Raw genomic sequence first — 57177 nt, forward strand, 5'->3', positions numbered from 1 at the left:
TTGACCACTCAAGCATCATACAAGAGGGCTTTTTTGTTTTCAAGTCCCCGAAAATACTTCTAACAGGAATGCTCCTTTAATTAAAAACATGATTTATATTCTTATAATAATTAGCATTAACATAAATATCCAATTTTTAATTGATTATGTCTCCAAAGCATCGTTTGGTACCTTTCATAAAAAAATGTTATTCAATAATATGGTCCTATTGTTGAAGAGCACTAAACAAATTGAATAATTACAGATAAAACAGAATATCAAAAAAAGAGTAATACAGACCACCTGTTTACTCTTTTGTCTGCAATTTGTCCGCAGAATTAATTTTTTGTTTAATTTTATTTTACTTAATTTAACTCGGTTAATCTTAGAAGATAGATTCGACAAGGTGGGGTTCACAGGTTCGAGACTTGTCGGGACCTTCATTGAATGAGCCTATAAACGCTTATTTTCTGTACTCTGAAATAACAGAGATCCACCTTTCTTTTCCTTTAGGAATTAGCTACTGCAATAACCCAGATGGAAATGTTAACTGAAATAATAATTAGAAAAACTGTGTAAGTTAGATACTTATTATCCTTTTTCTTCCCTGTTTTAAAGAATAAAATTTGGAGCAGGATCAGCAAAAATCCAATACCGCCAAGTATTTTTGCAAGTAAGAACATAGACACCTTTTCTTTTTCTCTCCTTTAATTACTACTTATTAACATTGTGAATCTGCCCAGTATTGCTTATTAGAAAGAACATCTTATTAAATCTCCACCAGCATTTTAGCAACTGTTAATGCACCTGCTCCTATAGTCTATAAAACTCAAATATTCATTAATTCCTCTTTTGAGACAATACGCCAACCATACTCTTCAAGTCTTTCTATATATGTTTCTGTCTTCATTTTTTCACTTTCTAACACAAGCGGTTGTAGTGAAACAAAGCATTCGTTTGAAGCGTAATTGATTGTAACTTTAACTACTTCATATCCATTATGATAATCTGCATGGAACCCTGGATCGTCTATGATGTCCCCTTTTACGGGGCGAATATCAGATTCAAATGTTTTCATCAATAGCTTTCCAACATTATTTTCATTTCTTTCATTAATGGAAGATATAAAAATCCCTAAATTTATTTTCATCGTTATCACCTTTTTACATAAATTTTTTTTCACTTGATTTTAGGCAAGTATTACAGTATCTATAGAGTCTCAAATAGTTCCTTCCAGATCAATTAAAAATGATGCTTAAATTGTCCTTAAATTTAATAATTCTAAACCATTTCTGAAATACCTGCCTTTAATTATGTTTTTGGTCTTTAAGTCTTATATATCTTCTATTTGCTCCTCCGAAAAAATCAGGCAATTAACTATGTAAAGCAGCAAAGAGTTTTTCTAGCCATTAACGTAATTTGGAAAACTTTAAAAAAGTGTTTACAAACACCCTAAATATGGATATACTTACAAAGTAAACAAAAAATTCTTAAGGAGGTCGAATAATATGAACGTTATCGTTAAAATGATGTCATTGGTAGTAACAACTTCAGTAAAAATGAAAATTACACATTCGACCAGATCGGAATGGATCGCTTAAGTTTTTTGTAATTAAGAATACCCATACCGTAGGGAGAAGTGTGCCCCTGCGGTATTTTTGTGTCTTTTTTCACCGTAGGGGGTCTCTCTACGGTTTTTTCATTTTTCAGGGTAATTTAAGGAGGTGATAATAAATGACTTTAAATATTTTTGCTCTTACGATAACTATTTCAAAACGTGAGAACTCTCTTGAGAAAGCACTTCATAATGAAAATGTGAAAAAAATCTTTGACGAGAACCGAAGAAAAGTAGAAAATCATATTCGTATTCGTCAATATTAATTTTTGTTCAACCAAAAACATGAAAGGTGGGAATTGATATGATTTATATGATCAAAAAACGTCAGGCTGTTTTATGGATGGAGAATGACACAACCTAGCAACAGATAAAGTAATATAAAGTGGCTATTTAATTTAAAACCTCATTAAAGCTAACCCGTTCTAACCAAGGACGGGTTGCTTCAAGAGGTATCTTCACCAATAGGGCTCAATATTGAATAAAAACCTATTAGGTTAATCCAGATTAATTAAATTGATTCAACCAAGAAAGTAAATCTTTAAACATTTCGTTAGTAAACTGGTGACCAGTATTTGGATAAATATGAAAACTGCAGAACTGCGCCCTATTGTTGAAAGATCTCTAAATTTTTATTAGAGGTCTTTTATTGTGTCTAATAGAATATATTTAAAGTTTTTTCTACTATCTGTTTTATTCTTCTTAAAAACGATACCATCTATTTAAGAATAGTTCTTGATTTTTCTCTTTTACTTCAAAAGATATAGTGAAATATCGAAAATCACGGGCTGGTATTGGAGGAACTTTAAAATCAACATCAATTAAAATATCCAGTTAAAAACTGTATAGACTCCAAATACCTCCGCGAATTTTCAAGTTTATTTAGAATCCCCTCTAGTTGTCGTTGTTTAATAACTACAGGATAAATTTCGTGAACCATGCAATATACTTTGCACCTGGAATGAATAACACTTGTGCAAAAAGTGTTCCTAGTAACCTTGATGTTACCATCATAATAGATGCACTTTTTAACGTTATATATTTTCCTTTTTGATTTATCACATCATCTGCTAGAATTGAAATTTTAGGATCAATAAAGACAATAAGTAAAATTGTAGCTACTCCATTGATTAACCCTGATGCCATAACGACAGTTGTTGCTCGTTCAGGTACAATTAAAGCTGCATATAGTGCAGATAAAACTCCTATTGTATAAATTGCTGTAATCAGTATATTAATGCAAAATAATTTTATAGGTATATCCCGCCAACTCATACCTCTTAAATAAGCATATCTAGGTAGATGAATATGCTTTTTTGCTCTTCTTAAATAAGGAACTGTAAATCCTTTTTTCAATAACGCTGGTACCGATCCTCGTTCTTCTGCCAAATGAATGATAGCTCTTGAAAAAATAGCAATAAATGTTGGTAACAAAAGTAAGCCGATTATTGTACCTAATGTTGCAGCACCAATTAGAATTCGAAACTGACTCTCAACAAATTCTAAAGTATTTTCTTCTGGTGCATTATCTATTAAACTTCCGGTAAAAGGTTGTTGCATCATATTTGCCAGCCTTGATACCATTACCATGACATTGAATAGAGAAAGAGCTGATGCTAAAAGTTTTACTCTTGCCCCTGATAAACGAACTGAATACGCTAATGTTTCGATTGAATGAATGATTAAGATAAATAATGCAATCATTACTAATTGTGTTGTGAAAAATTCCAAAGACATTACCTACTTCATTTTTATTTGTTAGAAAAACTCTTCAAATTCTAGTCTAGTTTTCCTTTTTACTTATAAACGATCTTAGAACGCAATTTGTTTCGAATTTTCTGAATCCTATTAAAGGTTGCGCCCCTACCTAAAGAAAACTCAATTTTTTAAGTAATGCCCTATTTATATAGAAAAATGTTCTTCTTATTCAGCTATAAATTCGTAGGTAAGCTTCACTCCTAAATCCCCGAAAAGCGTTTCAAATGTATGTATTCACATCCACTAAATGTGTTATCCCATCGGAGCTTCTTATATCAAGCTCAAATTTTATAAGCATTTAGCGATATAAACAATCTTTTGAATAACAGGATCAACCTCTTTATTGTCTTTTATCACAAATTATTACTTTATCATGATAAATTCAACTAGAAGAACATGATCGCTATGAATTTTTTACGTGAAATATAATACGGCCTATTTCTTAATCAGATATGTGATGCACTTTTATCTTAGGCCAAATAGACTTCCAATTCTTTTTTATAATTCGTTGTTCGTAAATTGCGGTCAGTTTTTTGTTTTCTGTGAAATAGGGAGTCGGTTTCACTTCTAAGTTGAAGACATCATCTAACCCACAAGGAGCAGTAAGGACTAAATTATGATCCTTGTCTAGCTTCACTCCAAGAGCAGTCGCAGTTTCCGGAAACTTTGAAATAGCATCTTCCGAAGAAGTATAAGGAGGAAGATTATTGATGACATGCATTCTAGCTTCATTTTTTACAGACCAAGGTATATTAGGCATAAGTTTTATCAACTTATTCTCTAATTCTTTTTCAAAATCCTCATCAATTTTTGTTTTATCAAAATAGATAACATCAACATCTGGCGTTTCAGTTCTATCATTAAATTCGTGCAATGTGTCCCATATTTTTGAACGTACAAATCCTGCACAAATCCACCAATCAGGTAAATTCAAAGTGCTTGCAACTTTTATAATCTCCATCATTTTCTCATCGCATTGAATTAGCTTTATCACATCTTCTTCATTCTTTAACATCTTGCTTTTTCCCCCTTTCAGCTTCGAACATATATTCCTATTCTAGCACACAAGTATAAAAAGAAGGAATATTCCATAAATTCCTTAATATCTACATGAGTTCACAAAATTATTATTTCGTTACAGCATTTTTTAATAAAAAATGCATCTTTATAAAAAGATGCAGATACTCACTTATTCAATTAAATCCCCGACCATGTCTCGGTTGTGAGAAATTCTAAACTCTTTTAGAGACTTTAGGTAAAAAAACGTTTTTTACCGCACCTATAATTCCAGGTATCAAAAATGCGATACCAAAAAAGACTGTAAGTAAATTGAAATTTGGTGTTTCATAAAAAGTAAACCACTCTCTGAAAATTGAGGATTCAGTAATTCTTCCAAATATCGTTCCGCCAATATCTTTATAATTAGGTATCCATCCCGTTGCTTCACAAATTATAAAAAATATTTGTAACAATAAAAATACACCAATAGAAGATACCCAAGCTCTCCTCAAAAATGGAATAAGATTTTGTTTATTAGCCAAGTAATAGTCCCCCTCTCTATTAAGAAATACCATTTATATAGCTAAGAAAAAGACAAGTAATATATTTCAACATTAAACATATTTTACCTAAATATTTTAAAAATCTCTAATGTATTATTCGATTAAATGGCTTTAGACTATGCTTACTCTAGAATTGCGCCCTTTTTTTGAATAAGAATTGAACAGAAACGAAGTCTCTTCCAATAAAATTAGCTGAAACTGGACTTAATTCGAATTCTCTTGCGCAAATCGAAAGTTGGCCAACATTAATACACCGTTAGTTTGACAAGCAGCCTATTCAATTACACATTTTCTACGTACTGCGCCTTGCTTACTTTCCAAAATAGTTATGGTATAATTATCCAAAAAGAGAGGTGACAACTAAATGGGAATTGGATTTGGTGATGCATTAATTTTATTTTTTCCAATCATCTTTTACATAGCTCCCCTTATTTTCGTAATTTGGTTTCTAATTAAATTCCTTAAAGTTCAAAAAGAAAAGAATGAAATATTAAGAGCTATAGCTGAAAAGAAAGATAAGCAAAATGATTAGACAGGTAAACCTGTCTTTTTATGTCACATCACCCTTCAACTATGCATTAAAAATTCTCCTTGTCTCTAATATTTACTCTTTTATTCGAACGTTCATTCTTGTATATTTAATTTATACCAATAATTGGAGGGTGAATTATGAACTCAATCGAATTAATACTTTTGAATTTCAACGAAGTACGAAGAAGAAGCATTAAGGTTTGGACGTCTATTCCCCAAGAAAAACTACATTGGAAACCCGATATCGAAGCAATGACTTGTATTGAGATGATTAGGCATGTTCTAGAAAGCGAACATTATTACCATCTAGCTATCCAAAATCACGGCAGTCTGGCAGAGTTTGATTCTCCTTTTGAAGAGCAACCTTTTTCCACTGTAAATGAGGAATTGAAATTTGCAGAACCATTTAGAAATGACTTCTTTAAAACTATTAAATCATTTTCTGAAGAAGATTTAACAAGCATTAAAATTGATCGTTCTGATTCAGGTTACGTTCGAAGTTTGGGCGACATGTTGCTAAGAATCGCCTATCATGAATCAGTTCATACTGGACAATTGCTAGATTACTTAAGAACTGCTAAGGTTCCAAGAGTTCGAGTTTGGGATTAATTTATCCCACAGGTGTAATCACTTCTGTGTTACGCCTTTTCTTTAATTACTACGAATCATCCTTCAACTATGCAGTAAAATTCCCTTGTCTCTTCTTCAAGTAAACTGGGCTTAAATAAAAAATGAACGCTTATCCTTGTTCAAGCATAGTGCCCTTTTCTTGAATAAAAATTAAACAGAAACGAAGTCTCTTCCAATAAAGTTAGCTGAAACTGGACTTAATTCTAATTCTCTTGCCCAAACCGAAAGTTGGCCAACATGATGAATTTCATGAGCAACTATATGATGTAATATTTCACTTCTTGTATAATTATCTTCATCCCAAGGAACAGACACAAGTTTATCAATTGGTTCATCCGAATTTGTTTGTATAAACTTAACTATGTCATTACGAAATGTATCTGAGAGAGATTTAACTTTTTCTAGGGTATTATAATCATTAAACTGAATTACCATATCGTCTTTACCCTCTATAGCACGAATCCAACTATACTCCACATCAATTATATGAAAAAGGGTATTTAAAATACTTCCTACTCCTCCAATACGGTCTTTTAACAAATCTTCTGTTGTTAATTGATTACACCAGTTAAACCATTCGTCTCTTACCTGCCAGTTATACTCAAAAAATTTTATCATTGAAAACACCCCAATACTTAATTGTTAGTCTAATAAGGTATTAGCTTCTTATCCCAAAATTCCTTGTTCTTTTTAAATTAAATAGCCTAAAAATTAATGAAAGACTGCTTTTTCAATTAAATTGCCTGATTGTAGAAAATCATTTTAAAAAAAAGCACTAATTAAAATGCTTGATCTATTAAAATGATGTTAGTTTAAAATTGATTTACGAATTTAAAAATTACTGTTCTCTTTTTTCAACAAATAACAAAAATAGTGTTGCCAGTGGACCTACTACAAGAGATAGTAAAAACCAGTTTAACCCCGTCCTATTCTTCCCTTGTGCAAGTGCAGCATTTATCAACGCCAGTGTCCCCCAACCTACAAAATATTGGTTATCCATCGTATGTATTCTCCTTTATAGCACTTTAATTAAATAAATTATACCATCTTCATAAATTTATAGAAAAATTTCCATTTGTAATCTATTAATTATATATGAGACCATTGTTTGGAACACGGAGATTGTTAGATTGACATTTGTCCATCAAATTAGGGGCTTTTATTTCCTTTTGGGATGGATTTATTTTTTTCGGGGTTGTTTATATCTTTTTTGGGTGTCTTTATTTCAGGTGGTTTTGTTTATTTCCAAATTAGGGGCTTTTATTTCTTTTTTGAATGGGTTTATTTCTTTTTAGGGATGTTTATTTCTTTTTTGGTTGTTTTTATTTCTTGTAGTGCAAAAAAGGATAGATAGAGCGAATTTCTTCAAGCTCTTCTATCCTTTAGGTGTTTGCTAAAGATCTTTCCTATACGATAAACGCAAAGTATGAAAGGAATAATAAACAAAGTACATACATAATTGGATGAACTTCTTTATAACGTTTTTGTGCTACTAAACATATTGGATAAAAAACAAAGCCTAATCCAATACCGATTGCCACACTAGATGTTAGAGGCATCATAATAATTGTTAAAAATGATGGAATAACAATTTCTAACTTCGTCCATTCGATATTACGGATTTGCATTGCCATTAATGCACCTACAATAATCAATGCAGCTGAAGTTACTTCGACTGAAATAACGCTAACAATTGGCGAGAAGAACAAAGCAACTAAGAAACAAGCTGCAATAACGACAGATGTAAAGCCGGTTCTTCCTCCGACAGCAATACCAGCAGAAGATTCAACACTTGTAGCAGGTGTTGATGTACCTAAGATAGCACCAATGACACCAGCAGTTGAATCGGCAAGTAATCCTTTTCCGATATTCGGAATTTTGTTATCTTTCATCATACCTGCTTGGCTCGTTAATCCAATTAATGCACCAGCTGTATCAAAGAAAGCAACGATTAAGAACGTGAAGATAACTGTCAATGTTTCTGGGGTAAAAATTTCATCTAAATGGCCAAACACGACACCAAATGTTGGTTTAATGCTTGGGATACTGCCAACAACTGATGAAGGAACATCGATTAAACCAAAAATCATACCAATAATCGTTGTAATGACCATACCGTAGAAAATACCGCCATTGATGCCACGTACTAGCATAATGATTGTAATAATAAGACAAATAACGGCTAGTAACGTCATTGGTGAAGTTAAATCGCCAAGCGCAACAAATGTGTCTTTATTGCCGACAATAATGCCACCATCTTTTAAGCCGATAAATGTGATGAAGAATCCAATACCGGAAGCGATTGCATATTTTAAATTCTGTGGAATAATATTAATAATTTTTTCTCGAATTTTAAATAAGCTTAATAGTGTAAAAATGATTCCTGCAACAAAAACACCAGTTAAAGTAATTTGCCAGTCAATACCCATTCCGATACACACAGAAAAAGTGAAGAATGAGTTCAATCCCATACTAGGTGCAATGGCGATTGGGAAGTTAGCAAGTAAGCCCATAAGTAGTGTTCCGATGATCGCAGTAAGTGCAGTTGCAGTAAATACAGCCCCATGATCCATACCAGATTGGCTTAGAATAAGTGGATTGACGATTAATATATATGCGATAGATAAGAAGGTCGTTATCCCTGCTAGTGTTTCCTGCTTATAGGAAGTGTTCCGTTCTGCAAATTTAAAAAAGTTTCTCATGTTGTAGTCTCCTATTTGCTAGATTAAAGATTTGAAAGGGAATGATTCCAAAATTAGTATTACCCAATTCATTTTATTTTCCCTTTGATATTAAAAAAAACTTTGACCATAATTAGGCCAAAGTTTCTTCTACAAAACGGAATAAAAATATCATTAAAATCCCATTCCTTGTAGACAAGCTATTATCGGTAGCTGGTAGAAACTTTCAAGCCGTATTCTTGAATTTATACAAGGTTATCTATTCTTTTATTAAAAACAATAGTTGAATAATAACAAGTTAAATTTAAAACGTCAATGGTAATAAAAGATATATAAATTTTCAAAAAAGAACAAAAAGTTAACAAGATACTAGTTCTACAAAAATTACAGTAAAACAGCTCGGTACAAAATCTGAAAAATCCACAAAATGCATGTTTAAATTTGCTGTAGTATTCAAGAGCTACTATCATTAAATGAATCTGACGGTAATCGCCAGCAAGTTCTTAAAGTTACAGACAAAGAACAGAGTACTACCTAATTGTACGGTTTCATTTTTGGAACTGTACTCGTTTATATAAACATTTACTATTTTTTATAAAAACTAATATCTATAATACCTCCGGCAACTAATACCATCAAAAGAGCTACTATAAATATACTCGTTATAAATTTATATTTATAACTTGGTGTCTCTTTATTTAATCTATAAAATTTTTTTACTACATATAGCATTGTCACCGCCATAAGAAAAACAAATAAATTTAAAATAACAATCCCTGGCATTTTATTAACTCCTTCTGTCTTAAACTTAAAAATTAAAAGACTTCTGTCCTCACCAGACATAGTCTTATAATTTTTAAATGCAAAGTTCTATTAATTAACTACTATATCATAATTAAGCAACATATCCTTACTTGATTGATATATATTTACACCAATTCCAACCATGGTTACTGAACCATCTATAGCTGTTAATGTTTGGTAACCTTTCATAAAAGAATGTTATTCAAAACTAGTGAATTATTTACCGAGCGTGAAAAGACAGAAATTATTTCAATTCTAATATGATTGCATCTCTAAAAGTCCTTACGTCCTTCAAATAATCTTAGGCTCTGAACTTATTACGAATTAAATATTTCTTAGCCTTTTATATAATCCAAAACTTGCATTCGAGAATGTTACTTTGCCCCTATTTAAATTTACTTATATTGACAAAAATAACTATATGTAATAAATTTATTACATATGAAACATATTAATAGTGGTGATGAATTACTTTTGTTTTTGGAAGCTTTATCTAATCCTCATAGACTAAGAATTATTAGCATTTTGTCTAGTGGTAAACAGTATGTTAGCCAACTTGCTAGAGAACTTGGTATGAGCAGACCTCTTTTGTATTTACATTTACAAAAGCTTGAAGAAGCAAATCTTGTTTCGAATAATATGGAATTATTAGAGAATGGTAAAGCTGCGAAATACTATATGCTGAATTCTTTTGAATTACAGTTAAATGAGGACCTTATTTCAAAGTTAGAATCAACACTGACTTTCAAAAAAAATAAGAAGACGGAGGATTAAATTAATGTCTAACGGAGCTTCAAGTGTAAATGTTGGAGATGTAGTGGTAACAATCGTTACGTTCGGATTTATCGCTTTTATAATTATTTTTTTAGTTTTAATTTATAGAGCGTACAAGAAAAATGTAAAGCGTGCAGAGGAAAAATTAAGTGTTGAAAAACAACAAACATTTAATCTGCAAAAACAAGTAGACGACTTAAATGAGCGAGTAGGCAAAATCGAGAATTTGTTAAAAGAAGTAGATTAATAGCTAACAAAAAGCCTTTATCCGAATCTATTGGATAAAGGCTTTAAAGTTTCCAAAGTATGTTTGGAAACCTTTCATAAAAGAAAATTATATGACCCGTTTGAGAAATACCCCCTTTAGTCTAAGGGTATCTATAGGTGATAACGTCACACTTTATATAACGCAACTTTATTTCAGAACCACAGTTTCCTAGATTCCAAGCAGTAGCACAGTATCTATAGAGTCCGTCCAGCTCAAAAATGGCGCTATCCATATGTATTTATTAAAGGATATTGGGGATTTTTCCAATTAAAATAGTATAATAACAATTGGAGGGATAATACTAATTAGTTGGATTGGTTCTATTGTTTTAGGCATAGTTGTTTATATCACTTATCGTTTATCAAATCATTTAGAAAAGAGAATAATAGTGACTAAAAGAATTGTATTCTGCTCAACTTTAATGACCCTATTTTTGGGCATGTTCTCCATTATAATTGAAGCTATTACCAATTCAATGCCATAGATAGCATTAGGCATCCTTTTGTTTAATAGAATCGCTAACTTCTCACTCCAGAAAACGATCCTTAAACCGTAAACTTTTGGACAAGACATGGTTCATCGTCTATTAACTCTTTTCTTTCATCGAATTTAATATTTAGCTGTTTATAAACCTTCTTCCAAAATAGAATCGCGGGTTCATTTTCCTGAAGTTCAATCACAAAATACTTTCCAGGTTTTTCTTTAAATAATTTTTCTAAAGACTGCTTCGCAAATCCTTTACCCCTGAATTTATTGAGTATAAAAATATCATTTACACCAAAGTCATTTTCCTTTTTTAGAAATGGACGCTCTAATAGTAGGACAAATCCAATTATGCCCTCTTCATGCTTTATAAAATAGGAAGAAAATCCTTCTTCGTTACATAGCTTTTCTAAATCATCAAAATGAAATGAACCATCCATCCCTATATCTAAGTTTTCAGTAAATCTGGAGAGGTCATGGAGATACAGTGAATATAGATTTTTCAAAATATGAATATCTTTTTTGTGAACTTTCTCAAAAGTAGGATTCAAATCAATTTCCCCTATCTATCATATGATGATCTTTTAAGCTAATAGAAAATACGACTTAGTGAGAGATGATCCCATATTTTACACTAAGCCGTATCAAGAATCTTTACTTTTTCATTTCAAGCCCAACTAAATGATTCAAGCTGCATGTTTAGCAATTTAGCTTGAATAATGCTTCTTCTCTAAAACTTCATCATGCATTGATATTAATCGCTAATTCTTCCTTCAATCGTTCTACAGCTGCTTCTGTATTCACTTCTAAGCCTAGTTCTTTTAACGTTTCGCCTATTTTAACAATTGCTTCTTCTAGCATTTCGGTTGTGGTGTTTCCCATATGACCGATTCGGAAGGCTTTTCCTGCAAGATGCGCAAGAGAGCCTGCTACGATGACACCTTTATCGGCCAATGCTTTTCGAAATGCTGCATCATCTACCCCTTCTGGATAAAGGATGCAACTTAATGTTGGCGCTGCAATGTCTTCAGAAGCTAAAGGTTTCATGCCATAAGTGGAAAGCGCTGCTCTTACGGCTTTACCATATTGAGCATGGCGTTTGATCCGTACTGGCATAGATTCTTTCAGAACTTTTTCCAAAGCTACGTCATAAGCATATATAAGATTGACAGCTGGTGTTGCGAAATAGTTAGTCGGTTGGTCCATAACTGAACGCCAATTTTCGATATCTGCATAATAGGCAGGGATTCTTCCTAGTTGTTGACGCTTTTCTAGGGCGTTCTTTCCAAAAGCAACAATGGCTAAACCTGGTGGCACGCCAATAGCTTTTTGAGAGCCAGTTAAAACAACATCAATCGTTGCTCCCTTTTGGCCTCCATATTCTTTCGACAAATCTTCTTCTAAAGCAGCCGTTGCACAAACACCATCTACAATAGAAAGTGCGCCATATCTTTTCACTAAAGGAATCAACACGTCCAAATTCGCTGCAACCCCTGTAGAAGTATCCGCATGCGTAATCGTAACCGCTGCATAATTTGTGTTTGCTAACTTTTCTTCTACTAATGCAGGATCTAAATGTTTGCCCCATTCAGCTTGCAATACATCTACTTCAATGCCAAAAGCTTGTCCAAGTTTGATAAATCGATCGCCAAAATAGCCATTACTCAAAACTAATAGTTTCTCGCCAACAGCCACTGTATTTAATAAGGCCATTTCCATCGCAAGTGTCCCAGAACCAGCGACAATATACACTTCCCCATCCGTATTAAAAAGCTTTTTTGTGTTATCAATCGCTCTTTTGTAAATTGCCGCAAAACGTGGATCTGTATGGCCCATCGTTTCACTCGCAAGCGCATCATAAATATCATCCGTCACTGGTGTTGGACCAGGTATCAATAATAGTTCTTTATTTGTCATCTATACAACCCCCTTGTATTTCTTCCATCATATGTAATTATTTATAGGTAAGTCAACACGAAAGTATCATCTGTTTTTCTAATTCTGCTTTACCGGTTTATAGAGCTCACTACGCTCTACTAAATCGCCTCTCTTTATTCAGAAAGTATTGAAAACTTACTTAGAATTGTTGTATTCTTTAATGAATATGATTTGTATGAGGTGATTGTTTTTGAATAGTCATACGAGTGAAACGGTCGAACAAATCCGTTTCCATGAGGATGGTACTTTCCTACAGGGTGTGAAAGATTGCATTCCCACATTATTAGGATACATAAGTATTGGCTTAGCTTTCGGTGTTGTGGGGGCCGCTTCTGGATTAAAATTATATGAAATCGCATTATTGACTGTACTAGTCTATGCCGGATCTGCACAATTTATCTTTTGTGGGCTTATTTTATCTGGCACACCTTCATCTGCGATTATCTTTACCATTTTCATCGTCAACTTAAGACATTTTCTCATGAGTCTAACGGTCGCTCCGAATTTCACCAAATACTCATTAATGCGCAACATAGGCTTTGGCACATTATTGACAGATGAGACGTTCGGGGTTGCCATGACGAAAATTATGCAAACGAAGAAAATCAGTGGAAAATGGATGGACGGTTTAAATGTCACAGCCTATTTAGTGTGGATTGCCGCTTGTATCTCAGGTGCTTTTTTAGGTCAATGGATTGCCCATCCTGAGAAATGGGGATTGGACTTCGCTTTAACAGCTATGTTTGTAGCTTTACTTATCTTACAACTTGCAAGTGTGGGCAAAACGAAACTCGCAAAAAATCTTTTACTTATTGGTTTAGTTGCCCTTTGTATGTATATATTTTCATACTTCATGCCAACACATCTTGCCGTTCTTTTCTCAACAGTAATTGTGGCTACAATTGGGGTGGTGATTGATCAATGAGCAGTACTGCGATTATATGGACAATTCTAGGTTGTGCAGTTGTTACTTGGCTCCCAAGAATCATTCCATTTTTCTTCGTGCGAAGCGTCAAGTTGCCTGAAGTTGTACTAAAATGGCTTTCTTTTATACCAATTTGTATTTTAAGTGCGTTAGTTGTCGAAAATTTGCTAAATACGGATCACTCGTATGTCACGCTTGATTGGCCTGTATTTACTACATTTATTCCTACTTTGATCATTGCGATTTGGACTAAAAGTTTGTCGACTACCGTTATTGTCGGCGTTATTTCAATGGCAACTATTCGTTTTTTACTATAATAAAAATGGGCTACACATGAGATGGTAGCCCTTTTATTATTTAATGATAGAAATGACTGACTAAAATTAAAAACAATACGATCATGATCATCCATATCATCTCTATAAAATTCATCTTTTTCTGTCTTTTGTACTGCATTTGCTCCCGATATATTTGCTGAATATGTTTCTTATTTACAAATTTCATCTATGGCCCTCCTGCACGGATAAGATGAATGACTACGATTACAAAGAAAACTGCTCCACGTATTATATGCTGAATATTCTAAAAATTGTTCTCCCTTTTAATACAAAACATTCTGCAGCATGTATCATAAAACCTATATAACAAGAATATATAGTAGCTTTATGTAACTCTCTGTTAAAAAGTGTGTTATTATATAAACATACTGTTTTTGAAAAGAATTCGAATGGAAGATTTTCTTAAACAATTTTGTTTTATACAGTTCAGAATTGTTAGAATCTTCTAACTTCTATTTCTTTTTATCGGAGGTCTTGTTTATGGAGTTACTATTAGAACTAGTCATTATTATTCTAGCAACAAAAATTGCTGGATTTATAGCTACAAAATTTGGTCAACCTAGTGTTCTAGGAGAAATTATCGTCGGTATAATCATTGGTCCAGCTGTTTTAGGTTTAGTAGAAAAAAACGAACTTCTACATATTTTCAGTGAACTAGGGGTTATTTTCCTGATGTTCTTTGCTGGCATTGAAACCAATCTTAAAGATTTAACAGCCAATCTTAAATCGGCTTTATCTGTCGCATCATTTGGTGTTGTTCTTCCATTGATCGCAGGATATTTTGTTGGTATTGGATTCGGTATGGATCCTTCACATTCCCTATTCTTAGGTATTGTACTAACAGCCACTTCCGTTAGTATTTCTGTCCAAACGTTCCGTGAGTTAGGACAATTGAAAACTCGTGAAAGCGCCACAGTACTTGGTGCAGCAATTGCGGATGATATTATCGGTTTAATCTTATTAGCGATTGTTTTGAGTATCACTGTCGGTGGTACTTCGATTTCAATGGTATTGATAAAACAAGTCGTTTTCTTTGCCGTTATTATCTTATGTAATTGGAAATTGGTACCTGCAATCTCAAAATCAATTGATAAGCTTAAGATTCCGGATTTATCGATGATATTTGCTGTCGTCTTATGTTTTGGCTATGCTTACTTTGCTGATTTCATGGGCATTAGTAATATTATCGGTGCGTTCTTCGCTGGTCTAGCACTTGCAAATGACCGACATCGTGAACAATTTGAGGACAAGCTTTCTCCAACTGTCAGCGTCATTTTCATCCCGGTATTCTTTGCATATATCGGATTAAACGTGAAGTTTGACGGAATTGGCGAACATATTTGGCTAATTGTTATTTTATGTGTTGTTTCCGTACTAACGAAAATCATCGGTGGAGGTTTCGGTGCGAAGATTACTGGATTCAATATGATTTCCTCTACTCTCATCGGTACTGCCATGGTATCACGCGGTGAAGTAGCATTGATCACATCTAGTATTGGTTTGTCAAAAGGATTATTTTCTCAAGCTTACTACACACCTTTAATCATCGCGATTGTATTTACAACGATCATAACACCACCATTATTAAAAATTTGTATCAATAAAAAAGTGCAATATGAAGCTTCTAAACAAGCTTAAAATGCTCGAACATGAAAAAGCTCGTTTCTAAATAGAAACGAGCTTTTTTCTGTATTTGTTAATGGATGCGATATACATGAAAGAAATGGATAGATGCAGATAATGTGAAACCTGTATAGGATTCACACTTTCATTTAATTTATACAAATTTCTATTTTATGTATTTATTGTGTAATATTATAACTAAGAGGAGGTGGTAAAAATAGAGAGAAAAAGTCGATATACAAAACTTTCATTTATATGTTTAGGAGTTTCAATTTTAACATTTTTAATAACCTATCTTCTTGGTAGTTATACAAGTACAGCGACGTATAGTAGTCCATTTAGCAATACAGTTCTATCAGCCATATTTGGTTACACTTTATTTGCCATCGTCATTTTAGCTCCAATCATTGGCGTTATCTTTGGTTTTAAAGGAAACAAAGGTGTATTGAAGATAACCGCCATTATAGCAAATACTGGAGCATTCTTGACATTGTCACTATTAGTGGGGGCCATGGCTGTTTATGATGTGTTCAATGATCTTTAGGCTTGATTATAATAACACACTCTTATTGAGGGTGTTTTTTTAACAAGTTAGGCAGCTATTTCAAAGGTTTTATCAATAAAAAAGATTCTGTACTCATTTCTTGTCTACATACATCATTTTGCTTCACTCAATCATTTTAATCATGCTTTTACGGGCAATTATTCTCTATTTTCCCTTTCTGTTAATAGTGTTATAAACTTTCTGTTAAAAAGCAATTAAACTATACCTTGAATCATTTTCATCTGTAATATATTCGACATTCTCAAATCGACCAATTACCTCTTCATAGGTTTCTTGTAGTTTTTTTCTATCTTTCATATACAATGATACTTAGCACGAATCTATTATCAACAAAACAACCTCACATTGGCTAGAAGTAAATTCTTCATAGGACGAAATCTCAGTTGGAGTTGAATTTCTAGGAAAGGCTTTTAAATCAACAAAGATCGTATAATGTTCTTTTTCTAAATGGTCAAGCAATTGTTCGTTCGATAAAATCATATTTGTTTCAAATAAAGGTTCGCCTAAATCATTATTACATGTAAAATAAGATTCTACATCCATTGCCCGCCATAATACATTTTGCATATCTATCATTTGAATAATATCCCTCAGATAAAATCCATACGTATTGGGTATTTCAAATAGTATTCCTCTATGCAATTTTTTCACTCCCTTAGTTCATAACATTAGAAATCCTAATCTGACTAATAAAACAGCTAACAAAAGCGCTATTAAGATGAATAAGATCCGTACTCTACTTTTAATAGTTGAATGCATAACTTTCCTCTCCATTGTCTTTTTTGAACATATAGCCTTCATAAGAATTTTTAACAACAAGTATGATTCCTAACAACAAGAAGTTTGATAATAACGAACTTCCTCCATAGCTTAAAAATGGTAATGTCACACCGGTTACAGGGAGTAATCCCATCGTCATCCCGATATTCTGAAAAACTTGGAAAGCTAACAAACCAATAATTCCTACACCCATGATAGTTGCTAGATGTAGCTCCGCATGAATGGTAATCATGACGATCCGATAAATGAGTAAAAAGAACAAAATCACAACGACCGCTCCACCTATAAAGCCCATCTCCTCAGCAATCGCTGCAAAAATAAAATCTGTGTGTTTTTCAGGAATATAAACATTATTCCCAAGATAGCCTTTCCCTGTTGTTAAACCTGAGCCGATTGCTAATATTCCCTTTCTCGTTTGAAAAGCCGAATCACCATATTCAAAAGGTTTCAACCATCCATTGATGCGAGAAATTTGATGCGGTGATAACTTACCTAAAATTTTTTCATTGAAGAAATGTTGGTAGTTAATATAGACGATTAGTAATGTGGTGACAATAACCATCGGAATCGCTAGTAAAGAATAGACAATCCTTCTATGTATTCCAGAAAACAATACCATTGCAAAAAGTAAAGCCCCGTATAACATAATCATACCAGTATCCGGTTGTTTATATACGATTAGTATTGGAGGCAATGTGATTATTGCCATTTTACTTAACAACCATAAATCTGAACCTATTGTTTGATTTCGCCAAATTTTATGGTGTTGAATCGTTATTTTACCGACAACTAAGATAAAGGCAAACTTCATAAACTCGGAAGGTTGAAAAGTACCTATAAAAGGAACTTGATACCATGATTTAGCGCTATTTATAGGTTTTGCAATGCTTTCAGGTGCGAATATTAAAGCTATTAACAAGAACATTAGAATCCAATAAATAGGCCATGCGAGTTTCAACAATTGCTCTAAATCCAATCGTGAAATTCCAACCATCAAGGATAATCCGATAATATAAAATATTAATTGCTTCCAGATAAACGAGCCTGAATATTGATTGAATACAGAGTTACTCGAATAGATAAATAAACAACTAATCATTGCAAATAAAACAATAAGTACCATAATCGCTTTATCCAATTTCAATTTTTCCATTTAATCACCTCCATCACTTCTATGGAATTATCTTTGATTATAATTTAAATCACACATTTATGGTACAAATAGGTAGACGAACCATTTATTAAATTGTTGCATAAAAAATAACGTGTCTGAAAATTTCTTTTCAGACACGCCCTTAGCGACGAGCAACTGCAATACTTCATGATTAGAAGTGAATGCCCTGTAATCTTTCAGTCACATCCACTTTGAGATAAAGTGTAAAACAATCCCTTGCAACTCTGGTGTTAGTTTTTTGAATTTCAAAGCAAAATAGAGACTTTTTACAAAATGTAATGTTTGTGTTCTTGCTTTTAAAAATAATGGTGAGTAGCCATTACACTCTCGACTATATTCTAAAGAATCAAATACCTGTTCAAGCCATTCGATTAATAATTTTTCATCAATTCCTTTTCGGATTAAAGCTACGACAATCGCAACAAATTTATCTTCTTCATCATCTACAAAAACAGAATCTTTCCAGAAGCAGTCTCGTAGGCTTTGCAAAATAGGCGCGCTCAATTTTAACTTGAACTTCGGATGTTGTATGCATGCAACCAAAAGATCGGCACCGTTTGCTATCCCGTATGCCCAACCTTTTCCCGGTACATAGCCCCTTGTATCCTTTTCCTTCTCTAAATAATGGACGGCAAGATCGAAAATCTCTTCATATTGCTCTGAAGTTAAAAATAATTGGCTCGCATCATTTCGAATAATCGCCGTTAGCCACATTGCTGAAAGCGAACGTTGGAAAATGGAATCCTGATTCCTCGCCCCTATTTGAAAGTAAAAATAAGAAGGTTGTGTAAGCTGAGATACTAGAAATTGCTGATCGACAACCGACAAACTATCACTTTGCATTAGTTCTAAAAATAATCGTAAATTTTGATGATCTCGAATTGATTCATCTGGATGCCCTATATGTAATAACATATTTTCTAAAATAGATTTCGAATCTTCTTGTAAAACTTGTTTTCTCTCTATACTCGACATAGCGAGTATTTCTGAAATTTGATATGGCAAGGATAACTTCCTTTCTAAAATCGCATTACTGTTCCCTCTTATCATAACAGGTAACGGCTAGAAAGGAGAGCTTTTTAATCTCCGTCCTCCTACAAGTGAAATTATGTTAAAATTACAAGAAAATAGATTCAGGAGGAATATCATTGAAAAAGTTCTTAAAGTATATCATCATAACGGCATCTTATGTATATTGTATCGGCTATATCATTTTCGATTATCCTACTGATACATATTTATCTCGAGCAATAAAAGGCATCATGTCACTAATCTTTACGATGAGTTTATTGTCTTTCATGCTTAGATATTTTGATAAACGTCATAAGGAAAATTAGTTTTATTGCATAAAAAAACCCATCCAAAAGATGAGTTCTACATAATTTCTATTAAAATGGGAGATCTCCATGTTCTCTCATATAAAATTCCAATAGTTTTTTAAAGTCTTTGTACTTGATGGTCACGTATTCTTCGCCGTTTTTAATCTCAATAGGTAAATCTGAACATGCTTCTGCCATCGATTTTCGTAAATGCTCTGTTCCATCTACCATAAAAGCCCATTCATTTTCCAATAGATTCACCCTTTCCATTTCATGTTGATAATATAATTATACCATCATATGGTCAAAGATTGTGTCTACAATCATCTAATATTGTCACTCTATCATAATAGTGAAAAATAAATTTCTTTCTTGTATTAGAGTATATGTGTTCTGGCAACGTTTAATGCCTCGGTGGACTGATTGCATGAAAAAAAGCTATCGAAACCAATAGCTTTTCTATGATTTTGATTTTGTTTTCTTTGCAAAATCATCAATATAAAAGAATGCCACAAACCCTGCCAGCGTTAATAGATAATAATAACTTGCCCCATCCTTCACTTGAACCATATAAATACCTGCGATAAAAACAATCGCAGCAACAATTCTTAGAAATAACACTTTTATATTCATAGGATGACCATCCTCTCTTTTATTAAAGTTATCAATTTCCTAATCTTTCTCTTAAACCATTCTACTATTAGAGGCCATATTTTTCACCTTTATTAAAGAATTAAACCGAATAAATCTTCTACAGCAACATGAATATTACGTGCTAAATCTTACGGAATTTGAGAAAATAACATTGAGCCAATTATGAAGAGAAGGTGAACAAAATGATCGATAACCAGAACATCAATCAAACACTCCTAAAGAATTTCAGAGAAGAAGTTACTCGTAGAATGTTGCTATATAAATTTGCCCTTGATGAAATTTCAACAAAAGTCAATATCCTACAAGAAGAGTTTCAATTGATCCATGAATACAATCCCATTGAACATGTAAATACACGCATTAAATCACCGAAAAGTATTTTAAACAAACTACGTAAAAGGAATCTACCTCTTTCACTTCAATCTATTCAAGAAAATATTCATGACATAGCCGGAATTCGTATTATTTGCTCGTTTGTATCTGATATTTATCAAATTTCTAATATGATTCAATCACAAGAAGATATCGAAGTGATTGAAATCAAAGATTATATCAAAAACCCTAAACCAAACGGCTATCAAAGTCTCCATATCATTATGAAAATACCTGTATTTATGACTTATGGTGAAGAACATGTCTTCGTTGAAATGCAAATACGTACAATTGCGATGGACTTCTGGGCGAGCCTTGAACATAAAATTTACTATAAATACAACAAAAAAGTGCCAACTCACTTAACAGATGAACTAAAAGAAGCTGCCGAAGCTGCCGCACACTTAGATCGAAAAATGGAAAAACTGAATAAAGAAATCTCCTTATTTAGAGATGCTTCTCTTGATGATGAAGTAACATTTGACCACCAAAATGATCTGGAACAATTATTATTTGAAGAAATCGAAAAAGTTGGTTTACATTATAAACAATAACCTGTATGCAATCATGACAAAGTCACTCGGAATAATTACAATTTGATAAAAAGCACTTTTGGAAAGGTGATCCTATGACAGTAAAAAATGCATATTTAAGTTATGGAAGTAAAAATGCACCTGTAAAAGTAGAAGTTTTCTTAAATTTGGCATGCCCTTATTGCGCAACATTTTACGCTATCGCAGAGGAAGTGCTAACACCGTACATAAATGAAGACAAAGTCGAATTTGTCATCAAACATTTTGATAAGCCACGCGAAATGCTTCTAAATGGCGCGTTGATTAACGCATTCTTGCATTATAGTGAAAAGGACCACACACGTGAAATTATCAAAGAACTTTTTGCTACCCAACAAGAATGGGATCATTTAACAAACCAAGATATCAAACGAATGCTCCAAGAAAAATATGGTTTAATCGAGCGTTCTGAAAATACTTCCATCAGCTTAAACATACTCGGCGAAACAATCGAACGTAACATTACAATGGTTCCAACCATCTATATCAACGACAAAGAATTCCAATACCCTCGAGAACTAGATGCCGAAGAACTTCGGTATGAAATAGAAACTGAACTTTTGAAGTAATTGGTAAGGGAGCTATTAAAAGCTCCTTTTTACTTTGATTTTAAAAACTCCTACTACTGTGAGTTCTTGTAATATACCAAATGGTCTGTCCACTCATCATTTTCATATATAAAGCCTTTGCGAATACATTCGAATTCCATACCTACACTTTCTGCTAATTTCATCGAAGGTGTATTATCAATGTTAATGTGAGCTTCTATACGGTGGAATTTCATAAGTTTAAAACCCATATTAAGAGCTTCTTTTACCGCTTCTTTACCGTAACCCTTTTTCCAATACTGATTATGAATGGTATATCCTATTCTTGCCCATTGGAAATCATCTCTTGCTAATGTTGAAAAATCGACCATTCCTAAATGTGTACCATCTTCTTTTCTAAACACACCAAATACATGTGCAATATCTGTAATGGCTAACTCTTGATGTTTATCTACTAAATTATGAAACCACTCTAGCGTACATTCACTCATATCTATTTTTCCTTGATCGTAGGGATTTTGAGATGGATATCGGTTTTCAAATTCATTTAACCAATTTTCATAATCATCGTATTTTAACGGTCTTATTATTAATCTTTCTGTTTCTGAAATAAGACCAAACTTTTCCACTTTTAAATTCAATGTGACATCTCCTCTAATTGACTTAACTACGAAAACAATTTCGTTAACTTAACTCATTTGGAAAATTGATACAATTCAAGTTTATCATAGACGAAATATGTTGAGAATAACATTTGCTAGCAACCCACTTTTCCCCAGTAATATTACCTTTACTAGCTTTTCCAGTATTTTTGTGGTACATTAAGTTCTATATGAATATGAGGACGTGAATTTTTTTGATTAAAATTGAAATGCCAAAACCAGATATCGTTATTCGCCAACGCGAACAAAAACCAAAAGAAGGAGAAGCTATTATCCCTTCTATTTACGGATTTATTGATTTCCATAAAATCCCTCGTGATAAAGGTGGAATTATTCTTTTCTACAACAAAGAAAATGAAGTGTTATTTGTAGGTAAAGCCCGCAAAATGCGTCAACGTGTGAAAAAACATTTTGAAGATAATGTTTCACCTTTAAAAGATCATCGTGATGAAGTACACAAAATCGAAGCATACGTCGTTCAAGATCCTATGGAACGTGAAATTTACGAAACATATGCGATCAATATGCTTCATGCAAAATATAATACAGAAAAAGTTTTCTACTAATAAAGTAAAACTACCATCAGTAGGATTGAAAGCCCCAAAGGTTTGATATGCTCCCCATTAGATAGACAAATGGGGAGTTTTTTTATGCAAAAAAATCATTTTCAACTGATATTAAAGTTTTGGTAGTTCAATAATTAGAGGAGTGTCGTCATACACTTGAAGAATTTGTACAATGTTTTCTGTGAATATGACAACCCTTCAAGTTTGGCGTGCCTTGTATAAATATGGTGGCGTGCAAGCTTTAATGCGCCCCAATAAACAACGTTTGTGGATTTTTTAAATGAACCATTGTTTATGCGGCTTTTTATGCACGTTACTGAATGAAATCGTACATATTCTTAGTGTTGTAAATCCTAAATCTGTAGAGCGATTGTTGTATATGCCCCTCTTTTCCTTATAGTAACAAGCTTTGAGAAAACAGCTTAAATTATACCTGTGCTAGCCCGCCATCTACGAACAATTCAACACCCGTCAAGTAGCTGCTTTCGTCTGAAGCAAGGAAAGATACAGCGTTTGCTACTTCTTCAGGTGTCCCAACTTTTCCAGCTGGAACAGTATTTTTGCTATTTTCCAGTACATCTTCAAGTGCATCACCAAAAAGCTCATCGTATGCAGGTGTAAGAATACCTCCTGGACTTACCACATTTACACGGATTTCAGTACCTTTTAGGTCAAGAATCCAATTGCGAACTAGTGCTCTTAATGCTGCTTTAGATGCTCCATATACACTAAACGCTGGGTTGCCAATTGATCCAGCAGTAGAGCCCGTTACAATAATAGAACCTACTTTGTTCGGGAATAGTGATAACGCTTTTTGAACAGTAAAGATCGTTCCTTTAACGTTGATGTCGAGAGTTCTATCAACCTGATCTTCAGTAATTTCACCTAATGAAAGGAAACTGCCGACGCCTGCATTAGCAAAAAGAATATCCAACTTACCTTTTTCCTGCTTTATAATGTCATATAGTTTGTCTAAGTCATCAAGCTTAGAAATATCCCCTTGAACACCGGTTACGTTCTTGCCAATTTGATTAACAGCTTTATCAAGTTCGTTTTGTCTGCGTCCTGTGATATAAACATATGCACCTTCGTTTACAAACTTTTGTGCTGTAGCAAGACCAATCCCACTTGTTCCGCCCGTTACAAGCGCTATTTTACCTTCAAATTTACCCATACTTAACACTCCTTTTGTGTTAATTTTTGTTTTATGTCTAGCACCTTTAAGTACTTGAAAAACACCTTACAAGGTATATTATCCATCTATAAACTATAATATTGGAAGTACCCACTTTTTTGTTATATACTAACCAAAAAGTAACAATTTTGTAGTAAAAGGGGTTAGACATGAAAAAATTTAGTTGTGGTTTTGAAATGACAATGGAAGTTATTAGCGGAAAATGGAAAGGCCTTGTATTATACTTTTTAATGGATGGACCAAAGAGAACGAGTGAATTAAAGCGCATTATCCCAAATATAACTCAGAAAATGCTTATTCAAACACTTAGAGAGCTTGAAGCCAGTGGACTTGTGAGCAGAAAGATGTATAATCAAGTACCGCCGAAAGTTGAATATTCAACTACTGAACTTGGAGAATCTCTTCAACCTATCTTGCAGGAACTCTGTCAATGGGGAAGCCATTATGCGGAGCAAGTTAATGCAGAAGATGAATTCGAAATCGCACCACCAGAAGAGGCTTCATTTTAACACCTTATATGTAAGGTGTTTTTTTGTTGCACTTGTATGAGGCCAGGAGAATTTATTAGTAATAGCAAAACAAGTACTGCCAATTTCCAATTATGATTGATTGCGGAAGTACAACATTAAGGAGAAAGAGTAGGACTTTGCATTGATAATTGACACCAATTGAAGCATTTTGGGGAACCTAAAAAGTAGAGTATTATTTATATAAGTTCGAGTCGTTTGAAGAATTAAAGCACGCTATCGATATGTACATCAAGTTCTATAACAACGAACGTTATCCCGATTATCACCACAACCCGAGAACCCTTTATCACAACTCAGCTTCTTTGTCACAACTCGCAATCCAATTATCACAACTCAGCTTCTTTGTCACAACTCGTAATCCAATTATCACAACTCGAGAACCCTTTATCACAACTCAGCTCCTTTATCACAACTCAAGACTCTTTTGTCACAACTCGCAATCCGATTATCACAACTCACGGCTCCTTTATCACAACTCGCAATCCAATTATCACAACTCAAGACCCTTTTATCACACCCCACCCATTTAATTTGATTTCACTGTTTAAAACTACTAGATAACTAAACCAAACTATCTACAACAACCCAAAATCCGAAACTTTCAGCACTATCCATCCGTATATTATTCAATAGATCACCATTCACAGGAGGTACCAAATAATGAAAAAGTTAATAATCTATCTTCTTACATTCGCAGTCGCATTTGTTGTATTACAAGTATTGTGCGGGTTATTTCTTACGTTGGTTTATACGCCAGATATTTCTTCTGCTTGGTATATGCAAGCAACTGCTCCTAGTACAACTATATTTGGAATTTCAGTATCTATTTCGTCCTTTATCATTGCAATGATTTCGGCTGCGATTGCGTTTCTACTCACTTCCCAGTTTCAAATCACAAAAAAAGGAGCGCAATAATTGCTGCTCCTCTCTTTTTACTTATTAAAATCTTTGCATTCTTTGTATTTCTAAGCTCGCATACTTAGCTAAATCGTGATCTGAATAATCATAGTAATTTTCTAGAACTTTCGACCATTGTTCTGCAATATTCTTTTTTAATAATCCATTCATCTTCTCTTGATTCCAAACATTTATGTATAATTTTTCAGCTAGGGTTTTCGCATCTTCAGTTAGCTTGGATGCAGTCACTAATATACACTCATTACATCCAAAATATGCCTTTCCAATCGCAATTCGATGAATATCATCCATTGTTATAACAATTTCGTCTTTAACAATACTTATTGCATGTTTCTCATTATTATTTTCAGCAAAATATTGAATTCCAAATTCATCTGAATCAAAATGATTATTAAATTGAATATTTTGATAACCAAACTTTTTAAGAGACTTTATCGTAAAAATTTGTAACTCTCGAAGCGACATTTGAGACATATCATTGTCTCCCATAATTCCATAAGTCTTTTCAAATCGCTCCCATAAACCTTTTACAAATTCTGTTAACATATCTACTCTTTTCGGTGACAAAAACTCATCAAGAATTTGCGATAATTCTTCCGTAGATTGAATTATATGAATTTTCTTCTTTTGCAGAGATACAATTCTTTTCGTCGCTTGAAGAATATAATAAACACCGAAACAAAAGAAAAAAACAATTAATACAAGACCGACTGGATGAAAGAGATAGTTCTGATAAATATAAACTAAACGTTCAACATAACTCTTACTATGTATGTATGGAAAAAATAAAGCTAACAAAAAAGGAAAAATTAATAGATATGCACTTAAACAAATACCCTTCCATATTTCTGAAATTGAGATTTTCCTTTCCTGAGCCAATTTAGCTGCTTTTCCAGAAGACTCTTGGTTTTTCTCCATTTTCAAAATCATATCCATATTCTTTTTCGCACATTCCGGACAGAAAATAACAATTTTCCGACCATTTAAAACCTTTTCTGTCTTCATATTATGTATTGTGCATACTTGGCTTTCCATTTCTACACCTCTTAAATTCCAAGGCTATTTATATTTTTACCTTACCATTATTATATTAAAATATACCCTCCAATTAAATGAGTGATAATTACTACATTTTTAAGTAGCATCTAATTCTTTATTGCTATTTTTCCAAAATTATCAAATTCCATGAATCATAACATAAATGTCACCTTTTGTTGCTACCAAGTTCCTTCATATCCTTCTATAATAGGGACAGGAGGTCTAATATGAAAAATTTGATAAGTACGAATTTAAAGAACTTGCGTAAACGACATAATTATACACAGGAACAATTAGCTGAAAAACTCAATGTTTCACGACAAGTCATAGCAAAATGGGAAAAAGGTGAATCACTCCCTGATATTCTACTTTGCTCACAATTAGCAGAATTGTTTGATGTGGCACTCGATGATTTAGTGAACTATTCAAGTAAAGAAGTTGGAGTTGATGTACCCCCTCGTGGAAAGCATATGTTCGGAATTGTTACAGTGAGTGACCGTGGTCAAATTGTCATACCCAAAAAAGCGCGTGAAGTGTTTAACATTCAATCTGGCTCACAACTGATTATTGTCGGTGATGATGAACGCGGATTAGGAATTGTACCTCAACACTACATGAAGAAATTCTTTCAGCAAGCATTTTTAGCAGAGGAGGACGATGAAAGATGAACGCAATTGATATCCAGTCCATCTCAAAATATTATGGAGAAAAACACGCAGTAGACAACGTTTCTTTATCTGTTGCTCAAGGTGAATTAGTCAGCTTACTCGGTGTTAATGGTGCCGGTAAATCAACGTTAATCAATCTATTAACAGGTCTTATAACACCTACTGCTGGTGATGCATTGATACATGGCAAAAGTATTGTGAAAGATCCTCATCAAGTAAAATCATTGCTTGGCGTATCTCCTCAAGAAACAGCTATCGCCCCTAATTTGACCGTTCGAGAAAATTTAGAGCTTATGGCAGGTGTGCACGGCTTCGATCGTCAAAAAACGAAGTCTAAAACTGATGAGCTCATAGCAAATTTCAATTTATCGACTGTAGAGAAACAAAAAAGTAAAACTTTGTCCGGTGGCTGGAAACGTCGCCTTAGTATTGCAATGGCTATTATTAGCGAACCAAAAGTTCTCTTCTTAGATGAGCCGACACTGGGGTTAGATATTTTAGCACGGCGTGAATTATGGCAAGTAATTGAGAAAATCAGAGGAACAGCAACGATTGTATTGACAACACATTATTTGGAAGAAGCCGATGCTTTGTCTGACCGCATATTCATATTAAAAAATGGTCGTTTAGAAGCAGCTGGTACAAGTGATGAGCTGAAACAGCAAACCGGAACGACTAAATTTGAAGATGCCTTTATTAAGTTAGTAATGGACGGTGAAAAAGCATGAGAGCTATGGTGTTTGCCAAAAGAAATACATTAGAAATTATAAGAGACCCACTTTCCCTATTTTTCGGATTAGGTTTTCCGGTTATTTTACTGATCTTATTATCCATTATAAATAAAAACATTCCGGTTGACCTATTTTCGGTAAGTAACTTAACGCCTGGCATTGCGGTGTTTGGACTTTCCTTTTTATCACTCTTTTCTGCACAATTGATAGCAAAAGACCGAACAACTGCTTTACTTAGTCGATTGTTTACAACACCAATGACAGCAATGGATTTTATCTTAGGTTATACATTACCGCTTCTTCCAATGGCATTGTTACAAAGTGTTGTGTGCTTCTTATGCGCGATTATCCTTGGACTTAAGATGACTTGGTCAATTGTCCCAACAATCCTGTTACTATTTGTGGTATCCCTTATTTTCATCGGATTAGGATTATTAATCGGTTCAACATTAAGTGAAAAGGCTGCTACAGCCATATCAGGAGCTCTCTTAACGAATCTTTGTGGTTGGTTATCTGGCACTTGGTTTGACTTAGAACTTGTTGGTGGCGCCTTCCGTGATATTGCCTATGCCCTTCCATTCGTCCATGCAGTAGAAATGGGAAAGGCTGCTTTAGCCGGTAATTATCAAGATATTTGGCCCCATCTTGGAGTAGTAGCGGGTTACGGTATTGTGCTATTAGCAATCGCGGTCACCTTATTCCATAAAAAGATGAAAACAATATAAGAATATCAGACTGAAAAGTTTACAATGTATATTATGCTAATCATATATTTCTACTAATATAAAAAAACAACTTCAACGATGCCCATTAGGACAAGATTTGAAGTTGTTTTTTATATAAATTGCTGATGATATTGTTGCAAGGCATAACTTTTCTCAGAGAATCCTCTATCGAAACTTTACTCAATCCTTAACGACAATATCTCTGGTGGTTCTTCTAGTTCAATGAGGATATTGTCTTCAGTTATTTTCAATGGATAGAATGGATTTTCTTCAGCAACCATAGTTTGAAATTGGTCATTCGTCATTGGTTTTATTTGTTCATATTGACGGATATAGCTTGGATATTCAAATTCCACGCTTTCAATCGTTTGAAGCGTTTCTTGTAATTTGATTTCCTCTTCTTCTGTTAAATTGATGCCATCTGTTAATACACAGTCGTTTACAAATTTTATGATAAAATTTTTCGCTTCAACAATACTATTAAATCCTTTTAACTTTGCGATTGCATTTTGAATTTGGGCATTCTCAGACTTTCTTTGAAGTGCGATAGTCGAGCAATCTTTTAGAATCCATGATAACTTTTCTTGGACAATATTATTTAATAGATCTTTTACTTTTATAAAAGATTCTAGTAATTTTTCTTCTTCTAATTTAAGAAGATGATATTTTCTCTCTAAAATTTGTTGTTGTTCGTTGAGAATTTCAATTTTTTCGACGAAATATACTTCGTCATTACCGTTTTTAAAAATATATTTTAATAATTTCATGCCATTAGTCTTTTGATGTTTTTTATCTACAAGTTCATAAAGAGCCTCATATTCTTGAAGAATTTTACGATAGTCTCTAATTTTCGTTAGATAATCTTTTGCTTGTTGAACAAAACTAATTATTGGTCGATGTTTATTAAATAATTTGTCATCCATTACTTGGATTAACTGATATAAGGTTTCTACATTTTTAAATTTTTCGCTATGTATCTTATACTGTTCCGTTAGCTCACTAAAATATTGATTTTGTGCAGCTTCTGTAATTTGTCGCATATCGAAATTTTCAATATATTCTTTCAAAATCAGAAGTGAAGAGCAATATGGTTCACGCTCTGGAATGATTTCAATCTCAGTTTGGAATCGTTTCAGCCAATGGATAAATCGTTCTTGCAAATAGGATAATCGTTTCGCTTGGTTATTTGCTGTCTTCTCCAACTCTTTAATGACAAGTTCAATTTGGCTGTTGTTCCATTGCTCATCATCATTAGCTGATAAAGAGTCAAATGCTTCTTTTGAAGAAATACATACTATATCTCTTACATGGTCGGAAAGCTGGCTTTCATACGATGCAATTATGGCTTGCTCATTCAGCCCCATTAAATCAAGGCCATTTATAATCCCTAATGGAATTATTTTCTTATCTTTCAGCTTTTTAAGTAAATTTAGTTCAGCTGGAATTATAGGATTTCCATGTTTAAAAATCCAAAATACATCATCCGCACGATTTAATATAGTCTCTTTCAAGTATGCAGATTCACTACCAGAAACTTGAATTGGTGTTGTGTCTATTAACGTAACCATCTTCAAGAGATCATTGCAAATAAAAATCTCGATAAAATCAAGACTTTCTCTTAAAAGTTTGGCGCTTGATGTATCTAAAACTGTGAACAATTCTACTTTATCCATATCAAATGTAGCAACTTGTCCATCTAAAAAATGAGCACGAACTTCTTCTTTTTCTCCATAACAAATAATGGTGTTTACTTCTGTCGCTACTTCCATTGTACTAAAAATTGTTCGTTTCAATAAAGCATTAACTAAAGTTGTTTTACCATTACCAGTCATACCAGCTAATAAGACCATCGTGCTATTCGTTGCATCTTGAATGATATATTTTAAGATTTTGTTTGTTTCTTTTACATATGAATTTTGAGAAAGTAATGTATTTAAATATGTTAGTTTTTCTACAAAATTTTGTAAAAAATCGGCAAGTTTATCATCTTCCCAACGAATAGGTAATTTCTCTTTTAAGTCGGCAATCTTCATTAGGTCTTTATCCATCCGTTAAATCTCCTTTAATACTGCTTACTCTTTAGTATACATGAAATTCAACGGGTGTTGTTTAATATTTTTTATTCATAAATCTTTTTTTGTAGAGACTAATTTAGTATTGTGAATAGTTATTTTTCACTATTTATATAGTACTTTTAATATAAAACATTGTTTTTATAAAGATTCTGTACATTTCTTTTTCCTGGTTGATCGGTTAATGACTTGTTATTTGGTTCGCTTTGCTATAATTTGTGGTTCCTTTATCATAATTTGTGAGTCATGAACCAACTTTGTTTCCTTGTTGGAACTGGGTGGCTACTTTTGCACAGCTCACTATTCCTTTTGCACAACTCAGACTCTCTTTGGCACAACTCGGAATCCCTTTTGCACAACTCACTCCCTTTTGCACAACTCAGAACCCTTTTTGCACAACTCGCTACTCCTTTTGCACAACTCGGAATCCCTTTTTGCACAACTCGCTCTCCAATTTAGAAACAACTATCGGTATTCTAAAAATAATCTACAAATGTTGGGACGCCTGTGGGAATGATTCTTTCTAATAAGAGGATGGAGGAGGGATCTCCTTTTATTCTTTCTATTTTATATAAATAAATTGGTCTTAAATAACCGAGCAGCATTGTTATTAAGGTTTGGACGGTCATTTGAACAGCATCTTCTATTAATTCATCAGAAATTTTCTGTACTTTTAGACCTTTTTCATCGGAGTAGATTTCAAAAGTACCTTGATTCCATTCGGCTAATGGGTCACTAATAGCCCAGCGCATATGGAATTCGTTTTCTGCAAAAGGAAATTGCTTCACAAAACCGATTAGATCAACAATCCGAGCCATAAAATAAGGGGACAGACTTTGTTTGATCTCGCTATCTTGCATCAGAAATGCGACTGCCTCGTTACCGGTTGTTTTACCAAATACTTTATAGACCATGGATTGATGAGCATAGATAAAATTCCAAAGGGCTTTTCGAGCTACTTCTTTTAAAGTGATGAGTTCATCGATATAGAAATTTTCTTCCATGATTCGATAGAACATATAGCCAAGCGCGTTTCCCTCTTCATCATAATAAACAGCAGCCTGTAAATTGGCATCACTGTCGATAAACTTTTCCTCCCAGTAATCTTCCTGATACTTTTCGTTCCATGAAATTTCATTTCGAATCATCGCACCATGTGTACGCATCGCAAATTGATGATACACATTTTTCACATCTTCATCGGTTGTAGATGCACGACGCACTTGTCCGGGAATATTATCATAATGAGGAATTTGGGTATCTCGAATTTGATATTCTACAATATCACTCATAATTTCAAAACCTTTTTTTCGATAATACGGAATTGAATATGGAAATAAATAAGAAATCGTATAGCCGTCTTTTTTCATTTGCTTTAGACTTGCGTATATTAATTTATGCATTAAACCGTGGCGAGAATATTCAGGATATGTTCCAACAGCTGTGATTCCACCCATCTTGTAAACACGATTATGAATATTGACTTCAAATGGCAGATTTAATATTTGCGCAACCAAATGATCCCCGTCAAACCAACCAAGCGCAACCCCTTCATCAAACTGTGTGGATTTAGCTGACACAAAGAGACGATCTTTGTTGATGGATAAATTCATTTGAAAAACATAGTTAAGTAACTCAATCGATTGTTTAATCTCTGTTTGCTTTATTTCCCGCATATGTAAGTTCGATTTCATAATAGTTCCCCTTTTTCCGTTTTCTTTATGTTTCCCAGTTTGTATCAAACTAATCGAAATATAAGGATAAATCTTGGCAGGTCTATTTGAAGTAGTTATAGAACTTTTATATAAATAATTGATTATAGGCTTAAACATCGAGATAAGCGCTTACTAAATATAGAATAAAAATTCATATATAAAGTCTAAAAGGAATGGGGAATTAAAATTGTTTGGAGAAAAACCTAAATGTTCTGTTTGTAGTAAAGAAATTGAGGATAATGAGGTTGTTTTCGTGAAAATGCGTTATCCAAAGCATAAAGGAATGACGGAAATTAAAGCCTATCTAAAAAATGAAGGTCGTTTCATCTGTGAAGATTGTTTTCATAAGAAGACAAACCAACTTTAAATACTTAAAAACCACATGCTAAATTTTAGTGAGAGGATGAAAGAGAAATGGCTATGTCAGACTACTATGAAAAGTTAAGAGATAAACTTGGTTCAGACTTAATTTTTATGCCGTGTGTAGCAGGAATAATTCGAAATGAATTTGGAGAAATTTTATTTCAGAACAAAGGGAACGAAGAAAAATGGAGTCTGCCTGCTGGGGCAATTGAACTGGGAGAAGCACCTGCAGAAGCTCTAATTCGAGAAGTTTGGGAAGAAACTGGTCTTTGTGTTACTCCCAAAAAATTATTAGGAGTATTTGGTGGAAAGGAATTTCGTTATCAGTATCCAAATGGTCATAAAGTTGAGTACAATGTGTTCTTATTTGAATGTGAAGTTCAAAGTGGTGAACTAAACCCTATAGACGATGAAACTTTTGAATTACGCTATTTCAACTTTAATGAAATGCCTGAACTTGCATTACCATATCCTAAATCAGTTTTCGAGTTGACTTCAGACGAAATATTCTTCCAGTGGAACGATGGATGGTTAAAGAAACTTAAATAATACTAATTAGTTAAAATACCAATAAAGTAAAAAGGTGAACCAAATAATAAATAATATAAATGTTGACGAGTAAGATCATTTTCAACCCACGCTTACCCGCCAACGTTGACTGTACATATTAATGCAAATAATTTTTCAAAAGGCTATTAATAGAGTTGTTTATTTCATTTATGTTCGGATTTTTTACCTTTTTGTCGTTAATGTTATATTTCCTTTTTAGTTGGATAATTCTATCTGCACTTTCATTTAACCTTTGTTCGGAAATTTCTCCATTTTGAACAGCCCTTTTTAAAGAGGCGATAATTTTCACGACATTATCATAATTGTGGCCTACTAAAATAATATCGCTTCCTGCCTTAACGGATTCCACCGCCGCTTTGCCTATATCAAAATGTTCGGTAATGGCTCCCATCGTCATATCGTCCGTTATGATGACTCCATTGAAACTAAGTTTATTTCTAAGTAAATCTGTCATGATTGCTTTTGACATAGACGCCGGATTTGTTTTATCCAATTTAGGCAATAAAATATGAGCGACCATCACAACATCTGCTCCATCATCTATCGCACGTTCAAATGGGATTAACTCAAGTTCTTTCAGTTCCTTCAAGCTTTTATTTACAATTGGGAGATCTAGATGAGAATCAACTGATGTATCTCCATGTCCAGGAAAGTGCTTAATTGTCGGGATAACGTTTTGCGACTGAATCCCTTTCATCGTTTGAATCCCAAGTTCACTTACGATTTCAAGATTGTTTCCAAATGAGCGATCTCCGATAACAGGGTTATTCGGATTACTATTAATATCAAGAACAGGTGCAAAATCGAGATTTAAGCCGAATTCTTTTAATTCTCGGCCTAAAAGTGTTCCGATTTTATAAGAAAACTCACGATTATTTACCTTTCCAATCTGTTCATTAGTAGGAAAATTAGTAAGTCCTCCGGGCAATCTTGTTACACGTCCACCCTCTTGGTCAGTACTTAAAAATAGCGGTATACGCGAACTGTTTTCAGTTTTCAATTGATTTACAAGTTGAATGGTTTGTGCAGGGGTGTTGAAATTATTTTTGTAAAAAATAATGCCCCCAATATGGAATTGGTTTACTAATTTTTTGGTGTTAGCATCCATCGTGGTTCCAGAAATCCCAGCAAGAATCATTTGCCCAATTTTTTCTTCTAAACTCATTTTAGAAACCACCTCTGAAGGGAGTGTAACTTCTGGCTGTTTTCCAACATGTGCTTGTTGATCTATTTTCGTATAGAGTGAGATATGGTCAACTTTAGGATTTGGTTCCTGCTCTGTTGTATTAGACAATACCCATAATAATTCAGTTGAAGTAGATGCATGGTAGACAAGGATCATTTGATTATGCGTTTTGTCCTTATAATATCGAATGGCATCTGGCTCTCCTCCAACTTTCTTAATATCATTTAAGGATATCTTTTGTAGTTCGGAATCATAAGATCGTAAATCATTCACAGTCTTACCGGCATAGCCAATTGTAGATTGATGACTTTCGTACCCTTCATACCTACCTTTAGCAGCCTCTGTTACAGAATCTGACTTTCCCCACTTTTTATTTACTTCCTGCCATGCTGTTTTACCTGAAACAAAAGGAATGTTCGGAACCTTCCCTACCTTAGATAATGAAAAAGTTTCCTCAACAAGTTTTGAAATCTGCTCATCTCCCAAATCGGCTGTTTTTTTATCGGTTGGATGATAAGTTATCACTGTCTTCTCTTTTGTCGGTGTTTTTTTGTTTTCTTTAATTGCGTAAACAGCCATGAACAATGCTAAAGTTAAAAGCGGAATCGTAAAAATCAGTAGCAGCTTTTTCCATGGAAATCTTTTTCTATGCATTTTTCTAATTTCTCTTTCTCCTACCGGAATTATTTTTAACTATCCTCTTCTTTCTGGCGAAAAGCCCCAATTTAAGTGAGGGGCTGTTGATGAAGGTTTAGTATAAATTCAATTTAGAGCTTATTATATCCTTCTATTTTATGTATGTATTTGGTCATTTGATCTTTCATAATTTGTTATGTGATTAATAAGGAGCTTTCTTCGTAGCTGTGTGGAGTTTATTTTCATAAAAAAAGGGACTCTGCATACTTGCAAGTCCCCATTCTTTATTTATTTTTCAATACTTCTAAAGCTTTTGTTGGATCTTTAATGGCTAATTGACAACTGTAATTTTGACATACTTGTAATTCAAAGTCGCCCTGTTGTTTAAGGTGCCAAACATCAAAAGGACGATATTGTGAGAAGAGTTCCGTACGGATTTCATCTGTTGGGTTTGTTAGATGAATTTCACTTGATGGTGATTGATGTGTCAACATGAGTTGCAATAGCCACAAGGTTGCGGAAGGAAATCGATTAATATCTGCGGAAAATGCGTTAAGAACTTCGTCAGCTAGTTTGATATATTCTTCCTTTTCAGTGAGTTTTCCAAGTCGCCAAAGTTGCATAGCAATGGTGCTATTCCCTGCAGGATAAGCATTATCTATAGCCGTCTTTTCTCGAACGATTAATATTTCAGCTGCATGGTTCGTAATGTAAAAGCCACCATTTCCTTGATCATGGAATTGTGAAAGCGTCTCTTGAACCAATTTTTCTGCACGATTTAAGTAAACTGAATCACCCGTTGCTAAGTAAAGCTCATTTAATGCCCATAAATAATTCGCATAATCATCGATAAAAGCAGACTGTTTTGCTTTTCCATCTCGATAACTAACTAGCAACTTTCCATCCCGTACAAGATGCGTTTGCAAAAAATCATCCACTGATTTCGCAAGGTCGAGAAATGTTTTATCTTCAAATACAGCCCCTGCTTTTGCCAATGCACTGATTAATAACGCATTCCAAGAAGTGAGGATTTTATCATCTACATGTGGATAGACTCTTTTTTCTCGATAGTCTAAGAGTGATTTACGACATTGTTCCAGTTCTTCTTGAGAAAGGAGCATTTTTTCCGTTTTAATTAGATTCGGAATATTTTTCTCTTCAAAATTACCATGCGGACTAATATTAAAAGTTTGAGCATATTTAGTCCCTTTTTCTTTTCCAAGGATCTCAATGATTTCATCGTATGACCAAATATAGTATTTTCCCTCTACACCTTCACTATCTGCATCAATCGCACTATAAAATCCACCTTCTGGACTTTGCATTTCTCGTTGTAAAAATGTCATCGTTTCAAACACTACTTGCTTAAAGGAATCATCTTTCGTAATTTGATAGGCTTCTGTATAACAATGCAATAAAAGTGCTTGGTCATAGAGCATCTTCTCAAAATGCGGAACGAGCCACATTTGATCGGTAGAATATCGTGCAAAACCGAAGCCGATATGGTCGTAAATCCCTCCAAGATGCATTTGCTCTAATGTTTTTGTTGCCATCCGTAACGCACTTTCTTTTCCCGTTGAACGATAATAGCGCAGTAAATATAAAATTTGCCCCGCAGTTGGAAATTTAGGTGCTGTTCCAAAGCCTCCATAAATACCGTCAAAATTGGACTGCAAATTTTGAAATGCTTCCTTCGTTCGCATTGATGGTATAGGTGAACTCTCTTGCTGTGCCATATCATGTAATGCTGTCACAACATTGTCCACAACTGTTGCAATTTGCCCCGGATCTTCATGATAAACCTTTGCTAAATTCGGGATAATCTCCATCAAGCCAGGTCTGCCATACTTACTATGCTTCGCAAAATAAGTCCCCGCATAAAACGGCTTCTGATCGGGTGTCAAAAAGACATTCAAAGGCCATCCCCCAGACCCCGTCATCATCTGACACACATTCATATAAATCGAATCAATATCAGGTCTCTCTTCCCTATCCACCTTAACGCATACAAAATATTCATTTAATAATGCCGCTACTTCCTTATCTTCAAACGATTCATGAGCCATGACATGACACCAATGACAAGTCGAATATCCAATGCTGACAAGTACGGGTTTATCTTCTTCTCTTGCTTTAGAAAAGGCTTCTTCCCCCCATGCATACCAATTCACAGGATTGTATGCATGTTGCAATAGGTAAGGCGAAGTCTCCGCAATGAGTCTATTGGGTTTATTTGTATTAGGCATTGGATCACCCTCTTTCTTTAATTACTTCAAACTAAATTGTAACCATAATTATTTAAATTTAATAATAAAATAATGACCCCAAAAACACTCTTTTAGGAAAGTTGGGATAAGGATGGCATATTTCAAAAAACAATTGACTTTATATATTTGAAATAGTTATAATAATTGAAATTTAAAGGGTTTTTTAGGAGGCGGTTTGAAATGCGTAAAGTAGGAATTTTATTTGAGTTTGTACGAGTGCTCATTTTGTTGTTTTTCTTAACAGCTATTCTATATTTTCTGTTAAGAACACTATATGAAACAATAGGTATCGAAACGGAAAATTATCTTTATATACTTACTTTTGCTATTTTGCTGGTTGTCTATGTTATTTATACGAACAAGTTACAATTTACTGGTTTTTATACTAAAGGAGCAAAAAAGATGCCTCCTAAGATAACATGGTCAATTTTATCGATTTCATTTCTATTAATATCAGTTCCTATCATAATTAATTATATTGGTTAAATATAAAAGGCAATATTGAGAGGAAAAGGTGTTCTGTTACTTTGCATGGAATACATCATAATCTTATCTTTTCACACCTTTATAAACTAAAATTCTTCTTTCGTACTTTGAGGTTATCAAGGACACTACACATAATACACAACCCAACAGATTGGATTTTTCTCAATTACAGCCCCGGTATTTTAAATACATTCTTTCACATATAAGCTATAATAGATATACTGGACTAACTATATATTTAATAAGGGGACAATTCCTATGACCGAGAATAATCATTCTGAGGCACCAAAAAAGAAAATCAGCCTTCGTGATGCAGTGAAGCAACAGCTTGAAAACAAAAAGAACCAAGCTTCCGCTTATAAAGGAAAACCGAATACCGACCATTCAACAAAAAAAATGAAAAGCCAACAAACGAAAAAAGCAAGCAATACCCGCAGAAAAATGGGTGTCTAATGAACGGACAAAATCGGAAAGACATTTTACCAAGTATGACTGTTGATATTGTTTTAAAAAAGGATCAAAGAACAGGGAAGCTTACTAGAGGGATTGTAAAAGATATCCTTACCAAATCGGCCACCCATCCTCACGGTATTAAAGTTAGGCTAACAGATGGACAAATTGGAAGAGTTCAGGAAATTCACTCTAAATAAAAGAAGAAAAAAAGCATTCAAGGACCAGTTCAGTTCCCTAAATGCTTTTTTATTATTTTCTCAATAAATGATTTAATTTTTGCTATCATCTTTTGAAAGAAATAAATTTACTTCAGTTAAAGATGATAGCTTAGCAATCTATTTATTAATCTTACAAATTACATTTTCCAAATTCATTACTCCCAAACTTCCTCGGCAATTTCTTTAACAAAGCGAAGTTTGCGCCATTGTTGTTCTTCCGTTAAAATATTACCTTCTTCTGTGGATGAAAAGCCACATTGTGGACTTAGACAAAGTTGTTCAAGCGGTACATAAGTTACTGCTTCTTTAATGCGTGCTTTAATCTTTTCTTTATCTTCTAATTCACCTGTTTTAGATGTTATTAATCCTAGTACGATTTTTAAATCTTTACGATTTACATATTTTAATGGTTCAAAACTGCCTGAACGTTCGTCATCAAATTCTAAAAATAATCCATCTACATCTAAACCACCAAAAATCACTTCAGAAGCATAATCATAGCCACCGCTTGTAAAGTAATTAGATTTATAGTTACCGCGGCAAATATGCATTGTGATGGTTAAATCTTCTGGTTTGTTTGCAATCGATTCGTTAATCATCGTTTGCAATACTTTTAATTCTTCAGCCGGATCTAAACCTTTAGCACGTAACTTATCATGACCTTCTTGTGAAAATAGATCTGCCCAAGATGTGTCATCTAATTGTAGGTAACGGCAACCTGCATCATAAAAGGCTTGGATTGCTTTTTGATAAGCTACAATGGTATCTTTTCTAAATTCCTCAATATCGCTATACACTTCTTCGTTCATATCAACACGTCGAACAAGCATATTTGGACTTGGAATTGTTTGTTTAACAACTGCTTCACCGGCATGTTGTTTTAAAAATTTAAAATGTTCTATAAATGGATGTGTTGAAAAATCTATTTTCCCAATAACACGAATGCCTTCCTTACGTGTCTCCATGTTATGAAAATCTAAACCTTTATCTTTTTCGTAATATTCTACACCATCAAGGCCGCCTAAAAAGTCAAAATGCCACCAGCTTCTGCGGAATTCACCATCTGTAACTCCTAATAAGCCATTTTCTTTTTGCTTTTCAATAATGCGGATAATCTCGTGATCTTCTACTTTTTTCAATTCATCATATGTAATTGCACCTGATTTATATTGTTCACGTGCTTGTATTAAATTGGCTGGGCGTAATAAGCTACCTACTTGATCATAACGAAATGGAATTGTAATAGTTTGTACTGTCATCGTATCTATCTCCTTTAATTTGTAACTTAAGGAGATTGTAGCATGATACATTTGGTAATAGATAACACATATAAAGTATCTCTAGCTATAGTTTTAAACTATAGCAGACCTTGTTCCTTGGCAATTGCTTCTTTTAAATACTCAATATAAATATTCGCTAGAGGGCTAGTTTTGACATTTTTATGTGTAATATACCCAACTGTTATACGTTCATCTACCTGTAAAGGAACCGCAACGATATCGTCACTATTTAATTCATGACTAATCACACCTGTAGAAATTGTATATCCGTTTAGTCCGATTAATAAATTAAAGAGTGTAGCACGATCACTAACGGTAATATTTTTAGGTCTTGAGATAGTACTTAAAATTTCCTCAGAAAAATAAAACGAATTATAGTCTCCCTGTTCAAAGGAAAGATATGGGTAAGGAACTAAATCTGATAATGTCACAAAATCTTGTTTTGCGAGTGGATTTTTTGAGCTGATAAATACATGTGGCTTTGCTTCAAAAAGTTCATGAAATATGAGATTACCTTCTCTCAGAAATTTATGGATCACTTTTTTATTGAAATCATTTACATATAAAATACCAATTTCACTTCGTAGATTTTTTACATCTTCAATAATTTCATAGGTCTTTGTTTCTTTTAACGTGAATTCATATTCATCTCGATTGTATTCTTTTAACAAGAGTACAAATGCACTTACCGCAAACGCATAGTGCTGAGCAGATACAGAGAAGTGTTGTTGTAATGATTGTTTATTTGAATAGCAATTTTCTAATAGATCAGCTTGTTCCACTACTTGTCGTGCATACCCTAAAAACTCTGACCCTTCAGGTGTCAAAACAATTCCTTTATTGGTTCTTAAAAAAATGATTATGCCAATCTCATTTTCTAACTCTTTAAGAGCATTTGAAAGACTTGGCTGGCTAATAAATAAATTTTGTGCAGCTTTACTGATGGAACGACTTCTTGAAACTTCAATTACATATTTTAACTGCTGTAGTGTCATTATGTTATACCTCTTTCTATGGTGTATTTCCATCTCTCAGTCAGATGTAATTGTATGTATAGGATCTTGCTCTGATTGTTCCCCTTTAGATTATTGAAAATCCCACGATAACTGTAACAAACTTAGATCATTTTATCTATATAATTATAGAAAAAGCAGATGGTATAGAAATGCATTATCTCACTTCTATGCAGTCTGCTTTTATATTTCTATACCTGAAATTCCAAAGCATCCAGGCCCCGAATGCGTAGAAATCGTTGGGCCACCTTGTATCCAAGCAACATTTTCAAAGCCATTTTCTTTAGCAAGTTTCTCCATATTCCTTTTTATACTTTCATCAAGTCCGACTGAATAGATTAAAGTTAGCTGTTGTCGGTCAATGTTGTATTGCTCTAAAAAATCTCGGATCAGTTTTTCTGCAACTTTGCTCATATTCCCACGATATTTTCTAGTTGGAACGAGCTTTCCTTCTTTTAGTTCGATGCAGGGCTTTATCTTTAACAACGAACCTCCAATAAAAGCAATATTGCTCACCCGTCCACCCGCTCTTAAAAACTCCAAACTATCCGGAATAAAAGCAAATCTTGTTTTAGAAGCAATGGATTCAATCTTGTTTATCAAATCGATATGGTCAATCGTAGGGTTTTCCCTAAGTAATTTTGCCGCATACATTACAATTGTAGCTAATCCACCTGTCACATTTAACGTATCAATTAAAAATAAATTTTCAAAATTTTGCGCTGCCATTAATGCATTTTGAAAAGACCCCGATGATCTTGAAGTATACCCCAAGTGTATAATGATGCTATCTGGAAATTTCTCTCGAATTCCTGAAAATAAATTATGATATTCCTGTTCATTCGTTGATGTTGTTGTTGGGATTTTTTTAGTACGATTATGATAATCATAAACTTCTTCTACAGAAAGCTCGCTCTCTAAATAATCTTTTCCATCCATGATGACATGCATCGGTATGATTTGGATTTGATATTTGTCAATAAAGTCCTTCTGTAAATCTGCTACACTTTCTGTAGATAAAACAATCTTACTCATTGTTCATCCCTTCCAACTCACGCAGCCGTCCACGCGTACGTATATTTTGGGTTATTCTAAATATACTCCAAAAGCAGGAAAAAAATCATTTTGTAAAAAGGCTCTCTCATCTAACGTAGGTACTACATTTTAACTTTTGTTACTTCACCTAAATTTCCTGATGAATAAATGCCTGGTCCAATGTAAAGGAAAGTGAAAGAGCAATTGAATGTGGGCTGATATGGTACAAAGTGCAGCCAAAACTAGTTCCATTTTATACTTAGATTCATAGTCACTTTCACACACCTTATCCTTATTACCTAACGGATTTTAGACTTTTTAAATCCATCATATGCATTAACTACTGCACCAATTATAAAGATGCTAATTCCTCCCCCAACTCCCCACATATTAAATTGTTCCTTCGTAATCGTAAATGCAGTGGCCATATACTCAATGAATGCTTCACTCATTAAATTCGGATTCGTCAAAATTATAATGAAGACAATGGTTGTAATGATTTGCAGGACAGTATTACAAATGGCCATTCTTTCTGTCCATTGTTCTTTGAGTAGCTTATAAATAGCAAAAGTTATTTCCAACCCAATGATTATTACAACAATAGGCCAATACTGTAGTAAAACGTCATGATTTAATGCCGGAATCACAAAATCCAATCTTTCCCCATCCCCTTTATATACCCCTAAAAGCTTGTTGGCATAAAAATAAAGGGTTGCCCAGATTGCTGTCCACATTAAACTCCCGAAAACCTCAAACTTCGAAATGGCCTTTTTCTTCGGGATATAAGCAATATTTTCCAAATCATCTGCTGTCCATTTCCCCAAGCTTGCTGTTAATGGTTGCTGTTCTTTGTCCTTATCTAATCTTTCTATAATAGCAAAGGTAGCAGTTAACAAAAAGAAGACTTGAATCCCCACTTCAATGATCACGCCAATTCCCTTACCAATAATGGTGAAAACAACATTTAGTATTGCCTCGTCTCCGCTGTAGCCAATAACATTCTGGGCTATCATTATAATAAATGATATGACTGCCGCAATTGGTAGAATCATTTTTAATAACGATAGATATACATCAAAATAGCGCGGACCTATAAGATGCATTGGTTGGTCTTTGTAACCACTGGCCAATACTGCGGGGCTCCCTAATTGATTCAATACGTGCTTAACATCTTCCTCCATATAATTACTCGGTAGCATATCCTCAATCGTCGAACGTAACTCGAGTGCAATATCTGTACGCATTTTTTCAGGTAGCCTACGAATAACTTCTTGAATATAAATGTCAATTAACTTCATCTTCATCATCCCCTCTCAATAGCGTATTAAGTTCGTTCGAGATATTCATCCATTCCTTTTCCAGTTGCGAAAGGATTTCCAATCCATATTCACTCAAAACATAGTACTTACGGGGCCTACTCTCTGATGTATCCCAACTATTTGAAACCAACTCCTGTTTTTCTATTCGGCGAAGTAACGGATATAGGGTACTCTGTTCAATAGAAATTCCTGATTCTTCTAATAACTGCACCAGTGAATAACCGTATTGAGGCGTTCTTAACTGACTTAAAACAGCTAACGTCAGAGTCCCTCTCCTCAGCTCTGTTGTTAATGAATCCAATAACTTGCTCATACGCTCACCTCTCTTGTACTTTTATTACATGTCATACAGTATTTAACCTATACTATGTGTCGTACATTATTTTAGTTCCAGAAATAATCATTTTTTCAGCACTAAAAAAGAAACCATAATTAGACATAGTCTAAATTATGATTTCCTTAATACTCTTTTAGTTATAAACAAAAAGAATAATAGTTAATAAAATAACAGGAAAGCCCACCACAATTGATATGATTGAAATGGCAACACGCACTCTATCTTTTGATTTAAAAATTACTTTCAATACGAGGTAGATCAAAATCCCGATTAATCCCCCTGCAGTATTTAACAATAAATCATCGATATCACTTGCTCCACGCTTAAAAATATATTGCAGTACTTCAATACCTAGGCTTGTCCCAATGATTGCTCCGAGCACTTTCCAAAAATGAAACTTTTTCATCCAGTTAGCGAAATAGATTCCTAGTGGAATAAACATCAATATATTTCCCCATACATTTAACGTAAAGCCTTGCTCTGCAATCATGTCAAAGGGAGTCAAGTTAATGCTTCGTCTAGCATCTCGTGCAAAAAATACCGTATCGATTAGTAGATACAAATAGAATAATAATACAATCCAATAGCCTAAATTTAAAAATTTTTTCATTCAATTTCTCCTGCTGAATTTTTACAATTATTATCATAACCTATAAAACTTAAGAAAAAGGCATATAAAATCTTAAGTTTATCTTAATTTTTTATTGTTAGGCTAACGATTACTAAAAAAACTCATATAGAGGCTGTATGTATTTATAACTTCAAATAAATCTCACTTGTTGTAGTATTTACGGATATCCTATTTATAATTTTTATTCTTTAAAAATTTGATAATAGCATTACCGACTAATAGCGTAATAATAATTGCCCAAATATAGTTATTTAATTTTTCGGGTAAAAATTTCAACAACCAAATCGACATCATAACAGTCGCTACAGTTAAATACTCAATTTTTTGAGTATGTTTAAACTTTTTTAAATTCAAGAATAAAACAAGATAACCGATTGGTGGACTAACAAAACAGAAAAAATATAATGTTTTTTCCTTTAAGTACCAGGGTGTTTTTAGTTCCATTTATTTTTCTCCCATCTTTACTCTTACGGTTTTCTTTTAAAAAGAGATTTTAATGAAATCAAGCCTTTTCCATATGACGAAACCGGTTCAAGCACTTAACTCTTCCACACACGGTAATACCCTCTGTAAAAGATCGAGTTCTTCGGTTTAATTAAAATTAAAAATGAATTGATCATATCAGAGGAACCAATCAATAAATTTATCCAACTTATAAATAGCAGAATGGATTGAACATTTCCTGATACAAAGAACGAAATAACAGCCGGCACTACGGATAAACCAATGAGGGGTAAGCTCATAAAAATCCAAAATCTAGTTTTAGATAAAATCGCATCTGTATGTAGCCAGAAAAATGTTCCACGAAACGTTAAGCTAATATCACCTTTTTTGTATACAACTATAATATGTAGGAATTCATAAAGGACGAATACTACTATACCTATTAATATAAGGGTCAATGGATTTAAAGAACCGAACCTCGTATTAGAAATCAGAACAATCACGATCTGAAGTACATAAACAAACTTCATATAATGTTCTCGAAACCAATTATTTCTTATAAAAGGATACCATTCTTTCAAATCCATACTTATTTTGGGTAAGTGTCGAAACCACAGTATCATAAACGTCATTCCCCTTTTAACTTAACTACTCTGTTAGTGATAACTTCAACAGAAATGCCTCTAGTTCTTTTTTTAAAAGCAAATCACTATGAACGTGATATGACATATTTAAAAATCTATTTTCGCCTTAATTTAACTTCACTTTATATAGAGGATGGCGCGTTTAAAGAGTGCCTTAAAGAATTAGAAACAATTCATAAAAAGTACCAAAACAAATTAACGTACCAAACACTTGGTTTTATCATTTGTCGGAAAATTATTTGCAAGCACCATTTAAAGATGAATTATACAAAAGAGAAACAACAATTCTACATGCTTCAGCAACTATTTAACGACGAACAGGTATTTAAAGTTTTCAAACAGGAATTGGCTCTTCATCAAGTCGAATTCGATTAGGTCAAAATTTTGCATGATTTTATTACTGAAATGGATTATAAAAACGTCCATCATTCACGGTAAATAGCCATAGCGTTACACCAACTAACACACCACAAACAGCGATTGCTATGATGTCTGCCACCTTAAAGTTTCTGCCAACATACCACGTACGCTTTTTATGTTGGCCAAAACCACGCATATCCATCACATTGCTTATCGTTTCGATTCGTTCAAGTGTTGAGAAAATAAGTGGCACAATAATAGCTATTACATTTTTCACTCGCTTGACGATTTTTTCATTACGAGAAATATCTATTCCACGTGCTTGTTGTGCTTGTGAAATCGTTTTAAAATCTCGTTGCACCTCTGGAATATATCGAAAAGCAATAGAAACCGCATAGGATAAGCGATAGCTGACACCAATTTTATTTAATGATGCTGCAAATTCACTTGGCTGTGTTGTTAGTAAGAACAATAACGCTGGTGGAATAACAGCAATATATTTTAGAGTAATATTAAACTGATAAAATAACTGCTCTGCTGTCACATGATAACGCCACCATGTACCCATTAGCATCGTTTCGCTTCCATAAATTTTAGACCCTTGATTAGGATCAAATATAAAAATCGTAATATTATTCAAAAGTAAAAAAAATAAAATGAAACCAAGAACTATGGCAATTTCCTTCAGCTTAATTTTCGAAACAGAAAAAAGTATGATACTAAATACAAGTAAAACTACAAGTAGCCTCGTATCATACGAAAGCATAGTAGCTGTAGACCATAAAATAAAAACTATTAATTTTGTCGCCCCGGTCAAACGGTGAATAAAGGAATCTCTCTCAATATAACCTAACATCTCATTCGCCATATTGCGCCACTCTCCTTTCAAATTGGATAAAGCGCTCTACTAGTTCAAACGGCTCTGCAAGCTCTACAGCTAACGCTATTTCGTATAACGAAGATTCTTTTAAACTAGCCTTGCGAACGAGCTCCGGATTTGTCAGTACTTGTGATGGTTTACAATCCGCTATTACTTCTCCTCCGTGTATGACAATCGAACGATTCGTATATTCCGTCATTAGATGCATATCATGTGTAATGACAATGACCGTTGTCCCTCGGGCCGTTAATGATTGCAGAAATGTCATGAGATCCTTAGCATGCTTATAATCTTGTCCAGCTGTTGGCTCATCTAAAATTAAAATAGAAGGATTTAATACTAAAATTGCCGCGATTGCTACTCGACGCCTTTGTCCATAGCTAAGTGCAGTAATTGGCCAATTTCGGAACGGATAGAGACCGCACACTTTTAATGTGTCATGAACAATTTCTGTCACTTTTTCAGAAGAAACCTCACACTGGCGCAATCCAAATGCTACCTCGTCAAATACTTTCAGTTGCGAAAACATTTGATTAGGATTTTGTAAAACATAACCAACCTTTTCTGCTCGTGATTTAATAGATTCATTTGTCACATCTGCATCATTTATACGGATCACGCCATCTTTCACCTTCTCAAAGCCACCTATACATTTAGCTAGCGTAGATTTCCCAGCTCCATTTGTACCTACAATACTAATAAATTCTCCAGCATGGCATGTCAGGTTAATATTTTTTAAAATATTTTGTTTCGTTCCAGGATATGTATATTGTAGATTTTCCAAAACTAAAAGTGGTGCTTCCTGTACTTTTTCTTCATTCGTAACAGGTACATTTGCCTCATACCAGTGGAGTATTTGCTTACGATAATTTTGAAATGGTATCTCTTCTACTTTATCCAATTGATCCATCTCTTGTAGCGGTACATTTGCATATTTTAAAAGACGTGTGTACAGTGGCTCACGAATATCATTTTCTGCTAACAAATTTGTTTTTAGCAGCTCCGTTGGCTTCATGTCCGCGACAATTTCCCCATGATTTATTAAAATAATACGATCAATCGATTGCGATAATGCGTCCTCTAAACGATGCTCGATTAAAATAACTGTTTTATTATTTTGTTGATGAAGTTGTTCGATTAATGTCATAGCACTTTTTCCTGTCGCAGGGTCTAAATTCGCTAAGGGCTCATCAAATAGTAAAATCTCTATATTATTTACTAGGACTCCTGCCATCGCTGTACGCTGCTTTTGCCCACCAGACAGTTCAAAAATTTGATGCTGTAAATGGTCCTCAATACCAACTTGTATAGCTGCATCCATTACTTTGCCTTTCATTTCATTCTGCGGTACCATGGCATTCTCTAATGCAAAGGCGATATCTTCCGCTACTGTAATACCTACAAACTGACTATCCGTATCTTGTAATACCGTACCAATAACTTTGGAACGGTCAAATAAAGAAAACGAATCTGCCACTTTACCCGCAATGGATAAAGTGCCAGATACCTCTCCCTTATATCGTTCTGGAATAAGTCCATTAATACAATGTGCTAATGTACTTTTTCCAGAACCAGATGGACCTACGATGCAGACCTTTTCACCTGGATAAATCGATAAATTAATATTTTTAATGTCGGCTTTTGCTGACTATCATATTTAAAACTAAAATTTTCAAACTGTATGATCGGCTGCACCGAAATCACCAACCTATTCTTCGTAGCTTAAACTACTTTTTTGAGTACGAGTTTTTGCATATGCGATAAGTAGAAGTGTACCTATAACACCGACTGCTACAATATTCCAAAGTCCTGCTACTAATCCTTGTGTAAATACTTTGTTAGCAGGCTCTGAATAAATTAAAATATCTAATACTGGTGCTACTAATCCCCAACCAACTAACTGAACAACGATTTGGACAATATTAAATGAAATAATCGACTTTTTCGTAAATTCGCCTGCTTCAACTTTAAACTTATTGAAAAATAACCCAATTCCTAGACCTACAAATCCAGAAACAATTACCCAGCTCCACCAAGCAGAACCGTAAGCTGTAATATCCTTTAATGCATGACCTATAAAGCCTACAAAGAAACCAGCAATCGGACCAAAAACTGCACTAATTAATGCTAAAAACGCATAGGATGTTTGGATTTCTGTATTTGGAATCCCTGTTGGAATAATGACAAAGCGTGCTAAGACGAAGAATAAAGCTGTTCCCACCCCAATTGCTACGATTGTTTTTGTGTCAAATATTGATTGTTTCATATTCCATCTCTCCCTTTTTAAAAACATTTTATTAGTTGTAGTCTCTAGATTATAAAAAAGCCCTTAAAAATGTAACTACTGTTACATATTTAAGGGCGATTCATAGCGATACCACCTTAATTCGCTAATTGCTTAGCCTCATTTAGCAGATTATGCTTATTCCACGATTGCTCTCGTTTCAACAATCCCCTGTAGTTGTAGTTTATGAATTGGCTCTTAATTATATTTTCGTTAATTTATCTGCTGTATATTGGTAACCTACAACTTCACCTTTTGGTGCGCCACTTGCTTGTTTATCTTGCTTGTAATCAAGTAATGGGAACACAAGCTCCGCAAATTGATACGCTTCCTCTAAATGTGGATAACCCGATAATATGAACTTATCGACACCCACTGCTTGATATTCACGAATCAGTGCTGCTACTGTTTCCGGATCTCCAACGATTGCTGTACCACAACCACCTCGTACAAGACCAACACCAGCCCATAAATTCGGATAAATTTCTAGGTTATTACGGTCACCCTTGTTTAACACGGTCATGTTCTTTTGTCCGATAGAATCATAGCGACTAAATACTTCTTGTGCTTTTTGAATAGCATCTTCATCGACATATTTGATTAACTCATTTGCTGCATGCCAAGCTTCTTCCTTCGTTTCACGTACAATGACATGCACGCGCAACCCAAATTCTAGTTCACGCCCTTGCTTCGCTGCTACTGCACGTACTTTCTCAATTTTCTCTTTTACTTGTTGCGGTGGCTCTCCCCACGTTAAATACACATCCGAATGCTTTGCAGAAACCTCAATCCCTGCATCGGATGAGCCTCCAAAGTAAATAGGTGGATGTGGTTTTTGAACACCTGGGAACATGATTTCTCCACCTTCAACTTTTAAATGCTTGCCTTCATAATTGACTGTCTCTCCAGCTAACAAAGCACGCCAAATATCTAAAAATTCATCTGTTATTTCATAACGTTGATCATGGGAAACAAATACACCATCGCCTGCTAGCTCGACCGAATCGCCCCCTGCTACGACATTGATTAGTAAACGACCATTCGAAATTTGATCTAACGTAGCAGTCATACGTGCCGCAACAGTTGGATTCATAATCCCTGGACGAACCGCGATTAAAAACTTCAATTTTTGTGTCACTGACGCTAGTGCTGAGGCTGTTACCCACGGATCGTTACAAGGTTTACCCGTCGGAATTAATACCCCTTCATAACCAAGCTCATCGACTGCCTGTGCAATTTGCTTTACATACGGGAAATTCGTTTCGCGAGCGCCTTTGCTCGTTGCTAAATATTTACCATCACCATGAGTTGGAATAAACCAGAATATATCCATTAAAATCGCTCCTTTATTATTCGACACCTTCAAAGTTAGTTCGCCATTTTAATAATTTTTTCTCCAATATACGAACAAGTGAATCAGTCAATTTACCGACGACTCCAAAAATAATAATGCCAACAAACACTTTATCTGTTTGTGAAAATTGCCGTGCATCCATAATCATATAGCCAATACCAGCGCTTGAACCCATTAGCTCGGCGACGACAAGGCTAAGCCATGCAATCCCAATTGACAGGCGAATCCCTACTAAAATATGACTAAGTGCAGATGGTAAGATTAATCTCGTTAACTGCTTCCATTTGCTAAATTCCAATACTTGTGCCACTTCAAACAGCTTCGAATCAACTGAACGAATACCGTTATACGTGTTGACATATACCGGGAAAAATGAAGCAAACGCAATAAGTAAAATTTTTGACAGTTCATCAAAACCAAACCACAATATAAATAATGGTGTTACTGCTAAACTAGGAATTGTTCGTAGCATTTGCATAGTCGGATCAATATAGCTTTCAGAATGCTTTGAAAAGCCAACAACAAAACCTAGAACTAATGCGATACTTGCACCGAGTAAAAAGCCGACTACTGCACGATAAATACTAATTTGTAAATGACTAAATAATACACCGCTAACAATTAAATTATAAAAGGTTATTATAATTTGAAGCGGGCTAGGAAGAACCGTAGCAGAAACAACGCCACTGGATGAGACTATTTGCCAAATGACGATAATGAACAGTGGCAAAATTAATCCTTTTACCCAAATTGGTATGCTTTTCCGTGCTTTTTCTCTCGTGCAACTGGTTGATTCATAGCCTGTGCACGTACCAAATTACTCAGCTCCTTTTAACAGTTTTTCGACGAATTGATTATCAACTACTTTTGTTACATCGATTTTGTTACTAAAAACGCCTTGCTCGACAAATAAATCTGCTGCGCTTTGTTGACTAGCAATTACTTTGTCATTAATTACTTGTAATTCATATGGTGTATTTTTTAATATTTCCTCTACAGTGGCTGGATCGATTCCTTTTAAATCAGCAAAAAATTGTACAGCTTCCTTAGGATTCTCTGTCATCCATTTTGTTGCCTTTTGATATACTTCTAAATAAGTAGCTACTAAATCTGGATTTTGCTTTGTAAATGCTGTGCGTGCAATTGTAAACATTGCACCATACGTGCCAACATCCTTACCTTTTAATAATGCTGTTGCGTTGTTTCCAACAGTTTGATAGGAAATAAACGGCTCCCATGTTGCCCATGCATCTACTGAATTATTTTCAAATGCTGGCTGAGCTTCATCCGGCTGAAGCTGAATAACATCAACTTTCGATGGATCAACGCCTTCTTTTTCAAATGCCGCATATAACAAACCGAATGCACTACTACCTTTTGCTACCGCTACTTTTTTACCTTCTAAATCTTTTACAGACTTTATATCACTACCTTCTGGAAGTAAAATAGCATTATTTGTTTCACCGTTTGATAATAAAGCGATTTCTTTAAAATCAATGCCTGCTGCTTGACCTGAAAGAGGTGGTGTATTACCTACCTCAGTAATATCTAATTTTCCTGCTGCAATTCCTTCAAATTGCGGTGGGCCACTTTGAAATTCTGTCCAGGAAATTTTCACACCTGCTTCTGCAAAAGCGTCTTCTAGCCATCCTTTTTCTTTCGCTACCCACAATGGCGAAAGCACTTGCTGAATGCCTAAATTGATTGTTTTCGTTGAGGATTTACTGCCGTTACTTTTAGCATCTGATGATGAACAAGCTGCTAACAATAACGTGATTGCTGTCAGTAATAATAAAAATGTTTTTTTCATATGTCTCTTCCTCCTATATGCCTTCACCATCGATATAACGTTGGCTTTCTGTTTTTTCGAATTCTTGTAAGACTTGCTGCCTTACCTGCTGATAGGAAGGGCTTGTTTTTGCACGTGGATAACTCAGTCCGACATGCACGAGCTTTTGTATATGTCCTGGATTTGCACGTAAAATCGCAACATCGGTTCCAAGATAAATTGCCTCGTCAATATCGTGTGTTACAAGTATCATCGTAATGTTCTTACGTTGCCATATATCAATGAGCACATCTTGTAAATGCTGGCGTGTGAATGCATCGAGTGCTCCAAACGGCTCATCAAGTAACAATACTTCCGGATCTCGAATAAGCGCCCTCGCAATTGCTACCCGCTGTGACATACCGCCTGATATTTCACTCGGATACGCCTTCTCGTAACCTTTTAATCTCACAATTTCAATCATTTCGTCTACTTTTTGACGAACATCTTGATCTTTCAGACTTAGATCTGCTGCTATATTTTGCTCAACGGTCATCCACGGAAACAAACGATGTTCCTGAAAAATAAACCCTTGAGCAATACCTGGCTTTACAACTTGACGATCATTAACATGAACAGCACCTTGATATTCTGTGTCAAGTCCCGCTACAATTTTTAAAAGCGTACTTTTACCGCAACCACTTGGTCCAATAATCGTTAAAAAATCACCTTTTTTAACTGTTAATTTAACTTCATCGAGTACACGTTTACGTTCTTGTTCGATTTGGAAGCTTTTTTCATCGATTTGAATTTGTACACTCATTTAATACCTCCTAATAAAAAAGACAACAAGAAGTCTTCATCATGTTCCTAACATGAATAAAGACCTCCAGTTGTCTAGTGAGTCTAATTATCTATTATTCTTATTTAATAACTAGGTATTAATTGAATATAAAAAGCTTTAAATTCCTTTAGATGAGTTTAAAGCTATCCTGCTTCTCAATGTATTTCAATACCTAGTATTTCAATAAGTTTATTTTAGGTTCTTCCATATATAATGTCAATACTTTTTTCAAAATATTCTTTCACTTCTAGATTAACATAAACACTTTAGAGGCTAGGTTCCTACTTGAGAGAAATCTAGCCTATTGCATTATAGTTCATTTTAATTTTATGGATTTAAAACGATAAGTAGTATGCAAGATTTTATACTTACTACTGTGCTTATAACAATTACTTAAATCTTGTTAACCTGAGACCCCATAAGATTGATGCTTCATTTTCCTTTTTGTGTTACTTTAAAAAATATATTGATGTTATGTAATTTTAAATAAGGATGTGAGAATACATTGGATTTTACAAATAAAACAGTGATCATAACAGGCGCTGGAAATGGAATCGGGAAAGGAATTGCATTACTTTATGCAGAAAAAGGTTCCAATGTCGTTTTAGCAGATATCGATGAAAACGCAGGAGAACAAACAGCTGCGAGAATTACAGAACAAGGTGGAGAAGCACTTTTCGTACAATCAGATGTAAGACTGGAGAAAGATATAGTTCGGTTAATGGAAGTAGCCCATCACACATACGGTCAGATAGATATTTTAATCAATAATGCAGGAAAAACGTTATTTAAGTCTCCTTATGATTTATCCATAGAAGAATGGGACGATATGATCAACACAAACTTAAGAAGTGTTTTCTTGGCATCACGTGAAGCAGCAAAATATATGCGACATAACAAGGAAGGTGGCTCTATTGTAAATATTGCCTCCACAAGGGCCATCATGTCTGAGCCAAATTCAGAAAGTTATGCTGCCACAAAAGGTGGGATTGTTGCAATTACACATGCGCTTGCAGCCTCATTCAGCGAAGATAGGATTACCGTTAATGCCATTTCCCCTGGTTGGATTGAAACAGTAGATTATTCAAAACTAAGTAAAATCGATCATGAACAACATCTATCAAAACGTGTAGGAAAACCAGAAGATATTGCACGAGCTTCTCTTTATTTAACTGCCAAAGAAAATGATTTTGTCACAGGCATTAACTTAGTTGTAGATGGTGGAATGACGAGAAAAATGATATATGAGGAATAAGAGACAATCAAGCTATTGAGGATGTACAAAGAATACAATAACGAATAGTTATCAAAGTGGATTCTACAATAAAAGCAGACGCCAATTAGAAGTACGTACCAACACTTCTAAACGTCTGTTTTTTATGTTTCAACAAATATTAAGTTAGGTGAAAAGAAAGTTTTCACCCCACCTACAGCATTCACACAACTGTAATATTCAGAGTGTCCATATTCATATTCAACTAATATGCACTTATTTTATGAGGTTCACTGATTGTTTCACTGAAGCATTCTAGCTTCTCATTGAGAGGTATATCATTCATTCTTTATCAATTGGGGCATGAATATGATTTTCATATGTATCAACGTACATATTTCCATTACCGGACAGGACAGCATATAATACATCATGTTGAACTAAGTTTCGTTTCTTTAGTTCCGAATATAGCCATGATTCTGTTAAGTTATTCTGCTCTAGATTTTCCTTTATCACTTCTCCATCCATAATTAGTTCAATAGGTAATTTGAATTCAGGGGTTATCGGTATCATTAGATCTTGTCTAGTTACGTTTCTGAATTGAGGCTTTTTCAAAACCGTTAATGTTCCGTTTGTTTCTACAATTGCAAACAGTACTTCTTCAATATTAAAGACATCCTTTTCCCTTAACTGTTGATTTAAATAATCTAACGTATAGCGCATCTTATTCATATTTTTTTCTAGTATTTTTCCATTTTGAATAACAATAGTAGGGTCACCAGCTAAAAACTTTCTGCTTTTTCTACTTTTTAAGGAAATGACAGCAATCGTAAAAATAATAATGAAATAAATGACCAATGCAATGATAATATGATGTACCTTTATAGATGTATTAAAGGCTAAGTTTGCGGATATGGCGCCTAATGAGATGGATGCAACAAAATCAAACATTGTCATTTGAGAGATTGTTTGTTTGCCTAGTATTCGTGTGCCTATTAGTAACAGTCCAAAAGAAGCTATTGACCTCAAAATAACCTCGAAATTCTCAGACATTTCAACACCTCGTTTAATCTTTTACCAATAGACTTTACTATTTCTCCTTTTCTAAACCTTTTTTAAGGATAAGCTTCTTCATGCTAAAAGAAGCAATAGCCCCCCATTCACTAATTGCTACAATCAAATTCCCATCACTAAAAGTATTATTTTACCTAGATTTTATAATCAGCTGAGTTGAAGAGTATTTCAACAAGGCTTCTAAATAAGTTATATTGATTTTGATTAAGCCAATCTTCTTCATATTCTGCCATTAACCACATTACTTCATCTAAAAAAATATGCTGTAACACTGCATCCCAAACTTCTTTTTCGAATTCAGTTAATGTTGTATATGTTTTATATCCTTCTAGAAATAACTTCCATTGTGTTGGCGTGAATATACGATCTGGTGCGGTATCGAGTTCATTGTGAAATAATAGTAAAACTAATGCTAAGTCAAAAATTCTAGGCAACCATGTAGCGTTGTCAGGATCAATTAGATATGGTGAGGGTGTAAATATTATATTATTTGCTTTGTAATCATATAGTGTAGCTACTAAAGGCAGCCTTAAATCTTTTATAGTTGCTTGGTTTTTAACAGCTTCAATAGTTTTTGTTCCATACCGTCTACTGAGAAAGTACGGTTTGCCTTATGAATGTTTTGCCGAATGGATTGCATGTCGCGTAACACTTCTTGCTCAGTAAAATCAAAGACATCATATGTAGGTAAATAAAATTCATTGATCTGACTTGAAACTGAGTGGATTCTACCTAGCAACTTACCTGACTGATAAATTTCTTCATCTTTTGCTGTATATTTATTTCCATCGATAAAAGGATACATCACGTAAATGGACTCATTAATTTCTATGGGTTCAGTTAAAGGTGTCACGATATTTATTTCATGCTCTTTTAATGTTTTTAAAAAGCACATTAAGTTTTGAGCTGCTTTTAAAGGCGTTTGCGTTTTTTTAATAATTACATCTTGATCATCTTTTTTGACTTTATAAACGGGTGAGAAAGGATAAATACTAGTGGGTTCTTCATCAATTTTTATACCAAATTTATGGATAATCTCTTTTGAATTCAAAGTTTTTTCTCCTCTCTTCAATCATTTTCAGATACATCTTCGTTTCCTTTCAACGAAAAGGACTTAATATAAGTAAATACGCCAGTTAATATACCCACACCAAATAGAATACTTCCAATAATTACAAAGTTGTTTATATAATTCTCAATAACTACCTCATATCTGTTATCAAGATAACCATCTGGTTGACTTGAAGCCCAAGAGTCTCCTAAATAAGTTCCAATCGAAACACTGAAAAACATCAACACCAATCCTATAATCATCATTATGGACAAGATAATACTAAGTCCCTTAATTTGTTCTTTTGACATCGTGCTCCCCCTTTAATAGTGAAAAGCTTCCCAACCAATTTTTCAGAAAAAAAATTGGCCTGTTGCACATTTATAATCTTATAATCAATTCTACAAAAATAGCATAAGTCCTTTTTTGTTTAACACATCTTACTTCTTAGTAATAGAATTCCACCTGAATTTTTAGTGTAAATTAACCTTTTTCTACTAAATAGATACCCAGTTCATCACGTTTCCCGCATATTTTTGGTACAATTAAGTTAAACCTAGAGGAACGCTATTTGTATAAGGCAATTTTATTTAGATTGAAACAACTATGGAGGTACACTATGGGAAATAGTAAAACGAAGACAAAAATAAGTGCGAAAGGGGCTATTTTTAAAGGGATTTTAGTAATAATTGGCGCATTAATAGCTGCCTATGGATTAGAATCCATTTTAATACCAAACAATGTATCTGATGGT

At 34.0% G+C, this 57177-nt stretch carries 67 protein-coding genes, 2 pseudogenes and 1 riboswitch (1 of these 70 only partly in view); of the genes and pseudogenes, 27 read left to right on the forward strand and 42 right to left on the reverse strand.

Translation table 11 applies throughout. From position 1 onward, the window contains the following. Positions 1 to 488: 488 nt before the first annotated feature. Positions 489 to 668 (reverse strand): hypothetical protein, encoded by a 180-nt coding sequence (locus Q0977_RS06950; RefSeq protein ID WP_299511928.1) that lies wholly within the window; start codon positions 666 to 668, stop codon positions 489 to 491. 140 nt (positions 669 to 808) lie between these two features. Next, a complete protein-coding gene (locus tag Q0977_RS06955) occupies positions 809 to 1129 on the reverse strand; it encodes a hypothetical protein (protein WP_299511931.1) in 321 nt (106 codons plus the stop codon). Positions 1130 to 1713: 584 nt separating this feature from the next. Between Q0977_RS06955 and Q0977_RS06960 the strand changes: the two genes are divergently transcribed. Next, a complete protein-coding gene (locus tag Q0977_RS06960) occupies positions 1714 to 1860 on the forward strand; it encodes a YrzI family small protein (protein ID WP_124218653.1) in 147 nt (48 codons plus the stop codon). Positions 1861 to 2509: 649 nt separating this feature from the next. Here the strand turns inward: Q0977_RS06960 and Q0977_RS06965 are convergent. The 3 genes from Q0977_RS06965 to Q0977_RS06975 form a co-directional block, all read right to left on the reverse strand. After that, positions 2510 to 3298 (reverse strand): lipid II flippase Amj family protein, encoded by a 789-nt coding sequence (locus Q0977_RS06965; RefSeq protein WP_299512247.1) that lies wholly within the window; start codon positions 3296 to 3298, stop codon positions 2510 to 2512. 496 nt (positions 3299 to 3794) lie between these two features. Further along, positions 3795 to 4367 carry a nucleotidyltransferase family protein gene (locus Q0977_RS06970; protein ID WP_119416942.1) on the reverse strand — a complete coding sequence of 191 codons (573 nt, stop codon included), beginning with the start codon at positions 4365 to 4367 and terminating at the stop codon, positions 3795 to 3797. Positions 4368 to 4584: 217 nt separating this feature from the next. Then, positions 4585 to 4893, reverse strand: coding sequence for a YfzA family protein (locus Q0977_RS06975; protein ID WP_299511938.1), 309 nt, complete (start codon positions 4891 to 4893; stop codon positions 4585 to 4587). A 385-nt stretch (positions 4894 to 5278) separates the two neighbouring features. Between Q0977_RS06975 and Q0977_RS06980 the strand changes: the two genes are divergently transcribed. Beyond that, complete coding sequence (locus Q0977_RS06980; protein ID WP_199670771.1) at positions 5279 to 5446, forward strand: hypothetical protein; 168 nt, start codon at positions 5279 to 5281, stop codon at positions 5444 to 5446. A 137-nt stretch (positions 5447 to 5583) separates the two neighbouring features. After that, a complete protein-coding gene (locus Q0977_RS06985) occupies positions 5584 to 6054 on the forward strand; it encodes a DinB family protein (RefSeq protein WP_119416940.1) in 471 nt (156 codons plus the stop codon). A gap of 171 nt (positions 6055 to 6225) precedes the next feature. Here Q0977_RS06985 and Q0977_RS06990 read toward each other — a convergent pair whose 3' ends face one another. From Q0977_RS06990 to Q0977_RS07005, 4 genes are all read right to left on the reverse strand, one after another. Then, on the reverse strand, positions 6226 to 6693 hold the full coding sequence (locus Q0977_RS06990; protein ID WP_119416939.1) for a DinB family protein: 468 nt from the start codon (positions 6691 to 6693) through the stop codon (positions 6226 to 6228). 220 nt (positions 6694 to 6913) lie between these two features. Continuing rightward, a complete protein-coding gene (locus tag Q0977_RS06995) occupies positions 6914 to 7075 on the reverse strand; it encodes a hypothetical protein (protein WP_299511946.1) in 162 nt (53 codons plus the stop codon). A gap of 406 nt (positions 7076 to 7481) precedes the next feature. Continuing rightward, entirely contained in the window at positions 7482 to 8777 is a 1296-nt protein-coding gene (locus Q0977_RS07000) for an NCS2 family permease (protein WP_299511949.1), read from the reverse strand. A gap of 151 nt (positions 8778 to 8928) precedes the next feature. Then, positions 8929 to 9029: riboswitch (purine riboswitch) on the reverse strand. A gap of 312 nt (positions 9030 to 9341) precedes the next feature. Further along, positions 9342 to 9539, reverse strand: coding sequence for a hypothetical protein (locus Q0977_RS07005; protein ID WP_124218570.1), 198 nt, complete (start codon positions 9537 to 9539; stop codon positions 9342 to 9344). 462 nt (positions 9540 to 10001) lie between these two features. Here Q0977_RS07005 and Q0977_RS07010 point away from each other — a divergent pair, with 462 nt between their 5' ends. Then, positions 10002 to 10334 (forward strand): winged helix-turn-helix domain-containing protein, encoded by a 333-nt coding sequence (locus Q0977_RS07010; RefSeq protein ID WP_124218571.1) that lies wholly within the window; start codon positions 10002 to 10004, stop codon positions 10332 to 10334. 4 nt (positions 10335 to 10338) lie between these two features. After that, on the forward strand, positions 10339 to 10581 hold the full coding sequence (locus Q0977_RS07015) for a hypothetical protein (protein WP_124218572.1): 243 nt from the start codon (positions 10339 to 10341) through the stop codon (positions 10579 to 10581). A 566-nt stretch (positions 10582 to 11147) separates the two neighbouring features. On the opposite strand, the gene Q0977_RS07020 is transcribed toward Q0977_RS07015, so the two are convergent. Together Q0977_RS07020 and Q0977_RS07025 are read right to left on the reverse strand one after the other, a co-directional pair. Next, positions 11148 to 11636 (reverse strand): GNAT family N-acetyltransferase, encoded by a 489-nt coding sequence (locus tag Q0977_RS07020; protein ID WP_124218573.1) that lies wholly within the window; start codon positions 11634 to 11636, stop codon positions 11148 to 11150. A gap of 190 nt (positions 11637 to 11826) precedes the next feature. Beyond that, the gene (locus Q0977_RS07025) at positions 11827 to 13002 is read right to left on the reverse strand and encodes an alanine--glyoxylate aminotransferase family protein (RefSeq protein ID WP_299511956.1); all 1176 of its coding nucleotides are present in this window, start codon (positions 13000 to 13002) and stop codon (positions 11827 to 11829) included. A 211-nt stretch (positions 13003 to 13213) separates the two neighbouring features. On the opposite strand from Q0977_RS07025, the gene Q0977_RS07030 reads away from it, so the two are divergent. The 4 genes from Q0977_RS07030 to Q0977_RS07045 all read left to right on the forward strand — a co-directional run bounded on the left by Q0977_RS07030 (position 13214) and on the right by Q0977_RS07045 (position 16453). Continuing rightward, the gene (locus Q0977_RS07030; protein WP_299511959.1) at positions 13214 to 13948 is read left to right on the forward strand and encodes an AzlC family ABC transporter permease; all 735 of its coding nucleotides are present in this window, start codon (positions 13214 to 13216) and stop codon (positions 13946 to 13948) included. After that, positions 13945 to 14265, forward strand: a complete 321-nt coding sequence (locus Q0977_RS07035; RefSeq protein ID WP_299511962.1) for an AzlD domain-containing protein — start codon at positions 13945 to 13947, stop codon at positions 14263 to 14265. Before Q0977_RS07030 ends, Q0977_RS07035 begins: the two co-directional genes overlap by 4 nt. A gap of 501 nt (positions 14266 to 14766) precedes the next feature. Then, complete coding sequence (locus tag Q0977_RS07040; RefSeq protein WP_119417269.1) at positions 14767 to 15924, forward strand: cation:proton antiporter; 1158 nt, start codon at positions 14767 to 14769, stop codon at positions 15922 to 15924. Between the two features lie 193 nt (positions 15925 to 16117). After that, positions 16118 to 16453, forward strand: coding sequence for a hypothetical protein (locus Q0977_RS07045; RefSeq protein WP_299511966.1), 336 nt, complete (start codon positions 16118 to 16120; stop codon positions 16451 to 16453). Between the two features lie 204 nt (positions 16454 to 16657). On the opposite strand, the pseudogene Q0977_RS07050 reads toward Q0977_RS07045, so the two are convergent. The 3 genes and pseudogenes from Q0977_RS07050 to Q0977_RS07060 form a co-directional block, all read right to left on the reverse strand. After that, positions 16658 to 17125 (reverse strand): annotated as a pseudogene (locus Q0977_RS07050) (DUF2691 family protein). 91 nt (positions 17126 to 17216) lie between these two features. Beyond that, the gene (locus tag Q0977_RS07055) at positions 17217 to 18407 is read right to left on the reverse strand and encodes an FtsW/RodA/SpoVE family cell cycle protein (RefSeq protein WP_299511969.1); all 1191 of its coding nucleotides are present in this window, start codon (positions 18405 to 18407) and stop codon (positions 17217 to 17219) included. A 201-nt stretch (positions 18408 to 18608) separates the two neighbouring features. Continuing rightward, positions 18609 to 19433: a DUF2785 domain-containing protein gene (locus tag Q0977_RS07060; RefSeq protein WP_299511972.1), complete on the reverse strand. Its 825-nt coding sequence runs from the start codon at positions 19431 to 19433 to the stop codon at positions 18609 to 18611. Between the two features lie 143 nt (positions 19434 to 19576). Between Q0977_RS07060 and Q0977_RS07065 the strand changes: the two genes are divergently transcribed. Then, positions 19577 to 19765, forward strand: coding sequence for a hypothetical protein (locus Q0977_RS07065; protein WP_299511975.1), 189 nt, complete (start codon positions 19577 to 19579; stop codon positions 19763 to 19765). A gap of 51 nt (positions 19766 to 19816) precedes the next feature. Here the strand turns inward: Q0977_RS07065 and Q0977_RS07070 are convergent, their stop codons facing one another. Both Q0977_RS07070 and Q0977_RS07075 read right to left on the reverse strand, forming a co-directional pair. Beyond that, positions 19817 to 19999: a hypothetical protein gene (locus tag Q0977_RS07070; protein WP_299511978.1), complete on the reverse strand. Its 183-nt coding sequence runs from the start codon at positions 19997 to 19999 to the stop codon at positions 19817 to 19819. 207 nt (positions 20000 to 20206) lie between these two features. Next, positions 20207 to 20380, reverse strand: a complete 174-nt coding sequence (locus Q0977_RS07075; RefSeq protein ID WP_299511981.1) for a hypothetical protein — start codon at positions 20378 to 20380, stop codon at positions 20207 to 20209. Between the two features lie 203 nt (positions 20381 to 20583). On the opposite strand from Q0977_RS07075, the gene Q0977_RS07080 reads away from it, so the two are divergent. Both Q0977_RS07080 and Q0977_RS07085 read left to right on the forward strand, forming a co-directional pair. Then, a complete protein-coding gene (locus tag Q0977_RS07080; RefSeq protein WP_299511984.1) occupies positions 20584 to 21327 on the forward strand; it encodes a GTP pyrophosphokinase family protein in 744 nt (247 codons plus the stop codon). A 74-nt stretch (positions 21328 to 21401) separates the two neighbouring features. Continuing rightward, positions 21402 to 21914, forward strand: coding sequence for a thioredoxin domain-containing protein (locus Q0977_RS07085; protein ID WP_119417277.1), 513 nt, complete (start codon positions 21402 to 21404; stop codon positions 21912 to 21914). A 53-nt stretch (positions 21915 to 21967) separates the two neighbouring features. Here the strand turns inward: Q0977_RS07085 and Q0977_RS07090 are convergent, their stop codons facing one another. After that, positions 21968 to 22534, reverse strand: coding sequence for a GNAT family N-acetyltransferase (locus Q0977_RS07090; RefSeq protein WP_299511989.1), 567 nt, complete (start codon positions 22532 to 22534; stop codon positions 21968 to 21970). Positions 22535 to 22749: 215 nt separating this feature from the next. Between Q0977_RS07090 and Q0977_RS07095 the strand changes: the two genes are divergently transcribed. Then, positions 22750 to 23121 carry a nucleotide excision repair endonuclease gene (locus Q0977_RS07095; RefSeq protein WP_119417279.1) on the forward strand — a complete coding sequence of 124 codons (372 nt, stop codon included), beginning with the start codon at positions 22750 to 22752 and terminating at the stop codon, positions 23119 to 23121. A 427-nt stretch (positions 23122 to 23548) separates the two neighbouring features. On the opposite strand, the gene Q0977_RS07100 is transcribed toward Q0977_RS07095, so the two are convergent. Then, positions 23549 to 24295, reverse strand: coding sequence for an SDR family NAD(P)-dependent oxidoreductase (locus Q0977_RS07100; RefSeq protein WP_299511995.1), 747 nt, complete (start codon positions 24293 to 24295; stop codon positions 23549 to 23551). A 170-nt stretch (positions 24296 to 24465) separates the two neighbouring features. Between Q0977_RS07100 and Q0977_RS07105 the strand changes: the two genes are divergently transcribed. From Q0977_RS07105 to Q0977_RS07115, 3 genes are all read left to right on the forward strand, one after another. Next, positions 24466 to 24825, forward strand: coding sequence for a winged helix-turn-helix transcriptional regulator (locus Q0977_RS07105; protein ID WP_124218723.1), 360 nt, complete (start codon positions 24466 to 24468; stop codon positions 24823 to 24825). A 236-nt stretch (positions 24826 to 25061) separates the two neighbouring features. Continuing rightward, on the forward strand, positions 25062 to 25376 hold the full coding sequence (locus Q0977_RS07110) for a hypothetical protein (RefSeq protein WP_367269453.1): 315 nt from the start codon (positions 25062 to 25064) through the stop codon (positions 25374 to 25376). A 130-nt stretch (positions 25377 to 25506) separates the two neighbouring features. Beyond that, entirely contained in the window at positions 25507 to 25761 is a 255-nt protein-coding gene (locus Q0977_RS07115) for a hypothetical protein (protein ID WP_119415117.1), read from the forward strand. Between the two features lie 24 nt (positions 25762 to 25785). On the opposite strand, the gene Q0977_RS07120 is transcribed toward Q0977_RS07115, so the two are convergent. Next, entirely contained in the window at positions 25786 to 26799 is a 1014-nt protein-coding gene (locus Q0977_RS07120) for a restriction endonuclease (RefSeq protein WP_299512000.1), read from the reverse strand. Positions 26800 to 27029: 230 nt separating this feature from the next. On the opposite strand from Q0977_RS07120, the gene Q0977_RS07125 reads away from it, so the two are divergent. From Q0977_RS07125 to Q0977_RS07135, 3 genes are read left to right on the forward strand one after another with little or no spacing between them, the layout of a single operon-like run. Then, the gene (locus Q0977_RS07125) at positions 27030 to 27470 is read left to right on the forward strand and encodes a helix-turn-helix domain-containing protein (RefSeq protein ID WP_299512003.1); all 441 of its coding nucleotides are present in this window, start codon (positions 27030 to 27032) and stop codon (positions 27468 to 27470) included. Further along, the gene (locus tag Q0977_RS07130; protein WP_124218725.1) at positions 27467 to 28198 is read left to right on the forward strand and encodes an ABC transporter ATP-binding protein; all 732 of its coding nucleotides are present in this window, start codon (positions 27467 to 27469) and stop codon (positions 28196 to 28198) included. The genes Q0977_RS07125 and Q0977_RS07130 overlap by 4 nt, the downstream gene beginning before the upstream one ends. Continuing rightward, positions 28195 to 28926 carry an ABC transporter permease gene (locus Q0977_RS07135; protein WP_299512008.1) on the forward strand — a complete coding sequence of 244 codons (732 nt, stop codon included), beginning with the start codon at positions 28195 to 28197 and terminating at the stop codon, positions 28924 to 28926. Before Q0977_RS07130 ends, Q0977_RS07135 begins: the two co-directional genes overlap by 4 nt. A gap of 176 nt (positions 28927 to 29102) precedes the next feature. On the opposite strand, the gene Q0977_RS07140 is transcribed toward Q0977_RS07135, so the two are convergent. Both Q0977_RS07140 and eis read right to left on the reverse strand, forming a co-directional pair. After that, on the reverse strand, positions 29103 to 30974 hold the full coding sequence (locus Q0977_RS07140; RefSeq protein WP_124218727.1) for a dynamin family protein: 1872 nt from the start codon (positions 30972 to 30974) through the stop codon (positions 29103 to 29105). Positions 30975 to 31474: 500 nt separating this feature from the next. After that, on the reverse strand, positions 31475 to 32692 hold the full coding sequence (gene eis / locus Q0977_RS07145; RefSeq protein ID WP_299512016.1) for an enhanced intracellular survival protein Eis: 1218 nt from the start codon (positions 32690 to 32692) through the stop codon (positions 31475 to 31477). A gap of 208 nt (positions 32693 to 32900) precedes the next feature. Here eis and Q0977_RS07150 point away from each other — a divergent pair, with 208 nt between their 5' ends. Beyond that, complete coding sequence (locus Q0977_RS07150; RefSeq protein WP_119415124.1) at positions 32901 to 33080, forward strand: Fe3+ hydroxamate ABC transporter substrate-binding protein; 180 nt, start codon at positions 32901 to 32903, stop codon at positions 33078 to 33080. Between the two features lie 47 nt (positions 33081 to 33127). After that, positions 33128 to 33625 (forward strand): NUDIX domain-containing protein, encoded by a 498-nt coding sequence (locus Q0977_RS07155; protein WP_119415125.1) that lies wholly within the window; start codon positions 33128 to 33130, stop codon positions 33623 to 33625. A gap of 118 nt (positions 33626 to 33743) precedes the next feature. Here the strand turns inward: Q0977_RS07155 and nagZ are convergent, their stop codons facing one another. Together nagZ and Q0977_RS07165 are read right to left on the reverse strand one after the other, a co-directional pair. After that, on the reverse strand, positions 33744 to 35486 hold the full coding sequence (gene nagZ / locus Q0977_RS07160; RefSeq protein WP_299512025.1) for a beta-N-acetylhexosaminidase: 1743 nt from the start codon (positions 35484 to 35486) through the stop codon (positions 33744 to 33746). A gap of 266 nt (positions 35487 to 35752) precedes the next feature. Further along, on the reverse strand, positions 35753 to 37714 hold the full coding sequence (locus tag Q0977_RS07165; RefSeq protein WP_299512028.1) for a thioredoxin domain-containing protein: 1962 nt from the start codon (positions 37712 to 37714) through the stop codon (positions 35753 to 35755). A gap of 201 nt (positions 37715 to 37915) precedes the next feature. On the opposite strand from Q0977_RS07165, the gene Q0977_RS07170 reads away from it, so the two are divergent. The 3 genes from Q0977_RS07170 (at position 37916) to Q0977_RS07180 (ending at position 38871) form a co-directional block, all read left to right on the forward strand. After that, on the forward strand, positions 37916 to 38221 hold the full coding sequence (locus Q0977_RS07170; protein WP_299512031.1) for a hypothetical protein: 306 nt from the start codon (positions 37916 to 37918) through the stop codon (positions 38219 to 38221). Between the two features lie 258 nt (positions 38222 to 38479). Then, positions 38480 to 38674 (forward strand): hypothetical protein, encoded by a 195-nt coding sequence (locus tag Q0977_RS07175; protein ID WP_119415129.1) that lies wholly within the window; start codon positions 38480 to 38482, stop codon positions 38672 to 38674. After that, entirely contained in the window at positions 38674 to 38871 is a 198-nt protein-coding gene (locus Q0977_RS07180; protein ID WP_124218303.1) for a YwbE family protein, read from the forward strand. The genes Q0977_RS07175 and Q0977_RS07180 overlap by 1 nt, the downstream gene beginning before the upstream one ends. A gap of 176 nt (positions 38872 to 39047) precedes the next feature. On the opposite strand, the gene Q0977_RS07185 is transcribed toward Q0977_RS07180, so the two are convergent. From Q0977_RS07185 to Q0977_RS07220, 8 genes are all read right to left on the reverse strand, one after another. Next, positions 39048 to 40151, reverse strand: coding sequence for a 5-methyltetrahydropteroyltriglutamate--homocysteine S-methyltransferase (locus Q0977_RS07185; protein ID WP_299512038.1), 1104 nt, complete (start codon positions 40149 to 40151; stop codon positions 39048 to 39050). Between the two features lie 98 nt (positions 40152 to 40249). Then, entirely contained in the window at positions 40250 to 41167 is a 918-nt protein-coding gene (locus Q0977_RS07190; protein ID WP_299512040.1) for a LysR family transcriptional regulator, read from the reverse strand. Between the two features lie 201 nt (positions 41168 to 41368). After that, positions 41369 to 42220 carry a DegV family protein gene (locus tag Q0977_RS07195; RefSeq protein ID WP_299512043.1) on the reverse strand — a complete coding sequence of 284 codons (852 nt, stop codon included), beginning with the start codon at positions 42218 to 42220 and terminating at the stop codon, positions 41369 to 41371. Between the two features lie 299 nt (positions 42221 to 42519). Continuing rightward, the gene (locus Q0977_RS07200; RefSeq protein ID WP_299512044.1) at positions 42520 to 43518 is read right to left on the reverse strand and encodes an HAAS signaling domain-containing protein; all 999 of its coding nucleotides are present in this window, start codon (positions 43516 to 43518) and stop codon (positions 42520 to 42522) included. Continuing rightward, positions 43505 to 43852 carry a PadR family transcriptional regulator gene (locus Q0977_RS07205; protein ID WP_299512047.1) on the reverse strand — a complete coding sequence of 116 codons (348 nt, stop codon included), beginning with the start codon at positions 43850 to 43852 and terminating at the stop codon, positions 43505 to 43507. The genes Q0977_RS07200 and Q0977_RS07205 overlap by 14 nt, the downstream gene beginning before the upstream one ends. 157 nt (positions 43853 to 44009) lie before the next feature. After that, the gene (locus tag Q0977_RS07210; protein WP_299512049.1) at positions 44010 to 44486 is read right to left on the reverse strand and encodes a VanZ family protein; all 477 of its coding nucleotides are present in this window, start codon (positions 44484 to 44486) and stop codon (positions 44010 to 44012) included. A 189-nt stretch (positions 44487 to 44675) separates the two neighbouring features. After that, complete coding sequence (locus Q0977_RS07215; RefSeq protein ID WP_299512052.1) at positions 44676 to 44951, reverse strand: hypothetical protein; 276 nt, start codon at positions 44949 to 44951, stop codon at positions 44676 to 44678. A gap of 95 nt (positions 44952 to 45046) precedes the next feature. Beyond that, positions 45047 to 45583, reverse strand: coding sequence for a DUF3267 domain-containing protein (locus Q0977_RS07220; protein ID WP_299512054.1), 537 nt, complete (start codon positions 45581 to 45583; stop codon positions 45047 to 45049). On the opposite strand from Q0977_RS07220, the gene Q0977_RS07225 reads away from it, so the two are divergent. After that, the gene (locus Q0977_RS07225) at positions 45554 to 45970 is read left to right on the forward strand and encodes a hypothetical protein (protein WP_299512260.1); all 417 of its coding nucleotides are present in this window, start codon (positions 45554 to 45556) and stop codon (positions 45968 to 45970) included. The genes Q0977_RS07220 and Q0977_RS07225 overlap by 30 nt on opposite strands. A 22-nt stretch (positions 45971 to 45992) precedes the next feature. Here the strand turns inward: Q0977_RS07225 and Q0977_RS07230 are convergent, their stop codons facing one another. The 7 genes and pseudogenes from Q0977_RS07230 to Q0977_RS07260 all read right to left on the reverse strand — a co-directional run bounded on the left by Q0977_RS07230 (position 45993) and on the right by Q0977_RS07260 (position 53064). After that, complete coding sequence (locus Q0977_RS07230) at positions 45993 to 46823, reverse strand: energy-coupling factor transporter transmembrane protein EcfT (RefSeq protein ID WP_299512057.1); 831 nt, start codon at positions 46821 to 46823, stop codon at positions 45993 to 45995. Continuing rightward, positions 46813 to 48468 (reverse strand): ABC transporter ATP-binding protein, encoded by a 1656-nt coding sequence (locus Q0977_RS07235; protein WP_367269454.1) that lies wholly within the window; start codon positions 48466 to 48468, stop codon positions 46813 to 46815. Before Q0977_RS07235 ends, Q0977_RS07230 begins: the two co-directional genes overlap by 11 nt. Before the next feature lie 75 nt (positions 48469 to 48543). Beyond that, on the reverse strand, positions 48544 to 49101 hold the full coding sequence (locus tag Q0977_RS07240) for an ECF-type riboflavin transporter substrate-binding protein (protein WP_299512060.1): 558 nt from the start codon (positions 49099 to 49101) through the stop codon (positions 48544 to 48546). A 220-nt stretch (positions 49102 to 49321) separates the two neighbouring features. Further along, positions 49322 to 50452 (reverse strand): FMNH2-dependent alkanesulfonate monooxygenase, encoded by a 1131-nt coding sequence (gene ssuD, locus Q0977_RS07245; RefSeq protein ID WP_299512063.1) that lies wholly within the window; start codon positions 50450 to 50452, stop codon positions 49322 to 49324. Positions 50453 to 50468: 16 nt separating this feature from the next. Continuing rightward, a pseudogene (locus Q0977_RS07250) lies at positions 50469 to 51221 on the reverse strand (ABC transporter permease); the annotation flags it as partial. 69 nt (positions 51222 to 51290) lie between these two features. Further along, positions 51291 to 52283, reverse strand: coding sequence for an aliphatic sulfonate ABC transporter substrate-binding protein (locus Q0977_RS07255; protein WP_299512066.1), 993 nt, complete (start codon positions 52281 to 52283; stop codon positions 51291 to 51293). 13 nt (positions 52284 to 52296) lie between these two features. Further along, on the reverse strand, positions 52297 to 53064 hold the full coding sequence (locus Q0977_RS07260; protein ID WP_119415142.1) for an ABC transporter ATP-binding protein: 768 nt from the start codon (positions 53062 to 53064) through the stop codon (positions 52297 to 52299). Between the two features lie 526 nt (positions 53065 to 53590). On the opposite strand from Q0977_RS07260, the gene Q0977_RS07265 reads away from it, so the two are divergent. After that, complete coding sequence (locus tag Q0977_RS07265; protein ID WP_299512068.1) at positions 53591 to 54340, forward strand: glucose 1-dehydrogenase; 750 nt, start codon at positions 53591 to 53593, stop codon at positions 54338 to 54340. Positions 54341 to 54640: 300 nt separating this feature from the next. Here the strand turns inward: Q0977_RS07265 and Q0977_RS07270 are convergent, their stop codons facing one another. The 4 genes from Q0977_RS07270 to Q0977_RS07285 form a co-directional block, all read right to left on the reverse strand. Next, positions 54641 to 55351: a DUF421 domain-containing protein gene (locus tag Q0977_RS07270; RefSeq protein ID WP_299512071.1), complete on the reverse strand. Its 711-nt coding sequence runs from the start codon at positions 55349 to 55351 to the stop codon at positions 54641 to 54643. Positions 55352 to 55506: 155 nt separating this feature from the next. Beyond that, positions 55507 to 55941: a phosphotransferase gene (locus tag Q0977_RS07275; RefSeq protein WP_367269455.1), complete on the reverse strand. Its 435-nt coding sequence runs from the start codon at positions 55939 to 55941 to the stop codon at positions 55507 to 55509. After that, entirely contained in the window at positions 55911 to 56423 is a 513-nt protein-coding gene (locus Q0977_RS07280; protein ID WP_299512073.1) for a hypothetical protein, read from the reverse strand. The genes Q0977_RS07275 and Q0977_RS07280 overlap by 31 nt, the downstream gene beginning before the upstream one ends. Positions 56424 to 56440: 17 nt before the next feature. After that, complete coding sequence (locus Q0977_RS07285; RefSeq protein ID WP_119415145.1) at positions 56441 to 56734, reverse strand: hypothetical protein; 294 nt, start codon at positions 56732 to 56734, stop codon at positions 56441 to 56443. Between the two features lie 308 nt (positions 56735 to 57042). Between Q0977_RS07285 and Q0977_RS07290 the strand changes: the two genes are divergently transcribed. Next, positions 57043 to 57177, forward strand: the 5' portion of a protein-coding gene (locus Q0977_RS07290; RefSeq protein WP_119415146.1) for a YitT family protein. It continues 741 nt past the right edge of the window; 135 of the gene's 876 nt are visible here — the first part of the coding sequence; its start codon is at positions 57043 to 57045; its stop codon lies beyond the right edge, outside the window.

Source organism: uncultured Rummeliibacillus sp., from assembly GCF_934216135.1.
Classification (GTDB): Bacteria; Bacillota; Bacilli; order Bacillales_A; family Planococcaceae; genus Rummeliibacillus.

What these genes read in the sequence shown, in the direction of transcription:
- Q0977_RS07040 (WP_119417269.1), top strand. Translation starts at nt 14,767, where the DNA reads ATGGAGTTACTATTAGAACTAGTCATTATTATTCTAGCAACAAAAATT.
- Q0977_RS07185 (WP_299512038.1), bottom strand. Translation starts at nt 40,151, where the DNA reads ATGACAGTACAAACTATTACAATTCCATTTCGTTATGATCAAGTAGGT.
- Q0977_RS06995 (WP_299511946.1), bottom strand. Translation starts at nt 7,075, where the DNA reads ATGGATAACCAATATTTTGTAGGTTGGGGGACACTGGCGTTGATAAAT.
- Q0977_RS07010 (WP_124218571.1), top strand. Translation starts at nt 10,002, where the DNA reads ATGAAACATATTAATAGTGGTGATGAATTACTTTTGTTTTTGGAAGCT.
- Q0977_RS07195 (WP_299512043.1), bottom strand. Translation starts at nt 42,220, where the DNA reads ATGAGTAAGATTGTTTTATCTACAGAAAGTGTAGCAGATTTACAGAAG.
- Q0977_RS07015 (WP_124218572.1), top strand. Translation starts at nt 10,339, where the DNA reads ATGTCTAACGGAGCTTCAAGTGTAAATGTTGGAGATGTAGTGGTAACA.
- Q0977_RS07170 (WP_299512031.1), top strand. Translation starts at nt 37,916, where the DNA reads ATGCGTAAAGTAGGAATTTTATTTGAGTTTGTACGAGTGCTCATTTTG.
- Q0977_RS07025 (WP_299511956.1), bottom strand. Translation starts at nt 13,002, where the DNA reads ATGACAAATAAAGAACTATTATTGATACCTGGTCCAACACCAGTGACG.
- Q0977_RS07080 (WP_299511984.1), top strand. Translation starts at nt 20,584, where the DNA reads ATGATCGATAACCAGAACATCAATCAAACACTCCTAAAGAATTTCAGA.
- Q0977_RS07200 (WP_299512044.1), bottom strand. Translation starts at nt 43,518, where the DNA reads ATGAAGTTAATTGACATTTATATTCAAGAAGTTATTCGTAGGCTACCT.
- Q0977_RS07240 (WP_299512060.1), bottom strand. Translation starts at nt 49,101, where the DNA reads ATGAAACAATCAATATTTGACACAAAAACAATCGTAGCAATTGGGGTG.
- Q0977_RS06960 (WP_124218653.1), top strand. Translation starts at nt 1,714, where the DNA reads ATGACTTTAAATATTTTTGCTCTTACGATAACTATTTCAAAACGTGAG.
- Q0977_RS07190 (WP_299512040.1), bottom strand. Translation starts at nt 41,167, where the DNA reads ATGACACTACAGCAGTTAAAATATGTAATTGAAGTTTCAAGAAGTCGT.
- Q0977_RS07285 (WP_119415145.1), bottom strand. Translation starts at nt 56,734, where the DNA reads ATGTCAAAAGAACAAATTAAGGGACTTAGTATTATCTTGTCCATAATG.
- Q0977_RS07260 (WP_119415142.1), bottom strand. Translation starts at nt 53,064, where the DNA reads ATGAGTGTACAAATTCAAATCGATGAAAAAAGCTTCCAAATCGAACAA.
- Q0977_RS07035 (WP_299511962.1), top strand. Translation starts at nt 13,945, where the DNA reads ATGAGCAGTACTGCGATTATATGGACAATTCTAGGTTGTGCAGTTGTT.
- Q0977_RS07055 (WP_299511969.1), bottom strand. Translation starts at nt 18,407, where the DNA reads ATGGAAAAATTGAAATTGGATAAAGCGATTATGGTACTTATTGTTTTA.
- Q0977_RS07220 (WP_299512054.1), bottom strand. Translation starts at nt 45,583, where the DNA reads ATGACGTTTATGATACTGTGGTTTCGACACTTACCCAAAATAAGTATG.
- Q0977_RS06980 (WP_199670771.1), top strand. Translation starts at nt 5,279, where the DNA reads ATGGGAATTGGATTTGGTGATGCATTAATTTTATTTTTTCCAATCATC.
- Q0977_RS07215 (WP_299512052.1), bottom strand. Translation starts at nt 44,951, where the DNA reads ATGGAACTAAAAACACCCTGGTACTTAAAGGAAAAAACATTATATTTT.
- Q0977_RS07105 (WP_124218723.1), top strand. Translation starts at nt 24,466, where the DNA reads ATGAAAAAATTTAGTTGTGGTTTTGAAATGACAATGGAAGTTATTAGC.
- Q0977_RS07130 (WP_124218725.1), top strand. Translation starts at nt 27,467, where the DNA reads ATGAACGCAATTGATATCCAGTCCATCTCAAAATATTATGGAGAAAAA.
- Q0977_RS07005 (WP_124218570.1), bottom strand. Translation starts at nt 9,539, where the DNA reads ATGCCAGGGATTGTTATTTTAAATTTATTTGTTTTTCTTATGGCGGTG.
- Q0977_RS07135 (WP_299512008.1), top strand. Translation starts at nt 28,195, where the DNA reads ATGAGAGCTATGGTGTTTGCCAAAAGAAATACATTAGAAATTATAAGA.
- Q0977_RS07155 (WP_119415125.1), top strand. Translation starts at nt 33,128, where the DNA reads ATGGCTATGTCAGACTACTATGAAAAGTTAAGAGATAAACTTGGTTCA.
- Q0977_RS07075 (WP_299511981.1), bottom strand. Translation starts at nt 20,380, where the DNA reads ATGAATATAAAAGTGTTATTTCTAAGAATTGTTGCTGCGATTGTTTTT.
- Q0977_RS07180 (WP_124218303.1), top strand. Translation starts at nt 38,674, where the DNA reads ATGAACGGACAAAATCGGAAAGACATTTTACCAAGTATGACTGTTGAT.
- nagZ (WP_299512025.1), bottom strand. Translation starts at nt 35,486, where the DNA reads ATGCATAGAAAAAGATTTCCATGGAAAAAGCTGCTACTGATTTTTACG.
- Q0977_RS07175 (WP_119415129.1), top strand. Translation starts at nt 38,480, where the DNA reads ATGACCGAGAATAATCATTCTGAGGCACCAAAAAAGAAAATCAGCCTT.
- Q0977_RS07140 (WP_124218727.1), bottom strand. Translation starts at nt 30,974, where the DNA reads ATGGATAAAGACCTAATGAAGATTGCCGACTTAAAAGAGAAATTACCT.
- Q0977_RS07255 (WP_299512066.1), bottom strand. Translation starts at nt 52,283, where the DNA reads ATGAAAAAAACATTTTTATTATTACTGACAGCAATCACGTTATTGTTA.
- Q0977_RS07000 (WP_299511949.1), bottom strand. Translation starts at nt 8,777, where the DNA reads ATGAGAAACTTTTTTAAATTTGCAGAACGGAACACTTCCTATAAGCAG.
- eis (WP_299512016.1), bottom strand. Translation starts at nt 32,692, where the DNA reads ATGAAATCGAACTTACATATGCGGGAAATAAAGCAAACAGAGATTAAA.
- Q0977_RS07115 (WP_119415117.1), top strand. Translation starts at nt 25,507, where the DNA reads ATGAAAAAGTTAATAATCTATCTTCTTACATTCGCAGTCGCATTTGTT.
- ssuD (WP_299512063.1), bottom strand. Translation starts at nt 50,452, where the DNA reads ATGGATATATTCTGGTTTATTCCAACTCATGGTGATGGTAAATATTTA.
- Q0977_RS06970 (WP_119416942.1), bottom strand. Translation starts at nt 4,367, where the DNA reads ATGTTAAAGAATGAAGAAGATGTGATAAAGCTAATTCAATGCGATGAG.
- Q0977_RS07210 (WP_299512049.1), bottom strand. Translation starts at nt 44,486, where the DNA reads ATGAAAAAATTTTTAAATTTAGGCTATTGGATTGTATTATTATTCTAT.
- Q0977_RS07120 (WP_299512000.1), bottom strand. Translation starts at nt 26,799, where the DNA reads ATGGAAAGCCAAGTATGCACAATACATAATATGAAGACAGAAAAGGTT.
- Q0977_RS07165 (WP_299512028.1), bottom strand. Translation starts at nt 37,714, where the DNA reads ATGCCTAATACAAATAAACCCAATAGACTCATTGCGGAGACTTCGCCT.
- Q0977_RS07230 (WP_299512057.1), bottom strand. Translation starts at nt 46,823, where the DNA reads ATGGCGAATGAGATGTTAGGTTATATTGAGAGAGATTCCTTTATTCAC.
- Q0977_RS07100 (WP_299511995.1), bottom strand. Translation starts at nt 24,295, where the DNA reads ATGGGTAAATTTGAAGGTAAAATAGCGCTTGTAACGGGCGGAACAAGT.
- Q0977_RS06965 (WP_299512247.1), bottom strand. Translation starts at nt 3,298, where the DNA reads ATGATTGCATTATTTATCTTAATCATTCATTCAATCGAAACATTAGCG.
- Q0977_RS07125 (WP_299512003.1), top strand. Translation starts at nt 27,030, where the DNA reads ATGAAAAATTTGATAAGTACGAATTTAAAGAACTTGCGTAAACGACAT.
- Q0977_RS06955 (WP_299511931.1), bottom strand. Translation starts at nt 1,129, where the DNA reads ATGAAAATAAATTTAGGGATTTTTATATCTTCCATTAATGAAAGAAAT.
- Q0977_RS06990 (WP_119416939.1), bottom strand. Translation starts at nt 6,693, where the DNA reads ATGATAAAATTTTTTGAGTATAACTGGCAGGTAAGAGACGAATGGTTT.
- Q0977_RS07270 (WP_299512071.1), bottom strand. Translation starts at nt 55,351, where the DNA reads ATGTCTGAGAATTTCGAGGTTATTTTGAGGTCAATAGCTTCTTTTGGA.
- Q0977_RS06985 (WP_119416940.1), top strand. Translation starts at nt 5,584, where the DNA reads ATGAACTCAATCGAATTAATACTTTTGAATTTCAACGAAGTACGAAGA.
- Q0977_RS07085 (WP_119417277.1), top strand. Translation starts at nt 21,402, where the DNA reads ATGACAGTAAAAAATGCATATTTAAGTTATGGAAGTAAAAATGCACCT.
- Q0977_RS07205 (WP_299512047.1), bottom strand. Translation starts at nt 43,852, where the DNA reads ATGAGCAAGTTATTGGATTCATTAACAACAGAGCTGAGGAGAGGGACT.